Origin of the sequence: Flavobacterium plurextorum (genome assembly GCF_002217395.1) — a bacterium.
Classification (GTDB): Bacteria; Bacteroidota; Bacteroidia; order Flavobacteriales; family Flavobacteriaceae; genus Flavobacterium; species Flavobacterium plurextorum.
Genome location: NZ_MUHD01000027.1, coordinates 57672 through 115342, shown reverse-complemented (window position 1 = coordinate 115342; position 57671 = coordinate 57672). Strand labels below are relative to the sequence as shown.

Annotated in this window: 35 protein-coding genes (2 of these 35 cut by a window edge); 17 read left to right on the top strand and 18 right to left on the bottom strand. The window is 33.8% G+C overall.

Going from position 1 to position 57671, the window contains the following annotated elements:
* The 3 genes in view from B0A81_RS14270 to B0A81_RS14260 are tightly spaced (at most 3 nt apart) and all read left to right on the top strand, a layout consistent with a single transcriptional unit that may run on beyond the window.
* Positions 1-2571, top strand: the 3' portion of a protein-coding gene (locus B0A81_RS14270; protein WP_089058669.1) for an efflux RND transporter permease subunit. Its footprint begins 576 nt before the window's first position; the window shows 2571 of its 3147 coding nt (coding positions 577-3147); its start codon lies off the left edge, out of view; it ends in the stop codon at positions 2569-2571.
* Positions 2572-2574: 3 nt separating this feature from the next.
* Complete coding sequence (locus B0A81_RS14265; protein WP_089058668.1) at positions 2575-3684, top strand: efflux RND transporter periplasmic adaptor subunit; 1110 nt, start codon at positions 2575-2577, stop codon at positions 3682-3684.
* Positions 3668-4090: a hypothetical protein gene (locus B0A81_RS14260; RefSeq protein WP_089058667.1), complete on the top strand. Its 423-nt coding sequence runs from the start codon at positions 3668-3670 to the stop codon at positions 4088-4090. The genes B0A81_RS14265 and B0A81_RS14260 overlap by 17 nt, the downstream gene beginning before the upstream one ends.
* Positions 4091-4153: 63 nt before the next feature.
* Here the strand turns inward: B0A81_RS14260 and B0A81_RS14255 are convergent, their stop codons facing one another.
* The 7 genes from B0A81_RS14255 to B0A81_RS14225 all read right to left on the bottom strand — a co-directional run bounded on the left by B0A81_RS14255 (position 4154) and on the right by B0A81_RS14225 (position 16034).
* Positions 4154-5563: an MFS transporter gene (locus tag B0A81_RS14255; RefSeq protein ID WP_244281432.1), complete on the bottom strand. Its 1410-nt coding sequence runs from the start codon at positions 5561-5563 to the stop codon at positions 4154-4156.
* Between the two features lie 431 nt (positions 5564-5994).
* Complete coding sequence (locus B0A81_RS14250) at positions 5995-7287, bottom strand: serine hydrolase domain-containing protein (protein ID WP_244281431.1); 1293 nt, start codon at positions 7285-7287, stop codon at positions 5995-5997.
* 4 nt (positions 7288-7291) lie between these two features.
* Positions 7292-8773: a glycoside hydrolase family 10 protein gene (locus tag B0A81_RS14245; RefSeq protein ID WP_089058666.1), complete on the bottom strand. Its 1482-nt coding sequence runs from the start codon at positions 8771-8773 to the stop codon at positions 7292-7294.
* Between the two features lie 564 nt (positions 8774-9337).
* Positions 9338-10162 carry an alpha/beta hydrolase gene (locus tag B0A81_RS14240; RefSeq protein ID WP_089058665.1) on the bottom strand — a complete coding sequence of 275 codons (825 nt, stop codon included), beginning with the start codon at positions 10160-10162 and terminating at the stop codon, positions 9338-9340.
* 45 nt (positions 10163-10207) lie between these two features.
* Positions 10208-13123: an FAD-binding and (Fe-S)-binding domain-containing protein gene (locus B0A81_RS14235; RefSeq protein ID WP_089058664.1), complete on the bottom strand. Its 2916-nt coding sequence runs from the start codon at positions 13121-13123 to the stop codon at positions 10208-10210.
* Between the two features lie 94 nt (positions 13124-13217).
* Positions 13218-15146 carry a glucosamine-6-phosphate deaminase gene (gene nagB, locus B0A81_RS14230; RefSeq protein WP_089058663.1) on the bottom strand — a complete coding sequence of 643 codons (1929 nt, stop codon included), beginning with the start codon at positions 15144-15146 and terminating at the stop codon, positions 13218-13220.
* 138 nt (positions 15147-15284) lie between these two features.
* Positions 15285-16034 (bottom strand): DeoR/GlpR family DNA-binding transcription regulator, encoded by a 750-nt coding sequence (locus tag B0A81_RS14225; protein ID WP_089058662.1) that lies wholly within the window; start codon positions 16032-16034, stop codon positions 15285-15287.
* Between the two features lie 244 nt (positions 16035-16278).
* Between B0A81_RS14225 and B0A81_RS14220 the strand changes: the two genes are divergently transcribed.
* The 14 genes from B0A81_RS14220 to B0A81_RS14150 all read left to right on the top strand — a co-directional run bounded on the left by B0A81_RS14220 (position 16279) and on the right by B0A81_RS14150 (position 37412).
* Positions 16279-19359: a SusC/RagA family TonB-linked outer membrane protein gene (locus tag B0A81_RS14220; protein WP_089058661.1), complete on the top strand. Its 3081-nt coding sequence runs from the start codon at positions 16279-16281 to the stop codon at positions 19357-19359.
* A gap of 10 nt (positions 19360-19369) precedes the next feature.
* Positions 19370-20983, top strand: a complete 1614-nt coding sequence (locus tag B0A81_RS14215) for a SusD/RagB family nutrient-binding outer membrane lipoprotein (protein WP_123922187.1) — start codon at positions 19370-19372, stop codon at positions 20981-20983.
* 26 nt (positions 20984-21009) lie between these two features.
* A complete protein-coding gene (locus tag B0A81_RS14210) occupies positions 21010-21912 on the top strand; it encodes a DUF4397 domain-containing protein (protein WP_089058659.1) in 903 nt (300 codons plus the stop codon).
* A gap of 109 nt (positions 21913-22021) precedes the next feature.
* Positions 22022-23221 carry an exo-beta-N-acetylmuramidase NamZ family protein gene (locus B0A81_RS14205; RefSeq protein ID WP_089058658.1) on the top strand — a complete coding sequence of 400 codons (1200 nt, stop codon included), beginning with the start codon at positions 22022-22024 and terminating at the stop codon, positions 23219-23221.
* Between the two features lie 45 nt (positions 23222-23266).
* Positions 23267-24094 carry an N-acetylmuramic acid 6-phosphate etherase gene (gene murQ / locus B0A81_RS14200; RefSeq protein ID WP_089058657.1) on the top strand — a complete coding sequence of 276 codons (828 nt, stop codon included), beginning with the start codon at positions 23267-23269 and terminating at the stop codon, positions 24092-24094.
* 158 nt (positions 24095-24252) lie between these two features.
* Positions 24253-25758 carry a sodium:solute symporter gene (locus tag B0A81_RS14195; RefSeq protein WP_089058656.1) on the top strand — a complete coding sequence of 502 codons (1506 nt, stop codon included), beginning with the start codon at positions 24253-24255 and terminating at the stop codon, positions 25756-25758.
* 113 nt (positions 25759-25871) lie between these two features.
* Positions 25872-28868, top strand: a complete 2997-nt coding sequence (locus B0A81_RS14190; protein ID WP_089058655.1) for a glycoside hydrolase family 3 N-terminal domain-containing protein — start codon at positions 25872-25874, stop codon at positions 28866-28868.
* Between the two features lie 170 nt (positions 28869-29038).
* Entirely contained in the window at positions 29039-30247 is a 1209-nt protein-coding gene (locus B0A81_RS14185) for an anhydro-N-acetylmuramic acid kinase (RefSeq protein WP_089058654.1), read from the top strand.
* 177 nt (positions 30248-30424) lie between these two features.
* Positions 30425-31696: an acyltransferase family protein gene (locus tag B0A81_RS14180; protein WP_089058653.1), complete on the top strand. Its 1272-nt coding sequence runs from the start codon at positions 30425-30427 to the stop codon at positions 31694-31696.
* Positions 31697-31895: 199 nt separating this feature from the next.
* Entirely contained in the window at positions 31896-32756 is an 861-nt protein-coding gene (locus B0A81_RS14175) for a penicillin-binding transpeptidase domain-containing protein (protein ID WP_089058652.1), read from the top strand.
* A gap of 454 nt (positions 32757-33210) precedes the next feature.
* Positions 33211-34938: a tetratricopeptide repeat protein gene (locus B0A81_RS14165; protein WP_089058650.1), complete on the top strand. Its 1728-nt coding sequence runs from the start codon at positions 33211-33213 to the stop codon at positions 34936-34938.
* 172 nt (positions 34939-35110) lie between these two features.
* Positions 35111-35860: a hypothetical protein gene (locus tag B0A81_RS14160; RefSeq protein WP_089058649.1), complete on the top strand. Its 750-nt coding sequence runs from the start codon at positions 35111-35113 to the stop codon at positions 35858-35860.
* A gap of 96 nt (positions 35861-35956) precedes the next feature.
* Complete coding sequence (locus B0A81_RS14155; protein ID WP_089058648.1) at positions 35957-36373, top strand: hypothetical protein; 417 nt, start codon at positions 35957-35959, stop codon at positions 36371-36373.
* Between the two features lie 31 nt (positions 36374-36404).
* Positions 36405-37412: a TQO small subunit DoxD gene (locus B0A81_RS14150; protein WP_089058647.1), complete on the top strand. Its 1008-nt coding sequence runs from the start codon at positions 36405-36407 to the stop codon at positions 37410-37412.
* Positions 37413-37483: 71 nt separating this feature from the next.
* Here the strand turns inward: B0A81_RS14150 and B0A81_RS14145 are convergent, their stop codons facing one another.
* The 11 genes from B0A81_RS14145 to B0A81_RS14095 form a co-directional block, all read right to left on the bottom strand.
* Entirely contained in the window at positions 37484-38386 is a 903-nt protein-coding gene (locus tag B0A81_RS14145; RefSeq protein ID WP_089058646.1) for an ROK family protein, read from the bottom strand.
* 130 nt (positions 38387-38516) lie between these two features.
* Positions 38517-39977, bottom strand: a complete 1461-nt coding sequence (locus B0A81_RS14140) for a glycoside hydrolase family 125 protein (protein WP_089058645.1) — start codon at positions 39975-39977, stop codon at positions 38517-38519.
* Positions 39978-39981: 4 nt separating this feature from the next.
* On the bottom strand, positions 39982-42267 hold the full coding sequence (locus B0A81_RS14135; RefSeq protein ID WP_089058644.1) for a GH92 family glycosyl hydrolase: 2286 nt from the start codon (positions 42265-42267) through the stop codon (positions 39982-39984).
* A 50-nt stretch (positions 42268-42317) separates the two neighbouring features.
* Positions 42318-44594 (bottom strand): GH92 family glycosyl hydrolase, encoded by a 2277-nt coding sequence (locus tag B0A81_RS14130; protein ID WP_089058643.1) that lies wholly within the window; start codon positions 44592-44594, stop codon positions 42318-42320.
* A gap of 303 nt (positions 44595-44897) precedes the next feature.
* The gene (locus B0A81_RS14125; RefSeq protein ID WP_244281430.1) at positions 44898-46808 is read right to left on the bottom strand and encodes a beta-mannosidase; all 1911 of its coding nucleotides are present in this window, start codon (positions 46806-46808) and stop codon (positions 44898-44900) included.
* A gap of 517 nt (positions 46809-47325) precedes the next feature.
* Entirely contained in the window at positions 47326-48840 is a 1515-nt protein-coding gene (locus B0A81_RS14120) for a SusD/RagB family nutrient-binding outer membrane lipoprotein (protein ID WP_089058641.1), read from the bottom strand.
* Between the two features lie 16 nt (positions 48841-48856).
* The gene (locus B0A81_RS14115; RefSeq protein WP_244281429.1) at positions 48857-51946 is read right to left on the bottom strand and encodes a SusC/RagA family TonB-linked outer membrane protein; all 3090 of its coding nucleotides are present in this window, start codon (positions 51944-51946) and stop codon (positions 48857-48859) included.
* A gap of 298 nt (positions 51947-52244) precedes the next feature.
* Positions 52245-53255 carry a LacI family DNA-binding transcriptional regulator gene (locus B0A81_RS14110; protein ID WP_089058639.1) on the bottom strand — a complete coding sequence of 337 codons (1011 nt, stop codon included), beginning with the start codon at positions 53253-53255 and terminating at the stop codon, positions 52245-52247.
* A gap of 301 nt (positions 53256-53556) precedes the next feature.
* Positions 53557-54525, bottom strand: a complete 969-nt coding sequence (locus tag B0A81_RS14105) for a type I phosphomannose isomerase catalytic subunit (RefSeq protein WP_089058638.1) — start codon at positions 54523-54525, stop codon at positions 53557-53559.
* A gap of 291 nt (positions 54526-54816) precedes the next feature.
* Positions 54817-56919: a glycoside hydrolase family 97 protein gene (locus tag B0A81_RS14100; protein ID WP_089058637.1), complete on the bottom strand. Its 2103-nt coding sequence runs from the start codon at positions 56917-56919 to the stop codon at positions 54817-54819.
* A gap of 170 nt (positions 56920-57089) precedes the next feature.
* On the bottom strand, positions 57090-57671 hold the 3' portion of the coding sequence (locus B0A81_RS14095) for a helix-turn-helix domain-containing protein (protein ID WP_089058636.1). The gene runs 294 nt beyond the window's last position; the window shows 582 of its 876 coding nt (coding positions 295-876); the start codon falls outside the window, past its right edge — the gene reads right to left on this strand; it ends in the stop codon at positions 57090-57092.

Sequence of the window (57671 nt, the reverse complement as noted above, 5' to 3'; positions counted from 1 at the left end):
CTGCGTACACACCAATTAACTCCCGAGCAGATTGTTGAATCTATCAGCAGGAATAACATCACATCTCCATCTGGAAATATTTATGTGAACGACATTAATTACTTAACGCCTACTAACAATACGATAAAAGAAGTAGCAGATTTTGGCAATATTCCAATTTTTAAAGGAGGAGTCGATAACGTTTACATTCGTGATGTAGCAACTGTAAAAGACGGTGCCGATATTACGACTGGTTATGCCCTTATTAATGGTACAAGATCAGTTTACATTAACATCGCAAAATCAGGAAATGCCTCTACTTGGGAAGTCGTAAAAAACCTTAAAAAAGCGATTCCGGCCATTCAGAACAATTTACCAGATGATGTAACTATTTCCTATGAATTTGACCAATCTGTTTATGTTATTAATGCCGTAAAAAGTTTAATTACCGAAGGCGTTTTGGGTGCCGTGTTAACGGGATTAATGGTATTATTATTTTTAAATGACAAAAGAGCAGCTTTAATAGTGGTGCTTACAATTCCAATTTCAATTATATCAGGAGTATTATTCCTAAAATTATTTGGACAAAGTATCAATATTATGTCATTATCTGGATTAGCATTAGCCATAGGTATTTTGGTTGATGAGAGTACGGTTACGATCGAAAATATCCATCAGCATTTAGCAATGGGAAAAACAAAATCTAAAGCAATTTTAGACGCTTGTAAAGAAATTGCATTTCCTAAGCTATTGATTTTATTGTGTATTCTTGCTGTATTTGCTCCAGCATTTATGATGACCGGTATACCAGGTTCCTTGTTTATGCCATTAGCATTGGCAATTGGTTTTTCGATGATATTCTCCTTTATTCTATCTCAGACATTTGTTCCTGTGCTGGCAAACTGGTTAATGAAAAACAATGAAAACCACACTCACAAAGAAGACAAATTTGATGGCTTTAAAAATCGTTTTGTACAGTTCTTACATTCTATAATGCCAAAGCGAAAACCAATATTAATTGCAAGTTTCATTATTGCAGCGCTAAGTGTATTCTTAATGTACAACATTACAGGAAAAGATGTATTGCCAACCGTAAATTCAAGTCAGTTTCAAGTACGTATAAAAGCTCCTGAAGGCACTCGAATTGAAAAAACAGAACTAAAAATAAAGCAAGTTTTAAAGGAACTCGAAACCGTTATTGGCAAAGAGCACATTAGCATTTCATCTGTGTTTATTGGACAGCATCCGTCTTCGTTTGCAGTAAGTCCTATTTACTTATATAATGCAGGTCCGCACGAAGCATTGATGCAAATTGCACTAAAAGATTATGATGGAAATACAAATGCTTTAAAAGAAATCATCCGTAAACATATGAAAGAGAAAATGCCTGAATTGCATTTTTCTTTCGAACCAATTGAGCTTACCGAGAAAATACTAAGTCAGGGAACCAATACGCCTATCGAAGTTCGTTTTTCGGGAATGATGAAAAAGATGAATGTTATGTATGCCAATAAACTTTTGGCTAAACTAAAAGAAATTGACTATTTGCGAGATCAGCAAATTCCGCAGTCTCTAAACTATCCCGCTTTTGATATTAATATTGATCGTGTAAGAGCTGCTCAATTAGGAATTGATGCTCAAGACATCGCGCGTTCGTTAGTTCCAATTACCGCTTCTTCTCGTTATACGAGCAAAAATATGTGGGTCGGCGGAATGATGGGAATCGCCTATGATGTACAAGTGCAAACGCCGCAAAACATTCTAAATACCAAAGACGAACTGATGAACGTTCCGTTAGGAAAAAATTCAGATCGTCCAGTTCTTGGCGATGTTGCGACAATTACACCAACGAAAGTTTTAGGCGAAAGTTATAATTTGGGAACAATGGCTTATACTCCTGTTACAGCAAATATTCATGATGCAGATCTTGGACGTGCTCAAAAAGATGTACAAGCTGCTATAGAATCTCTTGGAGAATTACCAAAAGGAGTAAATATTCAAGTATCTGGAATGGTTCCTGTACTTGATGAAACGATGAACAGTTTAGCGACAGGATTACTAATTGCCGTTATCGTTATTTTTTTAATGCTGACTGCCAATTTTCAATCTTTCAAAGTATCGTTGGTTATTTTAACCACAGTGCCATTTGTAATTTTAGGTTCATTGCTTTTAATGAAACTTACCGGATCAACATTAAACCTGCAATCGTATATGGGAATCATTATGTCTGTAGGAGTATCAATTGCAAATGCGGTATTATTAATTAGTAATGCAGAATCGCTTCGTTTACAAAACGGCGATGCTTTAAGTTCAGCCATTCAGGCGGCATCATTGCGTATTCGTCCTATTATCATGACAACATTAGCCATGATTGCAGGGATGCTTCCAATGGCAATTGGACATGGAGAAGGCGGTGATCAAGTTGCTCCTTTAGGAAGAGCTGTAATTGGAGGTCTTATTGCCTCTTCATTTAGTGTATTGCTTCTGTTACCATTAGTATTTGTATGGATACAAAACAAAACAACTACACAATCATCTTCATTAGATCCTGAAGACGAAAACAGCATTCATTATATAACATTAGAAAAATAAATCATGAAAATAGTATATTATATCTTAATAGGAATTGTATTTGCATCATGCAATTCAACACCTCAAAAGGAAGAAAAAATGGCGGCAATGCCAATGATGATGATGCAAAGTTTTGAAACTATTTCTATAAAGAAAAGCAATCCATTAGTTCCCTTAAAACTAGCAGGCGAATTAATCTCTGACCGAGAAACTTCTATTTATGCAAAAGTCAATAGTTATGTAAAAAAGATGTCCGTAGATATTGGTTCAACAGTTACTGCGGGTCAAATTATCATGGTTTTGGAAGCTCCCGAAATTCAAGCACAATTAGCTGCAGCTAAATCAAAATGGAAAGCACAGGAAGCCATATATATCGCAACAAAATCGAATTATGACAGAATGTTTAAGGCTAATGAAACTAAAGGTGCTATTGCAAAAGATGCTTTAGATCAAATAACAGCTCGAAAATTATCTGATCAAGCACAACTCGAAGCCGCAAAATCAGCTTATCAGGAAATACAAGTCATGAACGATTATTTGATAATCAGAGCGCCGTTTAACGGAATTGTTGCGGAACGAAATGTAGATTTAGGTTCGTATGTAGGACCAATGGGTAAAGGTTCAGACAAGCCATTGTTAGTGATACAAGACAACAAAAAACTGCGTATTTCACTTTCTATACCAGAAGCCAACACACCGTATTTAAAATTGGGTGATTCTATACATTTTAAGATAAATTCTATTCCTAATAAAAAGTACATGGCGAAAATTTCTCGTAAATCGGGAGTTTTAGATTTCAAGCTTCGTTCTGAGAAAATTGAAGCCGATATTCTACAAATGCATAAAGAACTAAAGCCATTAATGGTTGCAGAAGCAATGCTTCCGCTGCAGGCAAATGAAGCTACTTTTTTTGTACCAAAAACAGCATTGGTAGAAAGCAACACCGGCATTTATGTAATCCGAATTGAAAATAGTCTGACTAAAAATATTCCTGTAACCAAAGGGCGCGCTTTAGCCGATCAAGTTGAAGTTTTTGGTGAACTGAATGAAGAAGATAAAATACTAATGAAAGCTACTGAAGAAATACTAGAAGGAACAAATATTAAAAAACAAAAAAATGAAAAGAGTAAATAAATATCTTATTATCGGAGCAATAGCTTTGGTAATAGCATCATGTCAAAAACAAGAGAAAAAACAAGAAACCATTGCTCAAAAAAGCATCGAATTACCTGTAAAAGAAACTTTTGCTGCACCAAAAGGAATTCATGTAACTAATGAAGAAGTCTGTATGGTAAACAACATTTATATGGGCAAAAAACAAATGGAAGTTCCGTTTGAAGGAAAAATGTATTATGGCTGCTGTAATATGTGCGTAGAGAGAATTTCAAATGAAGAAAGCGTTCGAACAGCCGTAGATCCTCATACTGGTAAAAAAGTTGATAAAGCTTCCGCTTATATTATTTCGTTAAACGAAGAAGGAAATGTCGCTTATTTTGAATCAGAAGAAAATTATCTGAATTTTATTAAATCCGGCAGTTAAACAAAATTGCTCTCAAATTTTAAAAAGCCTGTAAACTAAAAATTTACAGGCTTTTATTTATTATTAATCCGCTGGTTTTAAATTGTCACCATCTTTAAAATGCAGTCTTCTAAAAACCAATCCAGATAAAATAGTTAAAGAACCTACCACTAAGAAAGTGTATCTAAAAGCATTATGAATTTCATTATGAATAAGTTTTACATCTCCTTGAAAAATTTTAAGAACCAGTAATCCAAAAGCAATACCAAAACCAATTGCCAATTGCTGATTTACAGAAATTAATGAATTACCGCTGCTTGTATGATATTGCCTTAAATCGGCAATAGAAATTGAATTCATCGAAGTAAATTGTATCGAGTTAAAGAAACCCAATACCGCAATAATAGGAACATACCAATATATCGAAGTATGAATCGATGGAATAGCCATACAACAAATTAAAACTCCAATAATAAAAGTATTCACCATTAATGTTTTTCGATAACCAAATTTGTTCAAAATACCAATCACAGCCGATTTTCCAAACATGGCAGTCAGAGCCATTGGCGCCACAATCCATCCAGACACAACAGCCGATTGTCCGTAAGCAATCTGAATCATCATAGGTAATAATAACGGAACGGAACTAATTCCTAAACGTGTTGCCAAATTGCCAACTATACCTACTCGAAACGTTCGTACTTGAAATAAATTTAAAGGAAAAATAGGATTATTGTCTTTTGAAGCATGGCGATAATACCAATACAACATTAAAAATCCGGACATTAATATCACTAAAACTGGCGAAACACGCACCGTATTACCAAATAATTCCAGCGAAATAGACAATAAAAGTGAAGCTGCCGCAAAGATGAAAAAGCCTTTTAAATCAAAATCAATAATCTTAGATTTATAATTAGGCATATACTTCAAACTTAGAATAATTCCGATAAGTCCAAACGGAATATTGATTAAAAAAATCCAATGCCACGACAAATAATCAACCATATAACCGCCTACCAACGGTCCTAAAACTGGTCCGATTAAAGCAGGAATTATGGCAAAGTTCATAGCTTTAAGTAATTCCTTTTTAGGAAATGTTTTAATGAGTGCAAGCTTTCCTACGGGCGTCATCAAACTTCCGCCGACACCTTGAACGATTCGAGCTAAAACTAAATGTGTCAAATTCTGAGAAAGCGAGCAAAACAAAGAACCAAGACTGAACAAAAACAAAGCAAAAATAAAGACTTTTTTGGTGCCAAATTTATCCGATAAAAAACCGCTTACCGGCATAAAAAGCGCCAGTGTTAAAACATAACTAATAATTGCATTTTGCATATCGAGCGGAGACTCATGCAGATCTTTAGCAATAGAAGGCAGCGAAGTATTCAAAATTGTTGAATCAAGCATCTGCATAAAAATAGAAGTCGCTAAAATAATGGGTAACACTTTTTTTATCGCTTCACTGTTTTGCTCTGTAGTTACTGTCATCATTCTTCCATTTAGGCTTGAACTCTTTTGTTTTATTCTTTCTGAAAAAAGTTTGACAACCAAACTTCTATTTCATCCTATGAATAAAGATACAAAAAACATCCTTGCCCAATGTAAGCTACTTTTCATTGCCACTTTATCTGCCACTAATTGCACGAATTTTCACGAATTATTTTATTTCACGCAGATCAGGCAGATCAGGCAGATCAGGCAGATTTAATTTGTGGAAATTTGTGTAATTCGCGGCAAACAAAAATCATTTCAATCCTTTAATCTGTGGCTAAATTTTTCGCACGCAAATCAAGCAGATTTAATTCGTGGAAATTAGTGCAATTAGTGGCAAACAAAAATCATTTTAATCCTTTAATCTGTGGCTAACTTTTTCACACGCAAATCAAGCAGATTTAATTCGTGTAATTCGCGGCAAACTATTTTTATTTGTTGATTTGTCTCCAAATTTTGGTGCTAAAGTCATCTTTATACATTAACCTGTTTGTTCTTGTTGGATTTACGCGATTGGTCAAAATAATCAAAAACCGGTTAGTATCCCGATTCATAAAGAAAAAAGTTCCTGTAAAACCCGTATGTCCAAAATCATTCGCTTTAAAAAACTCATCTGGTTTACGTTTATCAAAACCAAGTCCACGGTAAATTCCCTCTTTGGCAAGAGGAGAATCTGTAAATTCTTTTACCACTTTTGATTTTAGAATTTGTTTTCCTTTATAATTTCCATTGTTCATAAGCATTTTGCAGATAACAGCAATCGATTCTGCATTTGCAAACAAACCAGCATTACCAGAAACACCGCCAAAAATAGCAGCCGCTTCGTCATGAACATATCCTTTAATAGTGTCTTTTCTAAAAAAATTATCTAGTTCAGTTGGCATTACATTTTCTATCGAAGTCCATTTTAGCGGATTATATCCAATTTTCGAAATTCCTAATTCAGTATAAATTTCATTTGTCAATTGATCTAATTTTGAACCTGTTTTTGCTTCGATCATTTGTTTTACCAAAAGCAAGTTTAAATCACTGTACAAATATTTCCCTCTCGGATTTGTATTTGCCTTCGCAATCCTTTCATAAACAGACGGATAAAATTCTGGATTCAGCCACATGTTTTTATAAATCTGAATCCAATTTTGCTTTGGCTCAAAAACAAGATATTTTGAATCGTAAACAATGTTTTTGTTTACATACATATTATCAAAAGACTCAACATATTGCTCGGATTTTTGACTGCTCAATAAAGGCGAATTATCTGGTGTAGAAAGCAAGGCTTGATAAAAAGTGATACTTGGCGTTAATCCCGAAGTATGCGTTAGTAATTCAAAAAGCGTTAAATCGGCAATTGCAGTGTTTTTATAAAACGGAACAATTTTACCTACTTGGTCTGTAAGCTTTATTTTGTTTTCTCCAACCAAACGCATGGTAACAAGCGTTGCACCTAAAACTTTAGACATCGAAGCTAAATCGAAAACATCGCTTGTTTTTACTAATTGTTTTTTAGTATAATCATGATAACCGTAATTTTTGGATATCAAATTAAAATCTCCTGTGCCTACGATAATCTGTGCTCCCGGAAAAAAACCTTTTTCAAGCGCATGATTCATCATCGAATCGATATAAACTTCGTTTCGTTCTACTTTTACCGACTCAAATTTCTGTGCTTGTATCGTGCCTAAGGAAATCAGAAAAACAGCAATCAGTAATACACTTTTTCTCATTATTTTATTTCTTTATAAATTCGACTGGAGCACTTTCTGTCTGCGTCTGACTTAAAGCGGAAACAGCATATACATAATTTTCTAAAGCAGCATTTGGAACTTCTAATTTTACAGCTGTTGTTACATAATAAATATTTACAGCATTAGAAAAATCGGTTATCTTACCTTTTGGAAATCTATAAATTACGTATTTCTTATCATTAATTCCTGCCTTCCATGTAAGTGTTGCTTTATCACCTTTTTGAGCAATCACAGCATTTGTCGGCGGTTGCGGTTTTATTCTTGTAATTCTGTTCGCTTCGGGCGTTAAGGCAATGTATTTGTATTGTTTTTCAATAAGAGCATTTCTTAATGTATCTCCTTTTTTAAGAAATGAGTTTGCTGTAAAATGCATCGAACCATCTATTTGAGGCATCGTACGAATCATTTCAATCTGTTTTACAATTTGATCCGGACTTCTCCATTCTGGTTCCTTTGCCGTTTTTGAAATTTTATAATCTCCGTGTCCAATATACACATTAGTTCCATATTTGTGCGCTGCCCACCATTTTGCCAAAACTTCAAAATTAGCTCTGTCAAAACCAATGTGCCAATACAATTGCGGTGTTATATAATCGATCCAGTTTTCTTTCTGCCATTTCAAGATATCGGCATACAAATCGTCATAATTAGTCGCTCCTGCTCTAGTATCAGAACCATCTGAATCTTTTGCAATATTTCGCCACACGCCAAAAGGTGAAATTCCGAATTCAACTTCCGGTTTATTGGCAATTATGGTATCTCGAATTTGTTTGATGATTAAATCGACATTGTCTCTTCTCCAATCGTCTTTATCTCTAAATTGTCTTGGCTCTTTTGCAAAAGCTTTTTCATCTGGAAACTCTTGTCCCTCGATTTTGTATGGATAAAAATAATCGTCCATATGTATCGCTTGGATGTCATAATTTCGAACTATTTCACCGACTACTGAAGCAACAAAATCTCTGGTTTCTTTATAACCCGGATTAAAATATCTCGATTTCCCATACGTCAAAAATAATTCTGGTTTCTTAAAATACAAATGAGTTTTAGCCAACACTTCTTTAACTGTATCTTTTTGTACGCGATACGGATTTAGCCAAACATGAACATTCATTCCTCTTTTTCCCGCTTCATCAATCATCATTTGCAGCGGATCAAATCCTGGAGCAACGCCTTGAGTTCCGGTTATCCAATGCGATGCCGGTTCTTTTGTCGATTTATAATAAGCGTCGGCAGTTGGGCGAATTTGAAAAATTACAGTATTCAGATTATTAGATCGTAAATTATCCAAAATGGTAATCATTTCAGATTTCATCTGCTTGTCTGATAATCCTGGTTTAGATGGCCAGTCGATATTATCTACAGTCGATATCCAAGCGGCACGCATTTCTCTTTTTGGTGATTCCTGACTGAAAGTTTTCGTTTGAAACAGCAGTATCAGCATTAAAATTTTTAGGCTTTTCATAAGTACTATTTTGGGTTATTTAGTATAGTTGTATTTGTCGTTGAAAAATTTAACCGCAATCTCGATAACTAACGGGGTTAAAAATTCACACAAAGTTCGTTAAGTTATGTTTAATTTGTCTTTTAATCTTTATGCATTTTTTTTCACGCAGATTTAGCAGATCAAGCAGATTTTAATTTGTTGAAATTCGTGTAATTAGCGGCAACAAAAATCCTTTTAATCTTTTTAATCAGTGGCTGTTTTTCTCTCGCAGATTTCGCAGATCAAGCAGATTTAATTTGTGAAAATTCGTGTAATTAGCAGCAACAAAAATCCTTTTAATCCTTTTAATCAGTAGCTATTTTTTTTACGCAGATTTGGCGGATAAAGCAGATTTAATTTGTGGAAATTCGTGTAATTAGCGGCAACAAAAATCCTTTTAATCAGTGGCTGTTTTTTACACAGATTTAGCTAGATTAATTCGTTGCTAAAAAACCTAACAGGTTTTGAAAACCTGTTAGGATAACCAACCAAAATTTATGCGCTCTTTTTTATTTTACAAAATCACAACACACAATCTCTTACTTAACTTTTATTTTTCTCATTGAAAAAATTATTAAAGAACAACAATTGAAACTTTAAAGAGTTTTCCCAATATTCTATGTTATGCTGCCCGGGACGCTCGATATAATCGTGATTTATTTTTAACGCCAGCATTTTTTTATTCAGTTCGCGATTTACATCGATAAAAAAATCATCGACACCACAATCAATAATCAATTTTAAATGGTTGTCTTTTACCAAATCAAGCATATTGGTAACCGTATTTTTATCCCAATTTTCAGGAAATTCGGTTATAGAACCAAGTCGCTTTTTGATATCCCACTTATCAGGAAACGGACGAAAATCTACTCCGCCGCTCATACTTCCTGCTGCACCAAATACATCCTGGTGTTTAAAAGATAAATACAAAGCTCCATGTCCGCCCATGCTTAAACCAGTTATAGCTCTGGCTTCGCGAGTTGCAATTGTTTTGTACTTTTTATCTATAAAAGGAACTAATTCATTGATTACATAAGTTTCATATTTGAAAGCAGAATCTATCGGACTGTCAAAATACCAGCTTGAATAATTTCCGTCGACACCAATTGCTATAAAACCGTATTGATCAACCTGCCTGCCAACTTCTTTAAAACTTTTTACCCAAGTTGCATAATTCCCGCTGTATCCGTGAAGCAAGTACACGACTGGAAACTTCTTTTTGCTTTTTTTATATCCATCAGGAACAATTACACAGGTTTTTATGTTCTTATTCATCGAAGCACTAAAAACTTGAATCGTATCAATTTTAGCCGCTTTCGCAGAAAAAAATACGATTAAAAGAAGTAAAGTACAGATTGCTTTTTTCATAAAACTTGGTATTATTTAACTCATTAGGTTTAATTTATAAAAAAATTATTTCAAACAATCTCTTAAAATTGTTACTGGATGCATTGCTTTTCTATTTGTCCCGTCAAAAATTTGATGACGGCAGCTGGTTCCTGCAGCCGCGATTGCCGTTTTTGAATCGGTTGCACGAATTTTTGGAAACAAAGTATCCTCTCCCATTTGCATACTAATTTCGTAATGTTCTTTTTCATAACCAAATGAACCCGCCATTCCGCAGCAGCCAGAATTGTAAATTGTAACCGTGCTGTTTTTGGGTACATTCAGCATTGCAAAAGAAGCTTCAATGGTGCTTAATGACTTTTGATGACAATGTCCGTGAATCTTTATCGTTTTTTCTGTATCCGAAAATTGTCCAGAATGAATTTTTCCTTTTGCAATTTCTGCTTTAAAAAACTCTTCGACAGTAAAAACATTTTTCGACAGTCTTTCGGCACTTTCTTTATCTTTTGCCAATCGCAGATATTCGTCTCTAAAAGTCAATATTGCCGATGGTTCGATTCCGATTAATGGAATATCTTCAGAAATTAAATCCTTGAAAATATTCACATTTTTATTCGCAATTTCCTGCGCTTCTTCTAGAAAACCTTTTGATAAAAAGGCTCTTCCGCTTTCTTCATGATCTGTAATAATAACTTCGTAACCTAATGCGGTCAGAAGTTCATAAGCATCAATTCCGACTGAGACATCATAATAATTGGTAAACTCATCGCAAAAAAGATGTAACTTCCCATTTTTAAATGAATTGGTCTCTGCTTCTTTTTTATTTTTTTCGTACCATTTTTTAAAAGTTTTTGGTGCTAAAAGCGGTACTTGTCTTTTGGGTGCAATTCCCATACTTTTTTTAACCAAAGGTAAATTAGCAACAAAATTGGTCATTGATGGAGCAATGCTTCCAAACTTATTCAGTTTCGAGTTGAAAGCAAAAATTTTATTGCGAACAGAAAATCCGTTTGCTTTTTGATATTGGTATAAAAATTCTGCTTTTAAAGTTGCTACATCAACATTACTTGGACATTCGCTGGCGCAGGCTTTACAGCTCACGCACAACTCAAACACTTTATATAATTCTTCGTGGTCAAATTTATTGTCTTTTTCAGAATGGGTTAGATATTCTCTCAGCGCATTTGCTCTGGCACGAGTCGTATCTTTTTCATTTCGAGTAGCGCGATAACTCGGACACAAAGTTCCTCCCGCCGAAGGCAATTTTCGGCAGTCGCCAGAACCGTTGCATTTTTCGGCAGCCCTCAAAATCCCTAAACTATCAGAGAAATCCTGAATCGTTTTAATTTCTGGTTCTACTCTTCCCGCTTCAAAACGAAGATTTTCATCCATTTTAGAAGCATTTACAATTTTTCCAACGTTTAAAATAGTGTTGGGATCAAATGCTTTTTTTATTCGTTTCAGCAGTTCATAGTTTTTATCCCCAATCATAAAAGGCAGAAATTCTCCTCTTAAAATTCCGTCACCGTGTTCACCGCTTAATGAACCTCTGTATTTTTTTACCAAATGCGCGACTTCCGTGGATATATTTCTAAACTGGTGTAATCCTTCTTTTGTTTTTAAGTTTATCTTCGGACGCAAATGCAATTCTCCCGCTCCAGCATGCGCATAATAGATGGCACTTTGTCCGTGTCTTTCCATCATCGCCGCAAAATCGGCAATATAATTTGGCAGATCGCTAAGTTCAACTGCGGTATCTTCAATAGAATCGGCCGCTTTATCATCGCCTACAATACTTCCTAAAAGTCCTAAACCTGCTTTTCGAACCTCATTTACTTTATCAATATCAGCCCCGTAAATTTTAGGCAGAGCATAACCAAAATTATTATCCTCAAGATCTTTAATCAAAGCATCAGCCTGCAATTCGGCATCTTCCATACTAATATGTGATCCTACTTCAAGCATAATAACTGCTTTTGGTTCTCCCACAATAAAAAATCTATTTTTAGATTGTTCTCTATTGGTTTTAGTACAATCTAAAATGGTATCATCCATCATTTCGCAAGTGTACAAATGATGTTTCATTGCTGTAACCACAGCTTCTAAACTTTCATGAATCGTATGAAAATGTGCCACAACCATAATACTGTTTGTTGGCGGTAAATCGTCAACTTTCAAAGTAATTTCGGTTGTAAATGCCAAAGTTCCTTCACTTCCACAAAGTAACTTTCCTAAATTAATTGTACTTTCTGTTCCCGAAAATAATTCTGATTTTAACAGCGCATCAATAGCATAACCTGTATTTCGTCTGTGAATTTCAGGCTTTGGAAATTCTCTATTGATTTCATCCTGATTTTCTTTATTGGAAAGTTCGTCGTAAATCGTTTTGTAGATTTTATTTTCAAGCGAATCGCCTTTTGTCTTCTCTATAAATTCTTCGGAAGACAAATCTTTAAAAACAGCAATACTTCCATCACTTAAAACTGCTTTTATCTCAACAATTTTATCTCGGGTAACGCCATAACGAATCGAGGTTGTTCCTGATGAATTATTCCCCACCATTCCGCCGATCATGCAACGATTTGTAGTTGATGTAGTTGGACTGAAAAATAAACCATAAGGTTTTAAATATAAATTCAATTCATCGCGAATTACTCCGGGCTGAACTGTTATGGTTTTCTTTTCGGCATCAAAAGCGACAATTTTGGTAAAATGTTTCGAAACGTCTACAATAATTCCATTTCCTACAGTTTGACCTGCGAGAGAAGTTCCTGCGGTTCGCGGTGTTATTGAGATATTATGTTGTGAAGCAAAGCGAATGATTTTTACAATATCTTCTTCGGTTTTAGGAATAGCCACAGCTTCTGGCATAATTCTATAAGCAGAAGCATCTGTAGCGTACAGTTTTTTATGAAGATCATCATAAAAAAGAGTTCCTTCCAGCGAATCAGATAATTGTTGTAATTGGAGTAAATCAGGCATTATTTGATAATTGGTTGTTCGAGTAATTTAGAAAGTTGGATACCAAACAGGCTTTAAAAGCCTGTTTGGGTATTGATCCTAATCTTTGTATTTATTAATAATCAAAACGTTTAAAAGCTTCGATAGCTTCGTATTCTGCCAATCCTAATTCATCATATAAAACTGCCGTGTTTTTATTACGATCTTCGGCTCTTACCCAAAATTCTCTCGAATCATTTCCTTGAAACATAACTCGGTCTTTTTGAGATTGATGGTATAAAATGGCATGACGTTTCAACAGTACTTCTGATGGAGAAAGCGGAACGGCCATATCAATTTCATGAATATCCCATTCGTGCCAAGCGCCTCTGTATAACCACAACCAGCAGTCATCCATATATTTCTCAGGTTTCAATTCTTTCAAGGCAGCAAAAATCGCGTTTAAACATACTTCATGCGTTCCGTGAGGATCTGCTAAATCTCCTGCTGCAAATACCTGATGTGGTTTTATTCTAGCGATAATTTCTTTTACAATGGCAATATCTTCTGGTCCTAATGGATTTTTCTTGACTTGTCCTGTTTCATAAAACGGAAGATCTAAAAAGTGTGTATTTTCATCTTTTAGTCCGATGTATCTTGTTGCTGCATAAGATTCTCTTCTTCTAATTAATCCTTTCAGTTTTCTAACTTCGAGAGAATCGATTTGGTTTTCTGATTTGTTGTTCAAAAACTCAATTACAGATTTAAAATTGATATCGTTTGGGAGATTTTCTCCTGCAAAATCGTTGCAAACTTCAGCAAATTTAAGTGCTTCATCGTCTGTAACGGCAATATTTCCAGAGGTTTGATATACAACATGTACATCGTGTCCTTGTTTGATTAATTTTGAAAAAGTTCCTCCCATAGAAATCACGTCATCATCTGGATGCGGACTAAAAAGGATAACTCGTTTTTTAGCTGGATTGGCTCTTTCCGGGCGATGAGAATCATCTGTGTTTGGTTTTCCTCCCGGCCATCCTGTAATAGTATGCTGCAGGATATTAAACATGTTAATATTCAAATCGTAAGCTGAACCTTCCTGAGCCAAAAGATCAGACATTCCGTGATTGTTATAATCTCTGTCTGTAAGTTTTAATATGGATTGTTTAGTTTCTTTACAAAGCCAAACGATTGCTTTACTTTTTAATTCTTCAGTCCAAGTACATTCTCCAACTAACCATGGAGTTTCAAATCGGGTTAATTCTGATGCTGAAAATTTATCTAATACAAAAGTAGCATTTGAATGATTTTGCAGGAAAGTTGCAGGAACTTCTGATGTTATTTCGCCTTGAATTGTTCTTTTAATTATCGAAGCTTTGTTTTGTCCCCAAGCCATAAGTACAATTCTTTTTGATCTAAGAATTGTAGAAACTCCCATGGTGATTGCTCTTTTTGGAACGTTGTCAATACCATTGAAATCTGATGAAGCATCGACTCTTGTAATATGATCTAAGGTAATAATTCTAGTTCCAGAATTGATATGAGAACCTGGCTCGTTGAAACCAACGTGTCCAGTACGGCCAATTCCTAAAAGCTGAAAATCTAATCCGCCGGCATCTTTTATTTTCATTTCGTAATCAACGCAATACTGATTCAGTTCGTCTATTGCAATTGTTCCGTCTGGTATATTTACATTTTCAGGTTTAATATCAATATGATTGAATAGATATTGATGCATGAAATAATGATAACTCTGGCGATTCTCCTTACTCATAGGATAATACTCGTCCAGATTAAAAGAGATTACATTAGAAAAACTTAATCCTTCTTCTTTATGCAGACGCACCAATTCTTCATACACTTTTATAGGCGAAGAACCTGTCGCAAGACCAAGCACACACGATTCATTACTCGCTTGTTTCGATCTTATTAAATCAGCAATTTCATGAGCAACAATTTTTGAAGCTTCAATTGAACTTTCAAAAATTACATTGTGATTTTTTTCAAATCGGGTTTCTTCAAATTTTCCGGGTATATCGTAAGTCAAAGAAGCACTGGTTTTCATAATCTATTCTATTGGTTAAACTTTTTTGGTTTAACAAATATATACAAAAAACAAACCGATTTCATTATTTTGCGTGATTTAACAAAATAAAATCAAGATAATGCAACATAATGCAAATTAAACAAAGTAAAAAATTAGTTATAATATAAAAACACCTGATTTTCTATATTCCTCCAGCCTTTCATCTTCAGGATCCAATTCTGTAACAATTGTATCTAATTGATTAAGATCGCAAACTACGTGCGGCATTTTAGTATTTAACTTATTTGAAGAAAACATTGAAACAACTCTATCTGAAGCCTCTATCATCGCTTTTTTAACAATTGAAATCTCATATCCAATCTCGGTAAGACCTTGTTTAATATTGATACTGCTGGCACCAATAAAGCAAATATCGGCTTTAATTTTAGACACAACCTGAATCACATCCATACCAATAGTAACCATTGCGTTTTTTTGCATTTTACCGCCAATAAATATTAAATCAATATTTGGATGTTGCGACAATTGCATTGCGATTGGCAAACTGTACGTATAAATAGTTGCCTTTAAATCTGAAGGAATTAATTTTGCAAAAACCAAATTTGTACTTCCTCCGCTCATTATAATAACTTGGTCATCATGCAATAAAGACAATGCCTTGGTAACAATTTTTTTCTTTTCTTCTTCGGCAGATATTGCAATATTAAAAAGATCAACAGATTTCTCTGTAACCTGAACAGCTCCGCCATACACCTTCTCCAGCAGTTTTTTACTGTCCAATTCATTCAAATCTCTTCTTATTGTATCTTCTGACAAATCCAGAGCCAAAGCCAAATCTGTGGTGACAACTTTCTGTTCTTCAATGAGCTTAGTCATTATATATTTATGTCTCTCGGCTTTCAGCATATTTTATGAATGTTAAAATTCAACACAAATATATCAAATATTTCAATTGCAAGAAGATCTTCTACAGAAAACCGCAATAGTCTGCATTTTGAGGGTTAAAAAATAAAATCAGAAACAATTAACATCTAAAATATGCGTTATTTTGCAGTATTTGAATAATTTTTTGAAAAAAAATACACAATCCCGCATTTATTTGAAAATATTTTCTAAATTTCGCCATTCTAACCAAAACAATTAAGCCAATATGAAAAAAAAGTATTTAGTTCTTTTACTTTTCTTTTTCGGAATACTCGCAGGTTATTCCCAAAATTCAACCGTAAAAGGTAAAGTCACAGATGGTAGTGGAAACTCATTACCGGGAGCAAACATTTTAGTGCAGGGATCTAAGGATCAAACTTCAACAGCTGCCGATGGAACTTTTTCGATAAAAGCACGTCAAGGTGATGTTCTTCAAGTGTCTTACATCGGTTTTAACAACAAAGAAGTTATTGTAAACGGAAATGATTTAAAAATTGTTATTTCTGAAAGCGCTCAAACATTAAACAATGTAACAATTGTTGGTTCGATGGGTATTGTACGTAATAAATCTTCTTTAGGATATGCTGTTCAGGAAGTAAAAGGAAAAGAAATTGCAGACACACAACGTCCTAACTTTGCTACTGCATTACAAGGTCGTGTTGCAGGTTTAAATGTAACAAGTACTTCTGGTGCACCGGGTGCCTCGGCAGCGATTCAATTAAGAGGAGTAAATTCGCTTAGCGGAAGCAACTCTCCTTTGTATGTTGTAGATGGTTTACCTGTAAGCAACGAAACAATGGATCAAGGTTTAACTATTTCTAATGCTCCAAACAGAACTCAGGATTATACCAATAGAGGTGCAGATATTAATCCAGACGATATTGAATCTGTGGTTATCTTAAAAGGACCTGAGGCTGCAGCACTTTACGGAATGCAGGCTGGAAATGGTGCAATCGTAATTACTACTAAAAAAGGTAAAAAAGGTGTTGGAAGACTTACTTATTCTACAAATACAAGATTCGATAATTTATACCGTTTTCCAGAAACTCAAAAAGTATATCAAAGAGGTTCTGATGGTGTAAACAACCCAGACTATAGAAGACAATTTGGAACGGCTTACGAACCGGGAACTCAATTTTATAATAATGTTGAAAATTTCTTCAAAACTGCAGTTTCAACCAATCATAACCTTTCGTTTGAAGCGGGTACAGAAACTACTACTTACCGATTATCTCTTTCTAACTTAGAGCAAGAAGGTGTTGTGCCAAATACAGGTTACAGCCGTTTGACTGCAAATTTAAATGCTACTGCAAAAATATCTTCAAAATTAAGATCTGAAGCTAGTTTTAGTTTTACAAAATCAGACAATCAAAAAGCGGCAAAAGGAGCTGGATCTGCTGTACAAATTCCAGGTGTAAGAGATGCAGGATATTTACTTTCGCTTTTAACATGGCCGACAAATGATGATGCAAGTAATTACTTAAACACTGACGGCACAAGAAGAAAAATTACAAGCGGTGCTTTAGATACGGAAACTGATAATCCGTTCTGGGATGTAAACAAAAACTTATCTGAAGATTTTAATAACCGTTTTGTTACCAATGTTGGATTAGTTTACGACCCAACTTCTTGGCTTAACTTAACTGGCCGTGTGGGCTGGGATGTGAATTCTGCTCAAGGTTACAGAGCTATTCATCCAGAATCTGCTGCAGGAATTACTCCTGGAGGTTATATTGAATCATACTATTCTAATACCAGTAATTTAAACACTACTTTATTAGTTACTGCTAAAAAGTCATTCGGAAAATTCAATACCAAACTTATGGTGGGTAATTCTGTTAATGATAATGATTACAAAATTTTATCTACAACAGGAAGCCGTTTCTTCGATCCTAACTTCTACTCTATCAATAATACTGATGCTACAACGCAAAGATCTCAAGAGAGAATTATTCAAAGCAAAATTATTGGTTTCTTTTCTGAGGTGAGTTTAGATTATGACAAAACTGTTTATTTAACATTAACTGGACGTGAAGACTGGACTTCTGTATTACCAGATCCGTTTTTCTATCCTTCTGTTTCAACGAGTTTCGTTTTCACAAACTTAAACGGATTGAAAAACAAAGAAATACTTTCTTACGGAAAATTGAGAGCTTCTTATGCAGAAGCTGCTAATATTCCTTCTCCTTATTCTGCACAACCTGTTTTCAATCCGCAATTAACTACAGATGGTGGTTATGCGTATGGTGTTACAGGAGCAAATGCGAACTTGAAACCTGAATTCCGTAAATCATTTGAATTGGGTACAGAATTAAAATTCTTTAACAACCGTGTTGGATTAGATGTTGCTGTTTACAGCACAAAAACAATCGATCCAATTCTAAAAAATATGCGTTTAAGCTACGGAACAGGATTTGTTGTAACTTCTGCAAACTTTGGAGATTTACAAAACCAAGGTTTAGAGATTACTTTAAACGCATCACCAATTAAAAAAGATAATTTCTCTTGGAATGTGAGTGCTAACTTCAGTAAAACACGCTCTGAATTATTAAATCTTCCTTCTGTTATTTCTGAATACTATGTTTCAGATACTTGGCTTTACGGAAATGTTCGCGGCGGAGTTACAGTTGGAAATCCGTTAACGACTTTAACAGGAAATGATTATTTAAGAAATAATGCAGGTGACCCTTTAATTGATCCAAACACTGGTTACGCTTTAAAAGATCCAAACTTTAAAATTATTGGAGATAGAAATCCTGATTTTATGCTTGGTTTGCAAAACACTTTTACATACAAAGATCTTAGTTTATCATTCTTGTTAGACATAAGAAAAGGTGGTGATATTTACAACGGAACTGAATTCTATTTGTACCAAAACGGTTTGTCGACTAAAACTTTAGATCGTGAACAAACAAGAATTGTAAAAGGTGTTTTAAGAGATGGTTTAGAAAATTCAGCCACTCCAACACAAAACAATATTCCAGTAAGACCAAGTGTTCAAAACGAATATTACAGAACTGGTGCTATCGATGCTGATTTTATCGAAAAAGATATTAACTGGTTAAGAATGAGAGATATTACTTTAAGCTATCAAATGCCTTCTGAAATATTGAAAAAAACATTCATTAACGCACTTTCTCTTTATGTAACAATGACCGATGTTTTTATCATTACAAATTATACTGGAGCTGATCCTTCGGTTAATGGAACTAATGCTTCAACTGGAGGTGCTGGAGGAACAGGTTTTGACTTTGGAGTAGTTTCTACACCTAGAGGTTTGAACTTAGGATTAAAAATCGGACTTTAATTAATTGACAATGAAAAATATTAAAACATATATAGCCGCATTAGGTCTTGTAGCCACAATGATTTCTTGCAACGACTTAGAAGATATAAACGTAAATCCAAGTTTTCCTGTTGATGTTTCAGCACCAGCTTTAATGTCTCCAATCGAACAGCAAATGGCTGTAGGATTACAATTTGACAACAGATGTTTAGGACGATACACTCAAAATTTCAGTACGGCTACTGCTGGCGCTGTAGGAAGTGAATGGGACCGTTTTGGATATCAATCAAATAGTGATACAGGTGGTGAAATCTGGAAAATGGCGTATTTTTCTATTGGTTTAAACTTAACTAAATTACAGGAAAAAGCAGTTTCAGAACAACGTCATGATATTACTGGAATTGCAAAAGTAATCAGAGCTTGGTCTTGGCAGGTTGCAACTGATTATCATTCTGAATTAATTAATTTTGATCAAGTTTTTACTTCGCGTCTTTCTTTTGATTATGTTCCTCAGGAACAAGTATATGCTGAAGTGGTTCGTTTATTGAATGAAGGTTTAACAGATTTAAACCGTACAGATGGAAATGTTTCTCAGACTTATACTGCCGGCGGAGATAAAATGTATGGCGGAGACCGTACTAAATGGGTTAAGTTTGCTTACGGAGTTTTGGCTAGAAACTTAAACAATCAAATCAATAAAGCTTCTTACAACCCAGATAAAGTAATTGAGTATTGTGATAAATCATTGGCTTCTAATGCAGATAATGCTTTAATTAGATACAACGGAACTGTTTCTGCAGACATCAATTTTTACGGTCCTGGAAGAAATAATTTCAATACTTATCGTCAAACTGATTTTGCTGTGAGAACAATGGACGGAAGTCTTTTTGGAGGCACAAAAGATCCTAGAATTTCTAGAGTTTTGGTGCCGTCAGTAGGTCAATCTGAATTAGCTCCAGCATCTTCTACAAATCCAGATCCGAGTAAATATACTTTTAATGGAAACCCGTTAAATACTACAGCTTCAACAGTTGCAACAAACGTAAGCAGAATTCCAAATATTTATGGAACATATACTGCGGGAACTATTACAACTCCGGGAAGATATCTTTTTAGAGATAAAGCGAATTTCCCTTTAATGACGTATTCAGAAATTCAGTTTATTAAAGCTGAAGCTGCTTTTATAAAAGGAGACAAAGCCATGGCTTTAGATGCTTACAAAAAAGCAATTGATGCTAATATTGATTTTGTAAATACAAATACTGTTGTAAGTACAATTTTCCCTATTACATCGACTATTACGGCTGCTGAAAAAACAGCATTCTTAACCAATGTAAATATCGTTCCAACCGCTGCAAACTTGACAATCAGCCATATCATGCTTCAAAAATATGTAGCTTTATTTGGTTACGGTATGCTAGAAACTTGGACAGATTTGCGTAAATATCATTATAACGCAGATATTTACAGGACAATGAATTTTGTGCCAAACGGAGGTTTATTTGTTGACAATAATGGAAATTTACCATACAGAGTTCGTCCGAGATTTAACTCAGAATATGTTTGGAATTTTGATGCTTTAAAAGCGATTGGAGCTGATAAGGTAGATTACCATACTAAAGAAATGTGGTTTTCTAAAAATTAATGTCTTAAAAACTAAAAATCTATTAGATGAAAAATATATTTAACACCATAAAAAAGTCAATTATTCCAATTCTTGGAGTACTTGCATTTACATCCTGCGGCGACGAAAACGACCAGACTCCTTATCAGAGTAAAGACGGAATTGCAAATGCTTCTAACGTAAAATTTGTTCACGCAGCTGTTGGTCCAAATGGAACTAATTTTCAGATTAATTACTTTACAGGAACTGAAAAAATTTCGGCTGTAAGTGCTACAACCGGAGTGCCAGTCGGGATGAGTTATGGCGCTCAATATCCAGTGCCAATCAATTATGTTTTGATGAAACCGGGTACACAACCTTTAAGCGTTTTGACGCCTGCAACTCCTGCAGTCAGCATTTTCAATGGAAATATTGCTACTGAAACAGGAAAATATTATACGAGTTTCTTAGTATCAACACCGCCGTCTGTTACGCCGCCGGTATATTCTCTTTATCAAATAAACGACGATTTGGCTGTTGCTGATTTAGACAAAACTAAAGCCTATATTCGTTTTATAAATGTTATCAGTAATTCGGCTCCTGCAGGTTATGATTTAGGATTACTTAAAGAAACATCAACTATTGGTGCAACGCCAGTTACTACAAAAGAAGTTTATACCTATAGAAATGTAACATTTAAGGGCGGTAACGAAAAATACATTGCTATTGAGCCGCAAGACCCAATAGATACAAGAGGATATCAATTGCAGGTTCGTGTTGCAGGTTCTCCAACAAATGTTCCAGGAACAACTACAGGAACAACAATTGCAAACCTTGCCAATTCACCGGCAAATACTGCTTTTGTTCCTAGAGCAGGAAGAGTTTACACAATCTATTGCAGAGGAATTATCGGCGGATTACCAACTGCAACTTTAAATGCACCATCTGTTACTTTTATAACAAATAAGTAAGTTTAAAAATCGAACCACTTCAATCAAAAAGTGGTTCGATTTAATTATCTTATTTTATTTTTTCTCCTTTATTAAACGTAATTTTAATAGTAATTTAAACTTTTGTATTATGTTTCAAGCCTTTAAAAAAATCACTTTTATTCTATTTTTAATTGTTTCGAATGCATCGAATGCAAATTCGTCAACAGAAATTATTAAAAATAAAATCAATGATATCAGTAATGAAATTAAAACAGGAGCTGATAATTTCGAAAAATACATTCCTTTATTAAAAGATAAAAAAGTTGGCATTGTTACCAATCAAACCGGTCTTTTATCCAACAAAAAACACGTAGTAGATTTTCTATTAGAGAAAAAAATAAACATTCAAACCATCTTTGCACCAGAACACGGTTTTAGAGGAACTGCTGATGCGGGTGAACATGTAGTTGACGGAAAAGATTCAAAAACGGGATTATCCATTATCTCTCTTTACGGAGATAACAAAAAACCTAAGCCAGAACAATTATCTGGAATCGACGTGATGGTTTTTGATTTACAAGATGTCGGCGCACGATTCTATACTTATATTTCGTCTTTACATTATGTTATGGAAGCTTGCGCAGAAAACAATGTTCCGCTTATAATTCTGGACAGACCAAATCCGAATGGCGGAATTGTAGACGGTCCTCTTTTAGAAAAAGAATTTACCAGTTTTGTAGGTATGCATCCTATTCCGCTGCTTCATGGAATGACTATTGGTGAATATGCAAAAATGATCAATGGAGAAAAATGGCTTAAAAACGGAGCTCAATGCAAACTTACCGTAATTCCTTGCGTTAATTATAATCGAAAAATGGATTATAGTTTATTAGCAAAACCATCTCCGAATTTACCAAACGATCAATCTATAAATCTGTATGCAAGTTTGTGTTTGTTTGAAGGAACGAACGTAAGCATGGGACGCGGAACCGAAAAACAATTTCAAATTTATGGCTCGCCTTACTTGACAAAAACAAATTTCAGTTTTACTCCAAAACCAAATTTTGGAGCCAAAGATCCAGTCTATAATGGTGTCGAATGTTTTGGCGAAGATTTGACAACTTATCCTAAGTTAAAACAACTGGAATTGAAATGGCTGATTAAAGCGTACCAAAATACCAGTGATAAAACTAAATTCTTTAATCCTTTTTTCACAAAACTAGCGGGAACTAAGAAATTACAACAACAAATTGAAAGCGGAACTTCTGAAGAAAATATCAGAAAAAGCTGGGTGAAGGATTTAGAAGCCTTCAAAAAAATGAGAATGAAATATCTGATCTACCAATAAATTTTAATGCAGTAAAGAAAAATTAAAAATTAAAAAAAATCAAAAATGTCAAAAGCAAATCCAGATACAGAAAGAGAATCTCTTTACTCAAATTTAGATAAAATGAGTACCAACGAACTGCTTTCAAATATAAATAATGAAGATAAAAAAATAGCAGCTATTGTTGAAGAACAAATTCCGAATATTGAAAAATTAGTCGATGCGATTGTTACAAAAATGAAACTTGGCGGAAGACTTTTTTATATTGGAGCAGGAACATCAGGTCGAATTGGAGTTTTAGATGCTTCAGAATGTCCTCCTACTTTTGGAGTTCCAGACAATTGGATTATTGGTATTATCGCTGGTGGAGATTCTGCTATTAGAAAAGCGGTAGAAAATGCCGAAGACGATGTTGATCAAGCCTGGAGAGATTTATCTGCCTACGACATTTCGAGTTTAGACGTAGTAATAGGAATTGCAGCTTCTGGAAATACTCCTTACGTTATTGGCGGATTGAAAAAAGCACGTGAAAACAAAATCGTAACCGGCAGTATTTCATGCAACAGCGGAAGCTTGATTTCTAAACAAGCAGATCATCCTATTGAACTAATTGTAGGGCCAGAATTCTTGACAGGAAGTACCAGAATGAAAGCAGGAACTTCTCAAAAATTAGTCTTAAACATGATTTCAACATCAGTTATGATTAAACTGGGAAGAATCTACGGCAACAAAATGATCGATATGCAGTTGTCTAACAAAAAGTTAGTTCAAAGAGGTGTAGAAATGATTGTTGAAGAACTTCAGATTGATGAAAAAACAGCTTCAGATTTGCTGAAAAAACACAAAAGCGTAAGAGCAGTTTTATTGGCTCAAAATAAAAATCTGGAAATCTAATAACCAAACCATTCAAATCTTTTATAGATTTATACAATAAAAGTTTAAATCTAAACCTAACAGCTTTTATAGTCTGTTAGGTTTAATCTGCGAAACAGTACTATTTTTTAAACTTTATTTCTCGCTATTCATAAAACCAAAACCACTAAAGCTATAAAATGACACCAAGTACAATCCTCCTCCTAATTATCATTTATTTCGGAACATTATTCTATATCTCGCATAAAGTGAGTAAAAAAGACAGTGGAAATGATGCTTTTTTTACGGCTAATAAAAACTCTAAATGGTACTTAGTAGCTTTTGGAATGATTGGTACAGCTCTTTCTGGAGTAACTTTTATATCGGTTCCCGGAGAAGTTGGTGCGGTAAGCGGTGAACAATTTAAATATTTTCAGTTTGTTCTGGGTAATGCTATAGGTTTTCTAATAATTACAAAATTATTATTACCGCTGTATTACCGAATGAATTTAACCTCTATTTATGGCTATATTGAGCAAAGAATGGGCGTTTACAGTTACAAAACGGCAGCTTCTATTTTCTTGATAAGCAGAACCGTAAGCTCTGCCTTCAGACTTTATTTGGTTGTAATTGTTTTGCAGCGATTTGTATTTGATTTTTACAATATTCCTTTTGCATTTACGGTATTCATGTCATTAATTCTAATTTTTTCTTATACCTATAGAGGCGGTTTAAAAACGATAATTATTACGGATACTTTACAAACATTTTTCTTAGTTACATCTGTTTTTCTTACTATCTATTTTATTTGCGATCGCATGGATTTAAGTGCCGTTGGAGCATTTGAAGAAGTTAAAAACAGTAACTATTCTAAAATTTTCTTTTTTGATGATTTTATGGGAAGTAAATTCCATTTTATCAAACAAATAATAGGCGGAATGTTTGTGACTATCGCTATGGTTGGATTGGATCAGGATTTAATGCAAAAAAACCTGAGCTGTAAAAATATTGGCGAAGCACAAAAAAACATGTTTACGTTTACAGGAATCTTTGTAATCATCAATATTTTCTTTTTAAGTGTTGGCGCCTTGCTATATATTTATGCTAATAAAAACGGAATCGCAATTCCAACTGATTTAGTTACAGGCAAACCTAGAACCGATTTACTTTTTCCTGAAATTGCGCTGAATCATTTGGCTGTAGTTCCTGCGATTGTATTTTTACTAGGAATCATTGCAGCTACTTTTGCAACAACAGACTCCGCTTTGACAGCATTAACGACTTCTTTTTGTGTTGACTTTCTAGGAATGGACAAAGCCGAAAACAGCAAAAAAAACACAGTAAGAACAAGACATTTAGTACACATTAGTTTTTCAATTCTGATTTTCTTTGTAATCATTATTTTCAATACCATCAATGACAGCTCAGTTGTTGGAATGATATTTAAAGTTGCATCTTATACTTATGGTCCGTTATTAGGTTTGTATGCTTTTGGATTGTTCCAAAAATCAAGACATGTAAATGATAAACTAGTTCCAGTATTATGTTTACTTTCTCCTTTGTTCACGTATTTAATCAATGAAAATTCGAAATTATTATTTTCAGGATATGTATTTGATAATGAATTAATAGTGATAAACGGATTAATAACTTATTTAGGATTATACCTGACAAGTTCACGAAGCAGCGAGAAAATATCTTTTTAAACTATATAAAAGCAAGCCCAATTTGCTAAATAAAATAAAAGCTCACCCATTGAAAATCATCCTTTAATGGGTAGAAGCTAATTAAAACCTATTCGTTCAAAACAAAATATATTATGAAAAATTACTTCATAAGAATCAGCCTATACACCGCATTTCTTTTTTTGATTACCAATTGTGCTTCTAAAAAAAACACTGCAATTACAACTGTAAAAACAGATATTCCTTTAAAAGATACCGTTGTTTACAAACCAAAAGCCGCATCTGAGAAAAAAACTTTTTTTAAAGATTCCGACAAAGAAACGGCTTGGGTTGATAGTATTTACAATAAAATGTCGGCGAGAGAAAAAATAGGCCAGCTCTTTATGATTTCCGCTTATTCTAATAAAGATTCCGTACATACAAAAGAAGTCAGCACCTTAATTCAAGATTATAAAGTAGGCGGATTAATTTTTTTTCAGGGTGGGCCAGTTCGTCAGGCAAAATTAACCAACTTGTATCAGTCAAAATCAAAAGTGCCATTATTCATTGCTATTGACGGCGAATGGGGATTGGGCATGCGTTTAGATTCGACTTATATTTATCCTTGGAATATGACTTTGGGAGCTATTCAGGATTTGAGTTTAATTGAGAATGTTGGACGAAATATGGCGAATGAAAACAAACGTATCGGAATTCATTTCAACTTTGCTCCTGTTTTAGACATTAATACCAATCCGAAAAATCCAATTATTGGCAACCGTTCTTTTGGAGAAGACAAAGTCAATGTAAGCAACAGAGCCATTGCTTTGATGAAAGGCGTGCAAGGTCAAGGTGTTTTTTGTACAGGAAAACATTTTCCAGGACATGGTGACACCTCTGTAGATTCGCATAAAGCATTACCTCTAATTGATTTTTCGAAAGAACGAATTGAATTGGTTGAATTATATCCGTACAAAAAAACTTTCGACGAAGGTTTAGTTTCTGTAATGGTGGCACATTTAAACATTCCAAGTTTAGAGCCGCAATCTAATATTCCATCTTCCGCTTCTTATAACATTGTAACCAATCTGCTTCAAAAAGAATTAGGCTTCAACGGTTTGATTTTTACTGATGGTTTGGCAATGAAAGGTGCAACTGATTTTAAAGGTCCCGGAGATTTAGAAATAGCTGTTCTTCTTGCCGGAAATGATATTTTTCTTGGTCCTGATAATGTACCCGAAGCTTTTCAAAAATTAGAAGAAGCTTATGCTCAAGGTGTAATTACTGAAGAACGTTTAGCACATTCCGTAAAAAAAATATTGCATTATAAATTTAAAGCCGGATTAAACAAGTACAAACCGATCGATATGAATAATATTTATAACGATCTTAATCCGACGCAAAATGACGCTTTGCATTATAAACTTTACGAAAATGCGATTACCGTTTTAAAAAATGAAAAAGAAATTCTACCCATCAAAAACCTAGATCAAAAAATAGCGTATGTAAAACTAGGAGATGATGTTAACAGCACTTTTGTAACTACTTTAAAAAAATACACTGAAATTACAGAAGTATCAAATACTAATATTGACAGTTTAAATCAAGAACTAAAAAATTACGATACTGTAATTATCGGCTTTCATAAACTAAATAAAACTTGGGAAAAGCAGAATTTCACTGATACTGAATTGCTTTGGCTGCAAGAAATCGCTAAACACAACAAAGTGATTTTGGACATTTTTACAAAACCATATTCATTATTGCCTGTTACTAATTTTGATGATATTGAAGGACTAGTTGTTTCATATCAAAACTCAAATATAAGTCAAGTTGTTTCTGCAGAAATATTATTTGGTGCTGTCGATGCAAAAGGAAAACTGCCTGTATCGATTAATGATTCGTTTAAGGTAAATGACGGTTTATCAACGGAAAAAACAAACCGTTTAGGATTTACAACTCCAGAAAATGTGGGAATGAATTCTGCTGTTTTATCTAAAATAGATGCGATTGCTCAAAAAGCAATTGACGGAAAAATGACTCCTGGAATGCAAGTATTGGCTGCTAGAAAAGGAAAAGTTTTTTTTCAGAAATCATACGGTTATCAAACCTATGACAATCAAAAAAAGGTTACCAATTCAGATTTGTATGATGTTGCTTCCATTTCGAAAATGATTTCTACATTGCCAAATGTGATGCAATTGTATGATAAAAACAAAGTGACTTTAGATACCAAACTAAAAGATATGGTTCCGTTTTTTGCAAAAACAAATAAAGAAAACATAATTTTCAAAGATTTGTTAACGCATTACGCCGGACTGCAGGCTTGGATTCCGTTTTACAAAGCAACGCTTGATAACGATGGTAAACCTTCTGCAAAATACTATCGCAAAACAGCTGATTCTAAGTTTTCGACAAAAGTTGCAGACAGCCTTTTTATTCGAGATGATTATCACGATACCATCATGAAAATCATTGCAAAAAGTCCAGTAGCCGTAAAAAAAGAATACAAATACAGTGATTTTACTTTTATAATTTTAAAAGAATACTTAGAAAAGAAAACACATAAAAAGCTTGAAAATCTAAGTAAAGAAAACTTTTTCAGTACACTTGGCATGAATAATACACTTTACAATCCGTTAAATAAATTTGATAAAAACAGCATTGCTCCTACTGAAATTGATACTTATTTTAGACATCAGCTTATTCAAGGATATGTTCACGATATGGCTGCCGCTATGGAAGGCGGAGTTGCTGGTCATGCAGGAGTTTTTTCTAATGCTATGGATGTTGCCAAAATGATGCAGCTGTTTTTACAAAAAGGAAATTACGGCGGTAAACAATATTTTTCTGAACAGACATTTAATGCTTTCAATACTTGCTATTACAAAGACAAAGGAATTCAGAGAGGTTTAGGTTTTGACAAAAGAGTTGGAAAAGGCGGACCAACTTGCAGTTGTGTTTCTGAGGCGAGTTTTGGTCATACTGGATTTACAGGAAACATAGCTTGGGTTGATCCAGAAACAGAAATTGTTTATGTATTTTTATCCAATAGAACTTATCCAGAAGTTGTAAATGACGAGAATAAATTATCTAAAGGAAAAATTAGAGAAGATATTCAAAAGATAATTCAGGACGCTGTTATCAAATAAAAAAAGTTCTACTTATACAAAATCAAAAGGTTAAATAAAATCTGTAATAAATTAACCATATAAAAAATATAAGTTCATTTTAGAGTTTTCTCAAAATACTGCTTAAGTAAACTTATAATACTTACATGGTTTAAAAAAGTATATTTAATGCACTTTTAAAAGTAAAAATTATGAATGCAAATTTAGAATCACTGTATGAAATCGCAAAAAAGCCTTCCCGAATTATTGTTGGGCTAATGTCTGGCACCTCTTTGGATGGTTTAGATGTGGCTTTGTGCAAAATTACTGGTTCTGGAGAAAACACTGAAGTTCAATTATTAGAATTTGATACAGTCGATTATTCAGAAGAAATAAAATCAGAAATCAGAAGCGTATTTGCAAAACCTACTATTGATTTTCAGAAACTAGTTTTATTAAATGAATGGATCGGAATTCTTCATGCTAATATGATTCTCGATTGTTTAAATCGTTGGAAAATCCCAACTTCAAAAGTTGATTTAGTAGCCTCGCACGGGCAAACCGTTTTTCATGCTCCAAAAATTCTACACCAGTTGGAAAATTTTACAAACGGTACTTTACAAATTGGAGATGGAGATCATATTGCTGTAAAAACTGGAATCTTAACCATTTCAGATTTTAGACAAAAACATATAGCTGCGGGCGGCGAAGGTGCACCGTTAGCTGTTTATGGAGATTATTTTCTGTTTAGTAAAAAAGGCGAAAATCGCATTATGCTAAATATGGGCGGTATTGCCAATTTTACTTTTTTACCTTCCAATCATAATCCCGAAGAAGTTTTTGTAACGGATACAGGAACTGGAAATACTTTAATTGATGCTTTTACCAGACTTTCATTTCCTGATAAAGCGTATGATAAAGATGCTGAAATTGCAAAAAAAGGCACTGTAAATCTATCTCTTTTAGAAGCTTTAAAAGCTGATGATTTTTTTCAAGCGCCATTTCCAAAAACCACAGGTCCAGAGCTTTTTAGTATTGAATATGTGAGAAATGCGCAAACTAAAAGCGGTACAGAAAATATTTCTATTGAAGATTTATTAGCGACATTAACCCGATTTAGTGCTGAAACGATAGCAGAAGCCATAAATTCAACAATCAGTAATACAACTTATCCAATAGAAAGTTTTACTATTTATATGTCTGGCGGAGGCGCTCATAATCCGTTGTTGACAGGCTGGCTGAAAGAACTGCTGTCTTGTACTTTTACTAATACTGATTCGCTTGGAATTTCGGGCGATGCAAAAGAAGCAATCTTATTTGCCATTTTAGCAAACGAAACAGTTTCTGGAGGAAACTCTGATTTTGGATCCCGTAAAAGAATTCCATCAGTATCAATGGGAAAAATTTCTTTTCCATCATAAACAAACACTCTAAAAGTCTACCGTATGAACACAAATATTATAAAACAATTTGAACACAAATTTCACAAACAAATTAGTGACAATTAGTGCAATCCGTGTTACTTTTTATAATTGTGTCCGTACAGCAGCTTTAAAAGTTTCCCTTTTAAATAATTAACAGAACCCAAAACCAACCCAATGACAAAAGAACGTTTAACCTCACTGGATGTATTTAGAGGATTTACAATATTATTAATGACTATTGTCAACAATCCTGGAAGCTGGGCTTCTATTTATCCGCCTTTAGAACATGCTGAATGGCACGGCTGCACTCCTACAGATTTAGTTTTTCCTTTTTTTGTTTTTATAATGGGAACTGCAATACCTTTTGCAATGCCAACAAAGCATTTTGATGCAGCTGTATTCAATAAAATTTTGGTTCGTTCTCTTCGAATTTTCTGTTTGGGATTATCTCTAAACTTTTTCAGCAGGATACACTTATTTGATTTAGAAGGAATCCCATTATTACTCATTCGATTAGCCATAACTTTTGCCGTTGCTTATGCTCTTTTAGGAAACTTTACTTTAAAGGTTAAAACGTATCTTGTTTTTGGAATTTTTACGTTGATGATTTTTCTTGCTTACAGCAAATTAGAAGCTTTTGAAGATGTTAGAATTCCAGGCGTTCTTCAACGAATTGGTATTGTTTATTTCTTCGCTTCGTTATTGTACTTGAAAACAAATTTAAAATCACAACTTTTAGTTCTTGCTTCGATATTAGTGGGTTATTATATTTTAATGGCTTTTGTTCCCGTTCCCGGAATTGGCGCTGCCAATTTTGAAAAAGAGACTAATCTTGCGGCATGGTTAGACAATTTAGTTTTAAATGGACATTTATGGAGCGTATCTAAAACTTGGGATCCTGAAGGAATTTTAAGCACGCTGCCAGCTATTGGCACAGGAATCCTTGGAATGTTTATTGGACAGATTTTAAACTTACAAATTTCTAAAACTGAAATCATAAAAAAACTGGCAATTTCAGGAATTGTTTTGTGGGCTCTTGGTTTACTTTGGAATATTATTTTCCCAATAAACAAATCGCTTTGGACAAGTTCATACGTTTTGTATACGGCCGGAATTGCAACAATATGCTTAACCTTGCTGTATTATATTATTGATGTTGCCAACTATAAAAAATGGACAAAACTATTCTTGATCTGGGGTGTAAATCCAATGATTGTATTTTACTTTTCTGGTGTGATTCCTAGAGTAATGAGTTCGATAAAAATGCAAAGCCCAGATTTAACTGGAGAAGAAATCAATCTTCAAACCTTAATTTACAAATTTTGGATTGTGCCGTGTTTTGAAAATCCAATGAATTCGTCACTTGCTTATGCAATCTCGTATGCCATTTTTTGGTCATTGATTTTATGGGTTTTCTACAAAAAGAATTTAATTTTTAAGGTGTAAAAGACTTTGTTTTTTTGTCACCAATTGACACTAAATTTTTTATTCTAATTAAGTAAATTGATTATTCATTTGAATAATTTAATTCGTAGAAATTCGTGACTCGAGCGACAGCGAACAGACGAAGTAAATTCGTTGCAAAACTTTTCACAAAACCACATCTGAAACTAAAAAAAAGTCCGTGTAATATTAAAGGAGCAAAATGAATTTGAAACAATTATTTACGGTATTTCTTTTTGCTGGGTTTCTTTTCTCTTGCTCATCCAATCTACAAAAAGGTGATCGCACAATTGTATCAAACCGTGATAAAATTGTCGTGCATTCTAATTTTAAAAAATATTTTGACAACTGCAATGTCGAAGGTTCGATTGCCATTTATGATAACAATAAGCATACATGGTTTTTATCTGACACGATTGGAACCAAGAAAGAAACACTTCCTGCATCGACTTTCAAAATTATTAATCTGCTTATAGCATTAGAAACAAAAACTATTTCCAGCGAAAATGACGTCGTAAAATGGCCGGGAACTACAGATACTATAAAATATGGTTATCGTCCCGAGATTTACCATGACATAACGGTAAAAGAAGCTTTTGAAGTTTCTGCAGGCTGGGCATTTGTGGAGTTGGCAAAGAAAATTGGAAAGGATAATTACAAAAAATATTTATCATTGTGTCATTACGGAAATCTCGATATGTCGCAAACGGATGCCGATTTTTGGAATTTTGGCAACTTTAAAATTTCCCCTCTTAATCAAGTCGAATTTCTAAAAAATCTGTACGACGAAAAGCTTCCATTTTCAAAACGTAATATGCAGATTGTAAAAAAAGTAATGCTGACGGAGCAAAATAAAGGCTACTCTATTTATTCGAAAACGGGTTGGACAAGAGAAAACGAAATCAATACTGGATGGTGGGTTGGCTATATTGTAAATAATAATGATACTTATTTTTTTGCAACACGTCTTTTACAAGATCGAAAAATTAATAACGCAGCTTTCGGAAATTGCAGAAAGGATATAACGAAATCTATTTTTAAAGATTTAAATATCGTTAAATAAATTCCGTTTTTACTACAGTAAATTTCCTGTGAGCGTTTATCCAGTTTTAAAAACTGTGCTAACGAACATTCCGTTACTGGAACTATTGCCACTGTTAATCAGCGCTGGAACTATTACTGCATCTACTATAAAATCGAATTGGACTGTCTTATATTGGGGGACAACAGTTGGGGCAATAAAATTTTCTACAGTTACCACAGCAGTTCCTAACGCTGAAAAATGAGGCCGCAAAAACATCTCAATTTGCGGTATATACGAGCTTTTTCAAGTTCGGATATTGTTGTGGCAAAACTACTCTAGAAAGAATTTAAACGATAAAAAGTGAGGGGGACAAATAGGGGACATTTACGTTTAGAAATCTAACAAAATCAATACATTATGTTTTTTGGTTTAGAAACGTAACTTTTTTCGCTATTTTTACGATCCCAAAAACAAAAACCACAACTAAGAAAAAATGTTTTCAAAGAAAATCTACTGCATCGCTTTAGTCTTTTTTGCCTTTCTATTAAAAGCACAAAACGCTCCTATTCAAATTTCTTTTTCAAAAAATGAAATTAAAAATTATGAGGCCGTATTAAATCAGGAAAAATCTTTTGAGAAAGATACAGTGGCATTAAAAAACTTTTTAAAACCATTGTATCAAAATAAAAACTACAGCGTTTTTTATGAGGCGTTACTTGCCAACGGATACAGTAATTTTTATAATGCAGTAAACAAAAAAAGCGATTTTCATTATCAGCAGTCGATTAAAAAAGCGGCACTTTTAAAAGAACAAAGCATTGAAATTTGGACACAGCTTAATTATGTAAGTTATCTTTATTATTACAGAGATTTCATAAAGATGACTCCGCTCCTTCTCAAAGTTATTGATAAGATTGAAAAACTGCCGGCCGAAAAAATAATCTTACCAGGTGAATCTTTCAAAAAAATTGGATGGATTATGCAAACACTTGGTGACTATAAAGAGGCAGCATACTATTTAGATCTTGCCCAAAAAAATGCTCCTAAAAAAAGCATCGAATATGCTTCGATAACAAATGCTATTGGTGCAAATTATCTGCATACTTCTGATCTTAAAAAAGCGGAATATTATTTTTTACAAACTGCCAAATTATCGCAGGAAATTCAGAATAAAGTGCGCTATGCTAAAGCTTTGGGAGATTTGGCACTTGTAAAACAAAAACAAGGCGATTTTAAATCGGCTATTTCATTAGTCAAAAAAGATATCAGTATCTCAAAAGCTGAAAAAAGCTACCAGAACACAATGTATGCTTCTATTTTACTGGCGGAACTATATTTAGATGACAACGATTTTACTAAAGCAGATCAAGCTTTAAAAGAGGCTGAGAATATTGTGTACTCAAAAACTTATTTTGAAAAATCAGAACTTCAAATCATTCAGCTTAAATTGAGAATCCTGCAGCATCAAAACAAAGCTGATGAAGAATTAATTTTAAGAAGACGAATGCTTGTTCTTGAAGATTCTCTTAAAAACAAAGATGGCGATATGGCTATCAACAAAGTAAACTGGATGATTCAAAAAGAAAAATTTCAGCAAAATATTAATCGTACAAACGAACAATACAAGAATGAAATTTCGATAAAAAATGTTTATGCCGTAATTATTATTCTTGCTCTTTCCTTATTGATTTTTCTTATTTTTAATTTTAAAAAGCATTTAAAAAACAGACAGATTGAATACAGCGAAAAGGTCTTTTCGTTAAAGACAGAGAAAATAAAAAATGAGCAAAAATTATCTGAAGCAAATGAAAATTTAGATGCGCATGCCGCTCATTTGAAAGAAAAAAACAATCAAATAAAAAGTTTAAGATCTGAAATAAATCAAATTAAAAATTCATCTCACAGCGATTCTGAAAAAGAAAATCTGAATATTTTACTTGAATCACATTTGATGACGGAGGAAAACTGGAAAATTTTCAAAAAAGAATTTCAAAAAGTACATCCCGAGTTTCATCGTTTACTGGAAGAAGATTTTCCTGAACTCACTGATTCTAATAAACGAATTCTATTACTGCAAAAACTAAATTTTAATAATACTGAAATCTCCGAATTATTAGGAATAACACCTGATGCTGTAAAAAAATCCAAACAGCGCCTTAAGAAAAAACTCGGCGACAAATTCAATATACTTTTTGAGCATATTAGTTCTAAAATCTCATAATTTATAGAATCTTAAATGCTCTCTAATTTGAAATTCGAATATATTCTAAAAGTAAAAAGAGAACTTAATTTTTAACTGTACCTTTATAAAAAATTACAAAAACAGAGCCTTTGCACAAATCTGCATGAGGTTCTTTTGTCTTTCAGAACTTTTTTTATAAACGATTTGATCAATGAAAAAAAGAGAAAAATTAGAAATCATCCGAAAACACTATCCTTATGCTTTAACTACTATTGATTATATCAATAAAGTAATTGATTATGTTGAAGAGAAACTAGATTTAGAACCTTCACAAATCATATTGGCTGATAGTATTTGCAGTGATGATGTAAACAGCATTCAATATCCTGCAAGAGCTCTGGAGTTTTTAGGTCCTTTTAAAATGGGCGGTTTAGATGGTTTTCCATTTACAGGATTAAGTGGTATGGCAGCTTTTGCAAGTCATGTTCCTGATGATGGGGCTGTTTTTATTTATTATGGGCCTCACATTGGTATTTCTAAAGAAGGAATTGTTGGAAAAATTAATCGCATTGGACAAACAGAGAAGTCGCTTTGCTGTGGAGCGGCAACCGGCGCGCTTAACAAATTAGCCGATAATACTATAGAACCAGGAAATGTAACGGAATTGGATTATCAAATGAATATTATTGAGCAAATTTTATTCAAGCAAAAAGATAAAATTCTAAGCTCAGAAATTCCATTGATAGAGTCAACCGAAGTAATCTATCAAGCTATTGATGATCGCATTCAAGAACTGATCGCGGCAACGAAATACAATTGTAAATATATCATTCTTGTTGGTGCAATTTTAATTAACAGCGACAGCGATATTGGTTCGTTTTCGGCGGCAAAAAGATTTGAAATTATCAATCTAAAAACGGGTGTGAGAGAAAATATTATCACCGTTTTAAATCCGGAATAATAAAAACAAACGCTGAACTTGTTTATTGAGTTGAAATAGCTGTTAATGTTATCTAAAATCAATGCGAGTACCGTTTTTTAAACTTATTTTTATAAAATGAATTGGAAAAATTACATCACTTTATTTCGACATCTTAAACAGCTTTTGCTAGTTGTAAGTTTGGTGTATGCTTTTTCTAATTGTCAGATTAAAAAAACTATTCTGCATTTTACCGCGATCGATTCAATCGAATTTTCTCAAAAAACTCAAACTCAATTACCGCAGTTTGGATCTTGCAGCAGCAGTTTAATTCATAAAAACACTTTTGTAAAAAAGGTTATTTCTACACCGCAAATTCCAATTTTACCTAGAACACTTTCGTTTTATTCTCCTGTAAATGAGAATGCTGTTTTTACTAAAGTTCAAGTTCGTCCTGCTTTCGAATTCGGCAAAAAATCTACTACTTATCCTCCTATGTTTATCGTATTTAAAAATCTAAAAATTGCACTAAAAGCGAATTCAATTACAGCTTAAAACAATTTTTTATTTTTAAATTTTATACTGCATGATACAGCAAAAGAAATCTTTTGACACTGCGTCTTTGGCTACTTTATCATTACGATTGGTAGTTGGCTGGACTTATTTTTCGGCATTTTGGAGACGTCTTATTTTAGAAAACAAATTAATACCTGAAGAAGCAGGTTACATTGGCGAGAAATTCAATCATTTTTTACCCAATTCTCTGGGGTTAAAACCCATAATCGAATATTTAGTTACGCATCCCGAAGCTTTATGGTATGCAATGGTAACTTTTACCATTGTTGAGGGAATTGTAGGTTTAGCATTAATTCTTGGTTTTTTCACCCGTTTAATGAGTATTGGAATATTCTTATTAGCATTTGGAATTCTGCTCGCTTCGGGCTGGATTGGAACAACTTGTTTAGACGAATGGCAGATAGGAATTTTAGGCTTGGCCGCAGGATTTACTTTATTTATAACCGGCAGTAACTATCTATCGTTAGATTCTTATTTTATTTCGAGAAAGTTCCGTTTTACTAAAACAAAATGGTTTAAATTTCTAGGTTCTGGACCGCTGAATTTAGCTGCATACAAGCGGCTTATTTTAGTAACCGTTGCTTTTATTGCAGGTCTTACTTTGTATACTAATCAATATTTTCATGGAGGCGTTTTTGGAACATTGCATAATAAATCAGTAAAACCAAAACTGGAAATCAGCAATTTTAAAATGCAGAATACAGAAATGACTTTTGATGTTTATCGAGTTGAAGGTGTTGATGTTTATGGTTCTTTTTTGATTGGTATTTCGCTTCAAGATTCATCTGGAAAATATCTTTTACAATTGCATGGAGCTGATTTAGCAAAATTACCTGCCACGACTATTAACAATCATTATGTTGCCAAAATAAAACCCGGAGCTCACAGCTTGATTATTCCGCTTGGCGCAAAAGCAACAATGCGACTTCCGATCGATCGTAAAACAATGTCTGACAAAGAGCATTACACGCTGACTTTAACAGATATAAGCGGTCTAACGTGGAGTGCCCGCCTTTAGTATTTATAAAAAAAGCTGTCCGAAATTATATTTCGGACAGCTTTAAAAATAGAATATTCTATAATTGATTATTATGCTTTATAAAGCATACTTGTGGCGCCTAATAAAGCTGCCTGCTCATTATCTGTAGAAATAGAAACTAGGATTTCACTTCCTGCTTCTTTAATTTTTTGATTGAAAACAGGCAAAAAGAATTCGCTTGCATTTGCAATTTTCCCTCCAATAATAAAGCTGTCGGCACCAAATTTTTCTAACCACGGAAGAACAATTGCTGCCAAGTCTTGTCCCATTTGTTCAAATACTTTTACAGCCATTTCGTCGCCGTTTTCCGCCAAATTAAAAAGCTCTAAACCATTGTTTACTTTTTTTCCGCTTAAAGCGAAATAACCAGCCAAAAGTCCGCGAACCGAAACATAATCCTCAGCAATACCTTCTTTGTACGGAAGATCGTAAATTTCACCTTCTTTTGGTACTGAAATACCTGTACTGATTGATTCTCCTTTGTCAATAAAACAAGCGCCAAGTCCTGTACCAAGTGTAATCGCCATTACTTTTTTAGAAAGATTTTCTGAATCTTTAAAAACTTCTCCTTTTCCAAAACAAACAGCATCATTTTCAAAAAGAATTGGAAAATCGTTAGAAAGATCTAGTTTATCTTGAAATAAATCGCGCACATTCAATCCATAAAAATGTTCGTACTTAGATTGGTCTTTTATCCAGCAAATTCCGTTTGTATAATCAAATGGTCCCGGCATACAAACAGCTAATCCTGAAGTTTTTTCAACTTTAGAATTTTTGAATGATGTACGAATTGCTTTTTCCCAAATAGTCATAACCTCTTCCACAGGCATATTAGAATCAAAAGACTCTTTGTGCAGTGAAAAATCCATCACCTTCATATCTACTATATCAATTATCGCTGCGGTGATATGTGTGCCTCCTATATCTAAGCCAACGGCATACTCTTTATTCATTCTTGTTTTTTTGTTTTTGGAATTGAACCATTATGGGGTCAACTAAATTTTAGTTTTAATTCTTTTTCACCAGTAAGAGATTAAGTCTAACAGCCTATTTTTCTTAATCTCTTGATGGCAAATTATTGTTTTAAATGTTTTTATCTTTTAAAATTTGTGGATAATGAATACTAGTGTGTACGATCATTTCTCCAAAAAGTGTATTTGCCCAAGCAAACCATTTTCTAGTAAATTTTGCTACGTCGTCTTTATGAAAAGATTCGTGCATAAAACCAGTATCTGCATTTGTCTTGATTAAGTTGCTTATACATGCTTTTATTTCTTTTTCATCAACACTTGTAATGGCTCTCAAAACAATACTCATTGGCCATATTGTATCGGTTCCTGTGTGTGGTCCGCCAATACCTTCGCCAGCTTTTCCTTTATAGAAAAACGGATTATTCTCTGAAAGCACTACTTTTCTTGTGTTTAAATAAAGCGGACTGTCTGGTTCGATTGCTCCTAGATACGGTAACGATAATAATGACGGCACATTAGCATCATCCATCATATGGAAACTTCCATATCCGTTTACTTCAAAAGCAATGATTTTTCCGAATTTTGGGTGTTCGATAATTGCGTTTTCTTCTAATCCTTTCTGAACTTGTCCTTGCATTTCTTTTGCTTTGGCAACTAAATCTTTATCTAATAAAGCCGGCAAAGAGAAAATTTCCTGAAGATATCCTAATACTTCAATTGCAAACATATTACTTGGAATTAAATATCCAAATAAAGTACTGTCGTCACTTGGTCTAAAAGTCGAAACAATTAATCCGCATGGTTTTACAGGATAACCGTAACCTCCTAAAGGCACTCCATCTGTAGCCCAAGCTGTAACTCTTTGAAAATTGTATGGCCCTTTATCAGTCCAGCGCTGTTGTTCTTTAAACGTTTGTAAAACCAACAACATAGCTTCTTTCCATTTGCTGTCGAACAAACTTATATCTCCAGTTTCTTTCCAATAACCGTGTGCCAGTCTAATTGGGTAGCATAAACTGTCAATTTCCCACTTGCGCTCATGAATTCCAGGCTGCATTTTGGTCATGTCATTTTTCCATTCGCTTACCTGATTAAAATCTTTATAAAAAGCATTTGCATAAGGATCTAATAAAATACATTTTGTCTGACGGTTGATTACTCCTTTTACCAATTCAGCCAGTTTTTTATCTTCTTTTACAAACGGAATATATGGCCAAATTTGCGCCGTACTATCACGTAACCACATGGCATCAATATCACCTGTAATTACATAAGTATCAGGTTTACCGTCGATGATTTCAAAATCTACAGTAGTATCTAATGTATTTGGAAAACAGTTTTCAAACAACCAAGCCAGTTCTGGGTTAGCTATTTGTTTTTTGATTCTTACAATAGCAGCTTCAATAGCTTTACTTGTAAACTTTCTTTCGGCTGCAGGTGGTCTTTTTGTAATAAAATCTTTTAATGCAAAATTGAAAGTATCCGATTGCATTCCGAAAGCATCTGTTTGGATGGCCAATAATCCTGCTGAAAATATCCCAGCGTTTTTTATGAATTTTCTACGTGATTGCATAATATTATTTTGAAGTTGAATAAGAATATGGAAAAGCGTTTGCTGAAGTTCCTCTTTGTAAATTTGGTGTATCGCTCATGTCAAAATTTAATTCGCCGCCTTTTAATACATCAAAATGATTGATATAATTTTTTGAGTAAGCTGCGTTATTCCATTTTAAATCTTGAGCATATTTATTAGTTTCAGAATTTTTTGGTGCGTTAATCACCAATTCTTTTCCGTTTTCTAATTTTAATGTCAGCTTTTTAAATAATGGTGCTCCTAGAACATATTCTTCCGTTCCTGGGCAAACTGGATAGAATCCCATTGCAGAGAATACATACCAAGCTGATGTTTGTCCGTTATCCTCATCACCACAATATCCATCTGGCGTTGGTTTGTACATACGGTTCATTACTTCACGTGACCAATATTGCGTTTTCCAAGGTTCACCTGCATAATTATACAAATAAATCATGTGTTGAATTGGCTGATTTCCGTGCGCATATTGTCCCATATTCATAATCTGCATTTCGCGAATTTCATGAATAACTGATCCGTAATAACTGTCATCAAAAATTGGCGGTGTTGAAAATACCTCGTCTAATTTTGCAGTAAATTTCTTTTGTCCGCCCATTAAATCAATCAAACCTTGAACGTCATGAAAAACGCTCCAGCTGTAATGCCATGCATTTCCTTCTGTAAAAGCATCTCCCCATTTAAACGGATTGAAATCTTTAGGGAAACTTCCGTCTTTATTTCTACCGCTCATTAATCCGATTGATGGATTATAAAGATTTTTATAATTCATCATTCTTTTTTCGAATAAACTGATTTCTTTTTTAGGACGATTTAATGCTTTTGCTAATTTCCAAATCGTAAAGTCATCGTAAGCATATTCTAATGTTCTAGCTGCATTTTCATTGATTTTCACATCATAAGGCACATATCCTAAAGTGTTGTAATACTGTACGCCGCGTCTTCCAACAGCATCCATTGGTCCTTCGTTGTTAGCACCGTGTAATAAAGCTTCATACAACTTGTTGATATCATATCCTCGTAATCCTTTAATATATGCATCAGAAACTACAGAAGCTGAATTATTACCCACCATTACATTTCTAAAGCCTGGACTTGACCATTCTGGCAAGAAACCGCCTTCTTTATAGTCGTTGATTAATGCTTCCTGCATTTCTTTGTTTATAGAAGGATAAACTAAATTCAATAATGGATATAAGGCACGGAATGTATCCCAAAAACCTGTTCCTGCATACATATAACCTGGTAAAACTTTACCATTGTACGGACTGTAATGTACAATTTCTCCTTTTGCGTTTATTTCGTATTGTTTTTGAGGAAAACATGCTGTACGGTATAAGCAAGAGTAGAATGTTTTTAATTGCTCGTCGCTTCCGCCTTCTGCAGTTAATTTTCCTAGAACTTTATTCCACTCTTTTTTAGATTCTGCAACTGTTTCTTTAAAAGAAGCAGTTCCTAATTCATTTTTCAAATTCAACTCAGCTTGTTCTTGACTAATAAAAGAAGAAGAAACTTTTACATTTACTATTTCTCCTTTTTTAGTTTTGAAACCTACAATTGCACCAACGTGATCGTCTTTTAATTCTAATTTGTCTTTTTCTAAAACTTTATCATGCCAAGTATAATTGGTTGTAAAAGGTTTGTCGAACTGCAGTACAAAATAGTTTTTAAAGTTCTCAGGAACTCCGCCGCTGTTGCGAGTAGTGTAACCAATAATTTTATTTTCTGATGGAATAATTTTAATATAAGAACCTTTATCAAAAGCATCAATTACAATTGAAGATTGTTCATTTTCTGGAAATGTAATTTGAAAATGCGCTGCTCTTTCTGTTGCAGTTATTTCTGTTGTAACATCATAATCTGCAAGGTAAACGCTGTAATAATATGGTTTAGAAACCTCGGCTTTATGACTGAACCAGCTTCCTCTTTCGTCTTCTGCAAAAGTTAATTTTCCAGTAACCGGCATGATAGAAAACTGTCCGTAATCATTCATCCAAGGCGACGGCTGATGTGTTTGTTTAAATCCTCTAATCTTATCTGCTGTATAAATGTAAGCCCATCCGTCTCCCATTTTACCCGTTTGCGGAGTCCAGAAATTCATTCCCCAAGGTCTGCAGATTGCGGGATAGGTATTTCCGTTTGAAAGACTATGCAAAGATTGTGTACCCATTAACGGATTTACATATTCTACCGGATCTAATGCTTTAACCTGTGCATTTACAAAAATGCAGCACTGTAATAGTCCTAAAAAAATTAAACTTTTTATTTTCATATTCTGTCTTGTTATCCTATTTCTAAAATCTATGTTCTAAAATCTTAAATCTAAAGCGGTCTATCTGCTTTTTTAACACCAAAAGTTGTAGATGGTTTACTTCCCATATACAATTTTAATTCTCCTCCTTTTACAATCATATCATGTGTGATATATGATTTTGTATACGGTTTTCCGTTAAACTCAGCTTTCTGAATATAAATATTGGTTTTGCTGTTATCAATCGCTTTTATTGTAAACGAAACTCCTTCTTTATGATGAATTACTGCTGAATTTACTAACGGACTTCCCATAACGTAAATTCCATTTGCAGGATTAACAGAATAGAATCCCATTGATGATAAAACATACCAAGCAGACATTTGTCCTAAATCTTCATTTCCGCACAATCCATCAGGTTTTGTAGAATAGAATTTCTCATCGATTTCACGGATTAATTTGGCTGTTTTCCAAGGTTGTCCAACATATGCATAAAGATATGGAATATGGTGGTTTGGCTCATTTCCTTGTGCATATTGACCAATTAAACCACTAATATCTGGAGATATTTCTTCGCCTTCTACTTTATCTGTTATTAAGAATAAGGAATCTAATTTTTTAATAAATTTATCTTCACTTCCAAACAATTCTATTAAACCATAAGGATCTTGAGGAACTAACCAAGTGTATTGCCACGCATTTCCTTCTACATAATCATCTTTTCTATGTGCTGATGAAAGCGGATTAAATGGTGTTCTCCAATTTCCATCTGTCAATTTACCTCTCATGAATGTAGTTTCTTTATCGAAATAAAGTTTGTACAAATTGGCTCTTTTTGAGAAATAGTTATAATCTTCTGTTTTACCAAGATCTTTCGCCATTAACGCTATACAATAATCGTCGATTGCATATTCTAAAGCGTTTCCAACAGATTCTAACAATTTATCTGCAGGAATGTATTCTAGTTTTTGCACATAATCCATTCCTTCACGCGTTTGCATCGCTGTTTTTTTGATGGCTTCATAGGCTAATGCAACATCATAACCTCTATATCCTTTCATGTAAGCATCAACAATTACGGCGATCGAGTGATTTCCGTTCATTGTATTGGTTTCGTTACCCATTAAATGCCAAACTGGTAATCTGCCTTGCTGCTGATAAATCGCTAAAAATGATTTTACGATGTCGTTAATTTTTTCTTGTTGCGTAATGGTATACAATGGATGTAAACCACGGTAAGTATCCCAAAGTGAAAAAGTCGTGTAGTTTGTAAAGTTTGCTTTTTCGTATACTTTTTTGTCTGTTCCTCTATAATCTCCGTTTACATCATTGAATATTGAAGGTGCAAACATGGTATGATACAAAGCAGTGTAAAAAACTTTCATTGTTTTATCATCTGCTTTGATCTGGATTTTATTTAACGCTGCATTCCATTTTGAAGTTGCTTGTTTTACTACAGCATTAAAGTCCCAATTTGGAATTTCGGCTTTTATATTGATAACTGCATTTTCATAACTTACAGGTGAGATTCCAACTTTTACTAAAACTTCTTTATTTTTTAAAGTTGTAAAATCTAAAACTGCTTTCATTTTTAGACCTTCACCTTCGTTTCCGCTTACAGAAGTTTTATCATCGTACAATGCCATATTTGAAATTGGCTCAGAAAATTCAATTGCAAAAAAGACACGTTGATCTGCCGCCCATCCTGATGAATATCTATATCCTACTAGAGTGGTTTCGTTTACTTTTTTTATAAACGTTTTTACAGGTTTGTCCCATCCTACACCATCTGCAAGGTCTAATAAAACGTGATTGTCTTGAGCAGTATTAAAAGTATATTTATGAAAACCTACTCTTTCGCTTGCTGTTAACTCTGCTTTAATTTTATATTTATCAAGCAATACGCTGTAATATCCTGCTTTACTTACTTCATTTTCATGAGAGAAATAAGAACCGTAACCTGTTGCCATATCTTCTTTTGTTCCTTTTGTCAAAGGCACTTTTCCTGATACAGGCAATAAAAGAATATCGTTTAAATCTCCAATTCCGGTTCCGCTTAAATGAGTGTGTGTGAAACCTAAAATAGTATTACTGGCATAATTGTAACCACTGCACCAATCCCAGCCTTCAAAAACATTTACTGGTCCTAACTGCACAGCTCCAAAAGGAACATTGGCACCTACAAATACGTGACCGTGACCGGCAGAGCCAATAAACGGATTTACATATTGGGTATAATCTGAATTTGTTTGTTTTACCTTTTTTTCCTGTGAAATAACAGGATTGGCAAAAAACAGGTTTAGAGCTAAAATACCGCTAAAAGCAATTTTGTTGTACTTTGTAAACATATTTTTTTTATTTAGATTCTGAGATTCTAAGGTTCTGAGATTCTAAGATTTGCTAATTAAACTTAGCACTTCAGAACCTTAGCTTCTTAGAAGCTTTTTATTTATACTTATTCAAAACATTATATAGAGACTAGACTTTCACGGTTCGTTTTCTTATTTTACTCTCAAAAGAATAATCTAGAACACAAAAAATAACCGCAAAGAGCGCAATGAGTCTCGCTAAGTTCGCAAGGTAAACAGATCCACTAAAGTGCGTCTATACACAAAAACCTTTGAACCTTTGAACCTTTGCAGCTTAGTACCTTAATACCTCTTCAAAACATCATATAGAGAATAAACTTTCAGGACTGGCTTTGTTATTTTGCCTTCAAAAGAAATAGTTCTTTCTTCGCCCTCTTTTAAATCTATATAATTATCGCTCCATTTTCCTGTATAACCTTTTATCGAAACGTATACATATTTTGCGGCTTTTGAAGCTTTTAAAATCACTTTATTTCCTTTTACTTCCCAAGTTATTTTTGGGTCTTCCAGTTTTAAATCAATTGGACGTGTAAGATCAATTTCTGGTGTTTTATCATCTCTATACGCTTCTTTCATGGCGTACCAAGCTGCTTTTGGCTGTCTGTCATAATAATCCGTTACACTCCAGCTTGCAACAGGCCAGCAATCGTTAAGCTGCCATACTAATGTTCCCATATTATACGGCGCTTTTGAACGGTGAATGCCTATAATATTTTTTAATGAATAGTATTGCAAACATTGTGTGAGGTAAGTATAATCCTCAACACTCATTTTCTTTATTTTGTCTGAACTAATAAAGTAGCGATTTAAATACGAATCTAATTTCATGAATCCTTTGCCGGCTTTTTGATGCGCTTGCAAAACATCCGAATATAAATATCGGTCTTCTGGTAACGTAATTTTTTCTATTGAAGAGTAATTTGGCATAGCCTGCATTCCGTACTCGCTTACAAAACGTCCCGTTTTATTCTGCACCGCTTCAATATCTTCAAGTCCCCACCAAGTTCCCCAATAATGGCTGTCACCTTCTGTAATACTCTTTGCTTTTGACCAATGAAATAAAGGTGATGAACTTATATATGGTCTTTTAGGATCGACTTCTTTTACCCATTTTGGAATACTGTCTTGAAACAAACGAACATAGTCTTTCCATAATCGTGTCGAATCTTGCTTTGACATTTTCATGCTTTTTTGCCATCCCCAGCTTTTAAAAGCTTCATCGATTTCATTATTTCCGCACCATAAAACGATGCTTTTGTGATGACGTAGACGTTTTACCTGATATTGAACTTCTTTTTTTACATTGTCAAAAAAAGCATCATCTCCCGGCACCATTGTTCCTGCAAACATAAAATCCTGCCAGACATAGATTCCGTTTTTATCACATAAATCATAAAAATAATCATCTTCATAAACCCCGCCTCCCCAAATACGAAGCATATTCATATTGGCATCTTTGGCAAGTGCAATTACTTTTTCGTACTCTTTTTTGGTTACTCTTGACAAGAATGCATCTGATGGAATGTAATTTGCCCCTTTCATGTAAACTGGCTTGTCATCAATTTTAAAGTAAAATGATGCTCCTTTATCATCAGGCTGTTGTACCAGTTCTATTTTTCGATCTAAAACATATGGCTTCTCAGGAGTTTTTACATCATACGCTTCTAATCTTGGCGTTTTCCAAATTCCGCAAGTTGTGAATTTTGGTCCCCAATCCCATCCAAAATGGTATTGTGCTTTACGCACATAGGCACGAGGATTATCTGGAATTACAAACGGAAAATCTTTTTTGGCCAATGAATCAACAACATTTTGCGCTGATTTAAAAACGACCAATAAATCATTTTTTCCCGGCTTTAAATTCTTTTTTACGTCAACACGCCACTGACGAAACATATTGTCAGCCTTTAAAACCAATTGATTATTTAAATAAACGGACGCGTAAGTATCTAATCCGTCAAAAACTAATTCCGTATTTTTTTTATTTAAAGTTGCAGCACTTACTTCAAAAGTGGTTTTATATTCCCAATCTTTCTTTTCAATCCATTCCAGCTTTTTTTCATTGTCTCTGTAAAATGGATCTGGTATTAATTTATTGTTGAGTAAATCTGTATGAACTTCACCGGGAACAGAAGCAGGATACCATTTTGTAGTTTTGGTTTCTCTGTACTGCCATCCTTTTTTTAATTCCATGTTTTGCGCATTTGCCACAAATGAAAAATTTGCCAGACAAATACTCAAAACCCAATAAAAGTTCTTTTTAAACTCCATTATAACTCAATACTTAATTATTATGCTTTTGCAACTTAATCGTTGGCAGTTTGAGAAGGAAAACTACGTCTCCACAATCCTCCCTCTCTTTTGGGCTTTTAATACGGAATAACAGTAACTAACAAAATATTCTGAAAATCATTTTCCCTTTTACAGCTGCCAAGTTTTATCTTTTAAATTGTTTATTTAAGATTTTCTATTACACTTCAATAATTAAAAAATTAAGATCACTCAATTGTATGTTCTTTTGAAAGTAATTCCATCTTTTTCAGCATAAGCTCTTTTGTCTTTTGCGAAAAAAAGGGTATTAAAACTACAGAACTAATTATGGATACAAACCCTCTAATTTAATGAAAATTAAATAGAAAATTAAAAATAAGCCGGGAGATACTCATACTCCTCCCGAGCTTATTCAACTTAACTAACCAAAATTTTAAAACTACTTATCCCACCAAATTCTAGTTGTCATTAAATCCAACCCTTGGCGTTGTACTGCTTCTTTATAATTCACACTATTTGTGATTAACTCTGACTGATCATAAATTAATCTTCTAGGAATAGTTCCTTTTGTTTCTCCTGTTGGGTCATTTACTGGAACTAAAACTGGATATCCTGTTCTTCTGTATTCTGAAAATGCTTCAAAACCATTAAACAATAAAACAATCCATTTTTGAGTAATAATTTGTTCGATTTTTTGAGCTTCAGTTCCTGTTGATTTAAAAGGGTGAGCTGTCATGTAATCGTTGTATTCTGTAAGAGTAACTGCTGGTACTTTGTCTCCAAAAATAGTCAGTACCTGCATTGCAGCTCTTACTCCATCTTCATAATGCTTTTGTGCTGATCCGTTTACATTCCATCCTTTTACAGCTGCTTCAGCCAAAATAAATTCTACTTCAGCGTAAGACATAATTAATGTAGGAGCATCTAAACGCAATACTGTTGACGTATTTGGATCTGAGAAAAGTCTTTTGTCTCCACCTGGAAATTCTCTTGCATCGTTTGCAAGACCTTGCTGGCTTGCTGGAGAATTATTTCCTGTTGCTTCAAGTTTTGCTAATATTCTTAAACGTGGATCGTTATTGTTTTTCAAATTATCGATAAACGTTTTACTGAATTTTGTATTTGCATCTCCTTTATTCAAGTCGTTCCTAACCCATGAAGAAGTTATTGGATTTGTTTTAACTCCTTGTGGTCCTGCATCATGTCTTAAAACTAAGCTGTCATCATTTGATGTAAAAACTCCTTTAGCAACAGCTTTCTCAACATATTGTTGAGCTTTTGCAGGGTTTACTTTAGATAAACGCATTGCAACTCTTAACATCATTGAATTAGCTAATTTTTTCCATTTAGCTACGTCACTTTGATAGAACAAATCAGCGTTGCCTACAAATGCTTTATTAGCATCTAAAGCGCTTCCTGCTTCATCTAATTCTTTTAAAAGATCATTGTAGATTGCTTCTTGAGTATCATACTTTGGAGCATAAACTCCTCCGTTGTATCCTTTTCCAGCTTCAAAATAAGGAACATCTCCATAAGTATCTGTTAACTTTTGAAACAAGAAAACTTTCATGATTCTTAAAGCCTGAATAGCGTTAGCATTTTCTGGTGTATCTTTTATAACAGATAATAACTGAAAAATCTGATTCAATCCTTTACCATACGTTTCTCCAAAAAGTGCTCCTGAATATTCAGATGAATAGGTATATTTTGACCCTGAACCACTTAAGGATGAAAATTGCTGTACAATTTGCGCAGCATAAATATTATTTCCTCTTGTATTAGAAAAGTCTTGTCCGTCAACATAAATCTCAGCAAGTGTAAACATAGATTTTACAGCTGGATCTGTCAAAGCATTTGGATTCTGATTCAATTCTTCGAATCCTTTGTCGCATGAAGCTAGTGTCATTGCACCAACAATCGCAACACAGAATATTTTTATAAATTTATTTTTCATCTTTCAATTTTAGTTATTAGAATTTAACATTAAGAGTTAAACCAAAATTTCTTGTCAATGGCATAGATGCTCTTTCAAGACCTTGTGCATTACTATTAGAGTAATTAGACTCTGGATCAATGTTTGGCACTTTGTCATAAATTGTCCATAAGTTATGAGCAGAAAATGCTAAACTAACCGATTGAAATGGTGTTTTTGCAAGATTTGCTTTTGGGAAATTATAGCTGAAAGAAACTGCTCTAAGTTTAATAAAATCAGCATCGTAAACGAAGTTTGATGTTACATCACTATAACTTCTCCAGTAATCGTATGCAGAAACTGTAGTGTTTACAGGATTACCGTTAACATCTGTACCACTTACTGCTACACCGCCTTCACGACCGCCAAGTGTTTGCTCTGTTAATCCGTAACGAGTTCCTAACTGGTTTGTTGCTGAGTAGATTTCTCCACCAAATTTAGCGTCAACAAAAATTGAAAGTGTGAAATTTTTATAAGAGAAATCATTTGAGAATCCCATAGACATTGGCGCTACACCTTGTCCCGCGATAATTAAATCTCCTCTCATGAATCGGCCGTTAGTATCAAGTACGATATTTCCTTTTGCATCTCTTAAATAATCGTAAGCTTTGATTATTCCAAAAGGCTGTCCTTTTTCTAAAACTACAGAAGCTCTAGAATCTCTATTTCCTTCAAGTGTTTTTGTTGTAATTTTATCAGAAAGATTAAGTACTTCACTGTCATTGTAAGCAAAATTATATCCAACATTCCATGCAAAAGTTGGTGTTTTAATTGCTTTTACATTGATTGCAAATTCAACCCCTTTGTTTAGGATTTCACCCACGTTGATTTTTGTTGTTCTATAACCAGATGCTTGAGAAATATCTGCATCAGTAATATCGTTAGTTGTTTTCTTGCTGTAGAAAGTCAAATCTGTACTCACTCTATTATTGAAGAATGTATTTTCGAAACCAAATTCGATTGTACTAACGTTGTAAGGTTTTAAACCTCTGTTTGGAACTGTATCTCCATTAACTCCTAAAATTGGCTGACCTAAAGAATCTGTTTGTCCATCAGGTGCAGAATATGTTAATGCTAAAGCATAAGCGTCTGGCAAAGCTCCACCAACATTACCCCAACCTGCTCTAATTTTACCATAAGACATCCATTCTGGCATTTGGATAATTTCAGAATAAATTAAACTGGTACTTACAGATGGGTAAAAAGTACTGTTGCTTGATGGATCTAAAGTTGAGAACCAATCTTGACGACCTGTTAAACTAACATATAAGAAATCTTTGTATCCTAAATCTGCAGAATAGAAAAGTGAGTTAACTTCGCTTTCTGAGAATAATTTTTCTGTTTTGTCAGGTTGTGTATTTCCGTAGAAATATTTGAACGGAACAATAAAATTAGTTCCTCTCATTTTAATTCCGCTAAATCTGTTGTGTTGACGGTTAGCTCCAATGAAAGCATCTAATGAAAGATTCTCAACAATATTACCTTTGTATCCTAAATAAGCAGAAGCATTATATTCTGTACGTCCTTCTACTCTGTTCTCATATGATCCTCCTGGGCTGTAGTTAATTCCTGTAGGCTCAATTTCAGTGTATTCGTAGTTGATATCATCCATACCAATAACACCTTTTGCGTAAATTTTATCAGTAATGTTATAATTTACTTTTGCAGAACCGATAAAACGTTTTCTAAGATCATTATTTAAATCTTCTTGTGTTGCAAAATATGGATTCGTTTGGTAAGTGTTTGATCCAAAATAATCAGCTTCACCTCCATTTGCATCATAGCCATTACTTAACCATCTGATATCTGCTCCTGGATTTAAAAATGTTGTAGTATACGAAGCATTTCTAGGAGAATCGTTCAAATAAGGTCTGTTTTGACTTTTCTCTGTAATATATTGTACATTCGTTTCAATACTAATTTTTTTGTTCGGAGACGAGTTCAAACTTAAAGCCACGTTGTTTCTTCCAAAGTTTGTTCCTGGTAAAATAGACTCATCTTTTGTATTTCCGAAAGACAATCTAAAATTAGTTGTTTCGTTTCCTCCAGAAATTGCTAAAGTATTACTGAAAGAATATCCAGTTCTGTAGAAATTTTTTACGTTATCTTTCCCGTTTGCTTGATATGGTCTAGTAGTTCCATCAAGTGCAAGAGTAGGTTTTCCGTCATATTTATCTCCCCAACCTAATACGTATTTTTCTCTAAGATCTCCTAAATTATTAAATCTTGTAGGAACTCCGTTTACGGGCTCTCCTGATCCGTATTGATCTTGCCACTCTAAAAGACTAATTGGTGTATTGAATGTAGAGTTTGTGCTAAAATCTACTCCAAGACCAGTTCCGCTTTTTCCTTTTTTAGTTGTAATCAAGATAACACCATTTGATCCTCTGTATCCGTAAAGAGCAGAAGCGGCACTACCTTTAAGTACTGACATAGATGCGATATCGTCTGGATTGAAAGAAGACATACCATCACCTTTATCAGCTCCACCCCACATACCAGCATTTCCTTGCTGACTGTTATCGATTGGAATACCATCTACAACATACAAAGGCTGGTTTAATCCAGAAGCCGAAGTTGCTCCACGAATTACAACACGGCTTGAACCTGATGGTCCAGAAACTGGTGCTGAAACGTTAACACCGGCAATTTTACCTTGTAATGCGTTCCCTAAGTTAATTTCTTTGTTTTTTGTTAGTTCTTCTCCTTTAAGTTCCCCAACAGCGTATCCTAAACTTTTCTTTTGTTTTTTAACTCCAAATGATGTTACAACAACATCTTTTAATTCTTGTACATTTTCTAATAATACAACTGATATTTTACTTTCGCCTGGCTGAAGTACTATCGTCTTTGATGTAAAACCTATCGAAGACACATTTAAAGTAACTGCTCCTTCTGGAACATTCATTTTAAATCTACCTTCTGTATCTGTAATTGCACTAAACGGTTTTCCTTGAACCTCGATAGATGCAGCAATGATTCCTCTGTTCTGTGCATCTGCCACTACGCCTGTTATTAATCGATTTTGCGCCACAGCTCCTAAGCTGCACAACAATACCATTCCTAACACTGCTAATATTCGTTTCATAAGCTTTTTTTTTGGTAATTGGTAATTTGTTTTGTTTTAACGTGATTGTTTTTAAATAATTAATAAAAATTTGAACTCAATTTTAATATTGCACTCATAAGGCATACGCCCAACAAATACAATGCTTTAATAGCAACGTAAACATTCCTATAACTTTTAGCAATCGATATAGTAAACAGCTCAAAAAAATTAACACAATACTTGAATATTTCGAACTTAAATTACTAAAACGATTTAGTAAAATTCCTAAAAAAAAACGAATCGTTTTTTTCTTTTTTTATGATTATGCTCTTAAAAATTAAACTGATTCTCTAACAATCAATTCTCCTTTTTTGAGACTTTTTTCTATTTCAAATTTCTCCATATCAGTCATCTGACTCAACAACAATTGTATCGATTTGACCGCAATATCATTAATAGGCTGCGAAATGACTGTTATTTTTGGTGTATGAAGTTTAAAACTGTCATGATCATCAAAACTAATAACCGAAACATCGTCTGGTATCGTTTTCCCAACCTTTTTAAAAGCCTGTAAACCTGCAAGCCCCATATAGTTTGTTAAAAACAAAACGGCATCAATTTGCGGATTTTTTTCTAAAAAACTTACAATCGCTGCAACTCTGGTTTCTTCAGTGCTGTTGTAATCCATATGAAGCACCAGCGAATCATTATAAATACCAGCTTCTTTTAATGCATCTCGACATCCGTCTTCTCGCGATTTCATCTGAATCATTTCAGATGTAATATTGACAATCGCTATGTTCTTACGACCTTTATTGATCAAAAATTTTGCTGCAGAATTTGATGCCTCATAATTATCCATTACAACATGGCTCACATTTTGTCCTGCAAAATATCGGTCAATTAATACTACCGGCTTTTTTAATCTCAAAAGCAAATCAATACTGCTTTCTATATTTTGCGTCGGAGTAATAATAAACCCATCCACATTTGCCTGCAGTAAACTATGTATTAACTCCTCAGAACGTTCATCATTACCGCCTGTACTGCAATAAAAAACGCGATAATCAATATTTCTCGCTTCATCTTCTATTACCCGCGCAAGATCAGCAAAAAACTGATTCGAAATATCCTCAACAATTAACCCGATAGATCTCGTTTTACCTGTTCGAAGACTTGTCGCTATCATACTTGGTCGATAATTAAGTTTTTCAGCAACTTGCTGTACTTTTTTAATTACCGCCGGGCTTATTCCCATCTTCTCTCCTTTATCATTAATAACAAAAGACACCGTAGATATAGAAACCTCAGCTTCTGTTGCAATATCTTTAATAGTTATTTTTTTCATCTAGAGAGTTAATTTTTCATTAAGCTGTTATTAACGATATCACAAATATAACTAAAAATAGTTACTAAAACGATTTTGTAGATATTATTTTAAACAAATCATTATTTTAAAGCCAATAATAATCATATTTAACAGTAATTATATGTGTTTTTAGCATTAATCGTTATTTTTAATAAGATAAAAACGGCATAATTTTAATATGAATATCCTTTTATTAAGAATCTTTACTGAATTATTAACGGGCAATTTAACTCTTTTTTTTGGTTTGCAGCTCTTTTAAATCAAATTAACACTTATAGTTTTACGAAATATAAACTTCTAAAATTGAAGCTTCTCCTTCTAACACATAATTACGCATTCCTGCAGGAATCAAAACGGTATCGCCTTTTTTATATTGATAACTAACATTTTCATATCTAATCTCAAAAGTCCCTTCAATACACATATAAACTGTAAAAGTTTCTCCGTCTTTGTTTCCTTCGATCTTGCCGTCTAGCGGAATAATATTTGTTGTAAAATAAGGACAATCTACAATTACATTCGATTGATTAGATACTGTTTCGTACTTTTTATGTGTATCTACTTTATTGTAATTGATTGCATCAAGCGCTAAGTCAACATGTAATTCCCTTGTATTTCCTTGAGCATCTTTTCGGTCAAAATCATATAAACGGTACGTAATGTCAGATGTCTGTTGAATCTCTGCAACAACCAATCCTGCTCCAATTGCATGCACCGTTCCTGTTTCTAGAAAAAATACATCACCAGCTTTTGCTTTTACATCATCAAGAATCGAAACCAAAGTTTTATTGTTTAGATTTTCTAAATATTCTTCTTTGCTTGAGTCTTCTTTAAAACCAACAATAATTCTTGCATCAGCATCGGCTTGCATAACGTACCACATTTCGGTTTTACCAAAAGAGTTATGACGTTCTTTCGCTAATTTATCATTTGGATGTACTTGTATTGATAAATCTTCGCGTGCATCTAGATATTTAAAAAGCAACGGAAATTGATTGCCAAATCGAGCATAAACATTTTTTCCTAAAATATCATTTGGAGATTTATCAATAAGTTCTGTCAATGATTTTCCTTTTAATTCTCCATTCGCCACCACACTTACATCACCTTCTACTGTAGACAATTCCCAGCTTTCTCCTGTAATAGAAGAAACAATAGGTTTATTAAGAACCGTTTTTAATTTTTCGCCTCCCCAAATTCTTTCTTTCAAAATTGGTTCAAACTGTAAAGGGTACATTTTCGTATTCATTTTTTATATTTTTTATATTTTATTTTTTTGCTGCTAATTTCACTAATTATCACTAATCAATTCGCACATAACTTAAACCTGCCTAATCTAAGTGGAATCTTCTTTTTAACACTCCCGATAGCTATCGGGATAAAAGGATTAAAATGATTTAAAAAAACCTGCTAAATCTGCCATCCCGATAGCTATCGGGAGCGTGAAACCTTTTTTGCCACAGATTAGAATGACTAAAAAAAATCCGCGTTAATCTGCGTTTTCGCGATAGCGAATCCGCGTCATCCGTGTGCCATTTTTCTACTTTATAGAAATCGCAGCGCCTCCGCTTGATGCTAGTTTTTGTTTCAGTTTTGTCTTACTGTTTACGGTTACTTTTCGAATGTTGTACGATTGCGGATTAGTTTTATAATCTGCCGTTTTTCCATCTTCATAAATTGTTGCTGTAAAGTTTTTTCCCGCTGGAAGAAAACTAAAATCAATTAAAGCTGTACGTGAATTTTCATCTGTAATTGCACCCACAAACCATTCTTGTTTGCCTTTTGTTTTTCTGGCAATAGTAATATAATCACCTGGTTCAGCTTCTAGAATATAAGTTTCATCCCAATCTAAAGCGACATCTTTTATAAACTGAAAAGCGTCATTAAACTTTATATAATTTTCTGGTAAATCGGCAGCCATTTGCAACGGACTGTACATTGTAACATACAATGCCAATTGCTTAACAAGCGTTGTGCTCAATTTATTTTTCTTCGCTCCGTAAACTGATAAATCACCTTGAAAAATTCCTGGAGTATAATCCATTGGTCCGCCCATTAATCTTGTAAAAGGCAAAATTGTAGTATGATCCGGATGAATTCCTTCCATCGATTCAAACTCAGTTCCACGAGCTGATTCTTGCGCAAACCAGTTTGGATAGGTACGATGCAAACCTGTTGGACGAACGGCTTCATGCGAATCTACCATAATTTTACGCTTCGCAGCTTCTTTTGCTACATAAGTATAATGATTTACCATTTGCTGTCCGTCGTGATGTTCTCCTCTTGGAATAATTGGCCCAACATATCCTGTTTTTACAGCATTGTAATTGTTATCAACCATAAAATTTAAAGCATCTTTCAACTGTCTTTCATATTCAGAAACTGATGATGTTGTTTCGTGATGCATGATGATTTTAACGTTTTTCTTCGCCGCATAATCGCTTAATTCTTTCACATTAAAATCTGGATATGCTTTGGTAAAACTATAAATATGTTCTTTTTTAAAAGCAGTATTATCTTCCCAGCCTTCGTTCCAGCCTTCTACCAAAACAGCATCAAAACCATTTGATGAAGCAAAATCTATATATTCTTTTACATGCTTAGTATTTGCTCCGTGTGTATTATTTGGTTTTAACTTAGAAAAATCCGTTTTCCCAATTACAACATCCTGATTGTCTGAATACGCCCAAGTAGATCCTCCGCCTGTAAAATATTCCCACCAAACACCAATATATTTTACTGGTTTTATCCAAGAAACATCTTCAAAAGCACAAGGTTCATTTAGATTCAAAATCATCTTTGATGATAGAATATTTCTAGCATCATCGCTTACAACAATAGTTCGCCATGGCGTGAAACTTCCTGTTTGAATATATCCTTTATTGCCAACTGCGTCTGGAACTAAATGTGAACTTAATGAATACGTTTTGTCATTTACATTAAGGCACATTGCCGGAAAGTTTTTTAGCGCAGCTTCATGAATATTAATATAAAGTCCCTCATTTGTCTTCATCATTAAAGGCGTTTGAGCAGCTAAATTTTTAATTGTTGTTTGCGCAGCTAATGGAACATGTGTTGCATCGTAAACCAAAGACTGCATTTCTGATATTTTTGAAGTTGAATAACTATATTCATTAGTATCATAATCACCCGGAATCCAAAATAATTTATGATCTCCGGTCAAATTAAATTCAGTTGTTTCTTCTTGAATAATAAAGTGGCGCAAATTGTCTTGCACCGGAAATTCATATCTAAAACCTAAACCATCATTAAACAAACGAAAGTAAATAGACATTTTTCGTTTGCTCTTTTCTTGCACAAGATCAACTTTTAATTCATTGTATTGATTTTGTATTTCTTTTTGCTCTCCTAAAACGGGTTTCCAAGTACTATTTTCCGACTGAAATTTCGTTTCGGCAACTTGAAAACCTGTATTCAATAAAATATCAGACTTTATAACAAAACCCATTTTGCTTTCTTGAATTACTGCTTTTTGTTTAAAGTTTAAAGTATAAACCGGTGTTCCGTTTTGATCCAAATGAAATTTCATTGTTAAGTTACCATTAGGAGACTTAAGGTCTTGCGCAGTAACAAATCCGACTAAAAACAATATAAAGAAGCAGCTAAAAAATGTATTTTTCATAAGATAATTTGAAAGAGTAAAAATTCCTAAATCGATTTAGTAAAAATAATAAAATAAATTAAAAAGCAATACTTTGTAGAAAAAAATAAATATAATGGAATAAAAACGCGGTTTAAATTAAGAATAATCTTTCGCGTAAAAAGAGAAAAAGAAATGTAATTTACTGATTTCTATAAATTTTGAAGTCGGCGATAATCTGTTGGAGAAATAGAAGAATGTTTTTTAAAAAAACGTCCAAAAGCAGAAACTGAATTAAATCTAAGTCGATAAGCAATATCACTTATATTGATTGCTGGATTTCCTAATAATACGACGGCTTCTTTTAACAAATGAGCATCGATAATTTCGTGCGGAGTTTTGTCTGCAGCTTTTTTGACAATCTGAATCAGGTATTTGTTTGAGATATGTAATTTCTGAGCATAATAACTTACTCCTTTATGTTGCGTTATATTATTCATAACCAGATTAAGGAACTGGAAATAAGTATCTTTCGGATTACTAGCAATTGAAACTGTTTCAGGTGCTTCTTTTGGTAATAATTCGGCTGTTTCTAAAAGCAGATTGAATATAATGGTTCTGACAATTTCATCTTTAAACTTCAAATCGGCCTCAATTTTACTTTCAAGGTATTTCATCAATTTAATAAGCTTTTTGGCATCTTGCTCTTTGAGTTGTATGAGCTCAAATGATCTGTCTTTAAAAAAAGCCAGTCTTTCAATGATAAAAGGATCAGATATGTATTTAAGCAGAAA

Excerpts from the sequence above, each read along its gene's own strand:
- B0A81_RS14265 (WP_089058668.1), top strand. The coding sequence starts at position 2,575 with ATGAAAATAGTATATTATATCTTAATAGGAATTGTATTTGCATCATGC.
- B0A81_RS14260 (WP_089058667.1), top strand. The coding sequence starts at position 3,668 with ATGAAAAGAGTAAATAAATATCTTATTATCGGAGCAATAGCTTTGGTA.
- B0A81_RS14255 (WP_244281432.1), bottom strand. The coding sequence starts at position 5,563 with ATGATGACAGTAACTACAGAGCAAAACAGTGAAGCGATAAAAAAAGTG.
- B0A81_RS14250 (WP_244281431.1), bottom strand. The coding sequence starts at position 7,287 with ATGAGAAAAAGTGTATTACTGATTGCTGTTTTTCTGATTTCCTTAGGC.
- B0A81_RS14245 (WP_089058666.1), bottom strand. The coding sequence starts at position 8,773 with ATGAAAAGCCTAAAAATTTTAATGCTGATACTGCTGTTTCAAACGAAA.
- B0A81_RS14240 (WP_089058665.1), bottom strand. The coding sequence starts at position 10,162 with ATGAAAAAAGCAATCTGTACTTTACTTCTTTTAATCGTATTTTTTTCT.
- B0A81_RS14235 (WP_089058664.1), bottom strand. The coding sequence starts at position 13,123 with ATGCCTGATTTACTCCAATTACAACAATTATCTGATTCGCTGGAAGGA.
- nagB (WP_089058663.1), bottom strand. The coding sequence starts at position 15,146 with ATGAAAACCAGTGCTTCTTTGACTTACGATATACCCGGAAAATTTGAA.
- B0A81_RS14225 (WP_089058662.1), bottom strand. The coding sequence starts at position 16,034 with ATGCTGAAAGCCGAGAGACATAAATATATAATGACTAAGCTCATTGAA.
- B0A81_RS14220 (WP_089058661.1), top strand. The coding sequence starts at position 16,279 with ATGAAAAAAAAGTATTTAGTTCTTTTACTTTTCTTTTTCGGAATACTC.
- B0A81_RS14215 (WP_123922187.1), top strand. The coding sequence starts at position 19,370 with ATGAAAAATATTAAAACATATATAGCCGCATTAGGTCTTGTAGCCACA.
- B0A81_RS14210 (WP_089058659.1), top strand. The coding sequence starts at position 21,010 with ATGAAAAATATATTTAACACCATAAAAAAGTCAATTATTCCAATTCTT.
- B0A81_RS14205 (WP_089058658.1), top strand. The coding sequence starts at position 22,022 with ATGTTTCAAGCCTTTAAAAAAATCACTTTTATTCTATTTTTAATTGTT.
- murQ (WP_089058657.1), top strand. The coding sequence starts at position 23,267 with ATGTCAAAAGCAAATCCAGATACAGAAAGAGAATCTCTTTACTCAAAT.
- B0A81_RS14195 (WP_089058656.1), top strand. The coding sequence starts at position 24,253 with ATGACACCAAGTACAATCCTCCTCCTAATTATCATTTATTTCGGAACA.
- B0A81_RS14190 (WP_089058655.1), top strand. The coding sequence starts at position 25,872 with ATGAAAAATTACTTCATAAGAATCAGCCTATACACCGCATTTCTTTTT.
- B0A81_RS14185 (WP_089058654.1), top strand. The coding sequence starts at position 29,039 with ATGAATGCAAATTTAGAATCACTGTATGAAATCGCAAAAAAGCCTTCC.
- B0A81_RS14180 (WP_089058653.1), top strand. The coding sequence starts at position 30,425 with ATGACAAAAGAACGTTTAACCTCACTGGATGTATTTAGAGGATTTACA.
- B0A81_RS14175 (WP_089058652.1), top strand. The coding sequence starts at position 31,896 with ATGAATTTGAAACAATTATTTACGGTATTTCTTTTTGCTGGGTTTCTT.
- B0A81_RS14165 (WP_089058650.1), top strand. The coding sequence starts at position 33,211 with ATGTTTTCAAAGAAAATCTACTGCATCGCTTTAGTCTTTTTTGCCTTT.
- B0A81_RS14160 (WP_089058649.1), top strand. The coding sequence starts at position 35,111 with ATGAAAAAAAGAGAAAAATTAGAAATCATCCGAAAACACTATCCTTAT.
- B0A81_RS14155 (WP_089058648.1), top strand. The coding sequence starts at position 35,957 with ATGAATTGGAAAAATTACATCACTTTATTTCGACATCTTAAACAGCTT.
- B0A81_RS14150 (WP_089058647.1), top strand. The coding sequence starts at position 36,405 with ATGATACAGCAAAAGAAATCTTTTGACACTGCGTCTTTGGCTACTTTA.
- B0A81_RS14145 (WP_089058646.1), bottom strand. The coding sequence starts at position 38,386 with ATGAATAAAGAGTATGCCGTTGGCTTAGATATAGGAGGCACACATATC.
- B0A81_RS14140 (WP_089058645.1), bottom strand. The coding sequence starts at position 39,977 with ATGCAATCACGTAGAAAATTCATAAAAAACGCTGGGATATTTTCAGCA.
- B0A81_RS14135 (WP_089058644.1), bottom strand. The coding sequence starts at position 42,267 with ATGAAAATAAAAAGTTTAATTTTTTTAGGACTATTACAGTGCTGCATT.
- B0A81_RS14130 (WP_089058643.1), bottom strand. The coding sequence starts at position 44,594 with ATGTTTACAAAGTACAACAAAATTGCTTTTAGCGGTATTTTAGCTCTA.
- B0A81_RS14125 (WP_244281430.1), bottom strand. The coding sequence starts at position 46,808 with ATGGAATTAAAAAAAGGATGGCAGTACAGAGAAACCAAAACTACAAAA.
- B0A81_RS14120 (WP_089058641.1), bottom strand. The coding sequence starts at position 48,840 with ATGAAAAATAAATTTATAAAAATATTCTGTGTTGCGATTGTTGGTGCA.
- B0A81_RS14115 (WP_244281429.1), bottom strand. The coding sequence starts at position 51,946 with ATGAAACGAATATTAGCAGTGTTAGGAATGGTATTGTTGTGCAGCTTA.
- B0A81_RS14110 (WP_089058639.1), bottom strand. The coding sequence starts at position 53,255 with ATGAAAAAAATAACTATTAAAGATATTGCAACAGAAGCTGAGGTTTCT.
- B0A81_RS14105 (WP_089058638.1), bottom strand. The coding sequence starts at position 54,525 with ATGAATACGAAAATGTACCCTTTACAGTTTGAACCAATTTTGAAAGAA.
- B0A81_RS14100 (WP_089058637.1), bottom strand. The coding sequence starts at position 56,919 with ATGAAAAATACATTTTTTAGCTGCTTCTTTATATTGTTTTTAGTCGGA.